At 65.1% G+C, this 52,657-nt stretch carries 43 protein-coding genes and 1 other RNA gene; 26 read left to right on the top strand and 18 right to left on the bottom strand.

The features are described 5' to 3' along the window. Positions 1-215 precede the first annotated feature (215 nt). The 4 genes from JQ621_RS33580 (at position 216) to JQ621_RS33565 (ending at position 6,281) form a co-directional block, all read left to right on the top strand. The gene (locus JQ621_RS33580) at positions 216-1,640 is read left to right on the top strand and encodes a methyl-accepting chemotaxis protein (protein WP_212241344.1); all 1,425 of its coding nucleotides are present in this window, start codon (positions 216-218) and stop codon (positions 1,638-1,640) included. Positions 1,641-2,302: 662 nt separating this feature from the next. Then, a complete protein-coding gene (locus JQ621_RS33575) occupies positions 2,303-2,767 on the top strand; it encodes a (2Fe-2S)-binding protein (RefSeq protein ID WP_212241343.1) in 465 nt (154 codons plus the stop codon). Positions 2,768-2,775: 8 nt separating this feature from the next. Then, the gene (locus JQ621_RS33570) at positions 2,776-4,941 is read left to right on the top strand and encodes a xanthine dehydrogenase family protein molybdopterin-binding subunit (RefSeq protein WP_212241342.1); all 2,166 of its coding nucleotides are present in this window, start codon (positions 2,776-2,778) and stop codon (positions 4,939-4,941) included. Continuing rightward, the gene (locus JQ621_RS33565) at positions 4,938-6,281 is read left to right on the top strand and encodes a c-type cytochrome (protein WP_212241341.1); all 1,344 of its coding nucleotides are present in this window, start codon (positions 4,938-4,940) and stop codon (positions 6,279-6,281) included. The genes JQ621_RS33570 and JQ621_RS33565 overlap by 4 nt, the downstream gene beginning before the upstream one ends. A 227-nt stretch (positions 6,282-6,508) precedes the next feature. Here JQ621_RS33565 and JQ621_RS33560 read toward each other — a convergent pair whose 3' ends face one another. The 6 genes from JQ621_RS33560 to JQ621_RS33535 form a co-directional block, all read right to left on the bottom strand. Then, positions 6,509-7,183, bottom strand: a complete 675-nt coding sequence (locus JQ621_RS33560) for a hypothetical protein (protein ID WP_212241340.1) — start codon at positions 7,181-7,183, stop codon at positions 6,509-6,511. Positions 7,184-7,202: 19 nt separating this feature from the next. Next, on the bottom strand, positions 7,203-8,027 hold the full coding sequence (locus JQ621_RS33555) for a TIGR00282 family metallophosphoesterase (protein ID WP_212241339.1): 825 nt from the start codon (positions 8,025-8,027) through the stop codon (positions 7,203-7,205). Further along, positions 8,005-8,601: a 5-formyltetrahydrofolate cyclo-ligase gene (locus JQ621_RS33550; RefSeq protein ID WP_212241338.1), complete on the bottom strand. Its 597-nt coding sequence runs from the start codon at positions 8,599-8,601 to the stop codon at positions 8,005-8,007. The genes JQ621_RS33555 and JQ621_RS33550 overlap by 23 nt, the downstream gene beginning before the upstream one ends. 225 nt (positions 8,602-8,826) lie before the next feature. Then, positions 8,827-8,987, bottom strand: a non-coding RNA gene (ssrS, locus tag JQ621_RS33545) — 6S RNA. A gap of 209 nt (positions 8,988-9,196) precedes the next feature. Beyond that, positions 9,197-9,580 carry a cell division protein ZapA gene (locus tag JQ621_RS33540; protein WP_212241336.1) on the bottom strand — a complete coding sequence of 128 codons (384 nt, stop codon included), beginning with the start codon at positions 9,578-9,580 and terminating at the stop codon, positions 9,197-9,199. Continuing rightward, complete coding sequence (locus JQ621_RS33535; protein ID WP_249125734.1) at positions 9,577-9,867, bottom strand: DUF4164 domain-containing protein; 291 nt, start codon at positions 9,865-9,867, stop codon at positions 9,577-9,579. The genes JQ621_RS33540 and JQ621_RS33535 overlap by 4 nt, the downstream gene beginning before the upstream one ends. A gap of 321 nt (positions 9,868-10,188) precedes the next feature. Between JQ621_RS33535 and tkt the strand changes: the two genes are divergently transcribed. From tkt to JQ621_RS33495, 8 genes are all read left to right on the top strand, one after another. Next, a complete protein-coding gene (gene tkt, locus JQ621_RS33530) occupies positions 10,189-12,183 on the top strand; it encodes a transketolase (protein ID WP_312015473.1) in 1,995 nt (664 codons plus the stop codon). Positions 12,184-12,333: 150 nt separating this feature from the next. Then, positions 12,334-13,341 carry a type I glyceraldehyde-3-phosphate dehydrogenase gene (gene gap / locus JQ621_RS33525; RefSeq protein WP_212241332.1) on the top strand — a complete coding sequence of 336 codons (1,008 nt, stop codon included), beginning with the start codon at positions 12,334-12,336 and terminating at the stop codon, positions 13,339-13,341. 157 nt (positions 13,342-13,498) lie between these two features. Beyond that, positions 13,499-14,695: a phosphoglycerate kinase gene (locus JQ621_RS33520; RefSeq protein WP_212241331.1), complete on the top strand. Its 1,197-nt coding sequence runs from the start codon at positions 13,499-13,501 to the stop codon at positions 14,693-14,695. Positions 14,696-14,746: 51 nt separating this feature from the next. Beyond that, positions 14,747-15,814, top strand: a complete 1,068-nt coding sequence (fba, locus tag JQ621_RS33515; RefSeq protein WP_212241330.1) for a class II fructose-bisphosphate aldolase — start codon at positions 14,747-14,749, stop codon at positions 15,812-15,814. Positions 15,815-16,082: 268 nt separating this feature from the next. Next, positions 16,083-17,108, top strand: coding sequence for a class I fructose-bisphosphate aldolase (locus tag JQ621_RS33510; protein ID WP_212241329.1), 1,026 nt, complete (start codon positions 16,083-16,085; stop codon positions 17,106-17,108). Positions 17,109-17,111: 3 nt separating this feature from the next. Next, complete coding sequence (locus JQ621_RS33505) at positions 17,112-17,780, top strand: thiamine phosphate synthase (RefSeq protein WP_212241328.1); 669 nt, start codon at positions 17,112-17,114, stop codon at positions 17,778-17,780. 8 nt (positions 17,781-17,788) lie between these two features. Beyond that, a complete protein-coding gene (locus JQ621_RS33500; RefSeq protein WP_212241327.1) occupies positions 17,789-18,895 on the top strand; it encodes a tetratricopeptide repeat protein in 1,107 nt (368 codons plus the stop codon). Between the two features lie 105 nt (positions 18,896-19,000). Beyond that, entirely contained in the window at positions 19,001-19,786 is a 786-nt protein-coding gene (locus JQ621_RS33495; RefSeq protein WP_212241326.1) for an inositol monophosphatase family protein, read from the top strand. A 472-nt stretch (positions 19,787-20,258) separates the two neighbouring features. Here the strand turns inward: JQ621_RS33495 and JQ621_RS33490 are convergent, their stop codons facing one another. The 4 genes from JQ621_RS33490 to JQ621_RS33475 form a co-directional block, all read right to left on the bottom strand. Then, on the bottom strand, positions 20,259-23,414 hold the full coding sequence (locus JQ621_RS33490; RefSeq protein ID WP_212241349.1) for an efflux RND transporter permease subunit: 3,156 nt from the start codon (positions 23,412-23,414) through the stop codon (positions 20,259-20,261). A 238-nt stretch (positions 23,415-23,652) separates the two neighbouring features. Next, the gene (locus JQ621_RS33485) at positions 23,653-24,846 is read right to left on the bottom strand and encodes an efflux RND transporter periplasmic adaptor subunit (RefSeq protein ID WP_212241324.1); all 1,194 of its coding nucleotides are present in this window, start codon (positions 24,844-24,846) and stop codon (positions 23,653-23,655) included. Positions 24,847-25,076: 230 nt separating this feature from the next. After that, positions 25,077-26,105 (bottom strand): SAM-dependent methyltransferase, encoded by a 1,029-nt coding sequence (locus JQ621_RS33480; protein ID WP_212241322.1) that lies wholly within the window; start codon positions 26,103-26,105, stop codon positions 25,077-25,079. Continuing rightward, positions 26,102-26,923, bottom strand: coding sequence for a DUF1295 domain-containing protein (locus JQ621_RS33475; RefSeq protein ID WP_212241321.1), 822 nt, complete (start codon positions 26,921-26,923; stop codon positions 26,102-26,104). The genes JQ621_RS33480 and JQ621_RS33475 overlap by 4 nt, the downstream gene beginning before the upstream one ends. Positions 26,924-27,101: 178 nt before the next feature. Between JQ621_RS33475 and JQ621_RS33470 the strand changes: the two genes are divergently transcribed. From JQ621_RS33470 to JQ621_RS33460, 3 genes are all read left to right on the top strand, one after another. Continuing rightward, on the top strand, positions 27,102-28,127 hold the full coding sequence (locus tag JQ621_RS33470; RefSeq protein ID WP_212241347.1) for a flagellar motor protein MotA: 1,026 nt from the start codon (positions 27,102-27,104) through the stop codon (positions 28,125-28,127). Between the two features lie 23 nt (positions 28,128-28,150). Beyond that, positions 28,151-29,179, top strand: coding sequence for a peptidoglycan -binding protein (locus tag JQ621_RS33465; protein WP_212241320.1), 1,029 nt, complete (start codon positions 28,151-28,153; stop codon positions 29,177-29,179). Positions 29,180-29,309: 130 nt separating this feature from the next. Continuing rightward, positions 29,310-29,756 carry a GNAT family N-acetyltransferase gene (locus JQ621_RS33460; RefSeq protein WP_212241319.1) on the top strand — a complete coding sequence of 149 codons (447 nt, stop codon included), beginning with the start codon at positions 29,310-29,312 and terminating at the stop codon, positions 29,754-29,756. 404 nt (positions 29,757-30,160) lie between these two features. Here the strand turns inward: JQ621_RS33460 and JQ621_RS33455 are convergent, their stop codons facing one another. Next, the gene (locus JQ621_RS33455; RefSeq protein ID WP_212241318.1) at positions 30,161-31,987 is read right to left on the bottom strand and encodes an ABC transporter ATP-binding protein/permease; all 1,827 of its coding nucleotides are present in this window, start codon (positions 31,985-31,987) and stop codon (positions 30,161-30,163) included. A gap of 199 nt (positions 31,988-32,186) precedes the next feature. Here JQ621_RS33455 and rpmE point away from each other — a divergent pair, with 199 nt between their 5' ends. Further along, positions 32,187-32,414 (top strand): 50S ribosomal protein L31, encoded by a 228-nt coding sequence (gene rpmE / locus JQ621_RS33450; RefSeq protein WP_011084323.1) that lies wholly within the window; start codon positions 32,187-32,189, stop codon positions 32,412-32,414. A 245-nt stretch (positions 32,415-32,659) separates the two neighbouring features. On the opposite strand, the gene rcdA is transcribed toward rpmE, so the two are convergent. Together rcdA and JQ621_RS33440 are read right to left on the bottom strand one after the other, a co-directional pair. Continuing rightward, positions 32,660-33,169, bottom strand: a complete 510-nt coding sequence (gene rcdA / locus JQ621_RS33445) for a protease adaptor protein RcdA (RefSeq protein ID WP_212241317.1) — start codon at positions 33,167-33,169, stop codon at positions 32,660-32,662. A gap of 528 nt (positions 33,170-33,697) precedes the next feature. Next, positions 33,698-33,889 (bottom strand): DUF1192 domain-containing protein, encoded by a 192-nt coding sequence (locus JQ621_RS33440; protein ID WP_212241315.1) that lies wholly within the window; start codon positions 33,887-33,889, stop codon positions 33,698-33,700. A 114-nt stretch (positions 33,890-34,003) separates the two neighbouring features. Here JQ621_RS33440 and JQ621_RS33435 point away from each other — a divergent pair, with 114 nt between their 5' ends. Next, entirely contained in the window at positions 34,004-35,002 is a 999-nt protein-coding gene (locus JQ621_RS33435) for an NAD(P)H-quinone oxidoreductase (protein ID WP_212241313.1), read from the top strand. A 135-nt stretch (positions 35,003-35,137) separates the two neighbouring features. Next, a complete protein-coding gene (locus JQ621_RS33430; protein ID WP_212241311.1) occupies positions 35,138-38,014 on the top strand; it encodes an EAL domain-containing protein in 2,877 nt (958 codons plus the stop codon). A gap of 252 nt (positions 38,015-38,266) precedes the next feature. On the opposite strand, the gene JQ621_RS33425 is transcribed toward JQ621_RS33430, so the two are convergent. After that, the gene (locus JQ621_RS33425; protein WP_212241309.1) at positions 38,267-38,524 is read right to left on the bottom strand and encodes a DUF7662 domain-containing protein; all 258 of its coding nucleotides are present in this window, start codon (positions 38,522-38,524) and stop codon (positions 38,267-38,269) included. 154 nt (positions 38,525-38,678) lie between these two features. Here JQ621_RS33425 and JQ621_RS33420 point away from each other — a divergent pair, with 154 nt between their 5' ends. Then, complete coding sequence (locus tag JQ621_RS33420) at positions 38,679-40,175, top strand: GGDEF domain-containing protein (protein ID WP_212241307.1); 1,497 nt, start codon at positions 38,679-38,681, stop codon at positions 40,173-40,175. Positions 40,176-40,367: 192 nt separating this feature from the next. Here JQ621_RS33420 and JQ621_RS33415 read toward each other — a convergent pair whose 3' ends face one another. Further along, positions 40,368-41,243 (bottom strand): UTP--glucose-1-phosphate uridylyltransferase, encoded by an 876-nt coding sequence (locus tag JQ621_RS33415; RefSeq protein ID WP_212241306.1) that lies wholly within the window; start codon positions 41,241-41,243, stop codon positions 40,368-40,370. A 206-nt stretch (positions 41,244-41,449) separates the two neighbouring features. On the opposite strand from JQ621_RS33415, the gene JQ621_RS33410 reads away from it, so the two are divergent. Beyond that, entirely contained in the window at positions 41,450-42,847 is a 1,398-nt protein-coding gene (locus JQ621_RS33410; RefSeq protein WP_212241305.1) for a lytic murein transglycosylase, read from the top strand. A gap of 167 nt (positions 42,848-43,014) precedes the next feature. Next, entirely contained in the window at positions 43,015-44,715 is a 1,701-nt protein-coding gene (locus tag JQ621_RS33405; RefSeq protein WP_212241304.1) for an SGNH/GDSL hydrolase family protein, read from the top strand. A 110-nt stretch (positions 44,716-44,825) separates the two neighbouring features. On the opposite strand, the gene JQ621_RS33400 is transcribed toward JQ621_RS33405, so the two are convergent. Then, the gene (locus tag JQ621_RS33400) at positions 44,826-45,200 is read right to left on the bottom strand and encodes a CsbD family protein (RefSeq protein ID WP_212241303.1); all 375 of its coding nucleotides are present in this window, start codon (positions 45,198-45,200) and stop codon (positions 44,826-44,828) included. A gap of 88 nt (positions 45,201-45,288) precedes the next feature. Further along, positions 45,289-46,026, bottom strand: a complete 738-nt coding sequence (locus JQ621_RS33395) for an SDR family NAD(P)-dependent oxidoreductase (protein WP_212241302.1) — start codon at positions 46,024-46,026, stop codon at positions 45,289-45,291. A gap of 98 nt (positions 46,027-46,124) precedes the next feature. On the opposite strand from JQ621_RS33395, the gene JQ621_RS33390 reads away from it, so the two are divergent. Both JQ621_RS33390 and JQ621_RS33385 read left to right on the top strand, forming a co-directional pair. Next, the gene (locus JQ621_RS33390) at positions 46,125-46,904 is read left to right on the top strand and encodes an SDR family NAD(P)-dependent oxidoreductase (protein WP_212241301.1); all 780 of its coding nucleotides are present in this window, start codon (positions 46,125-46,127) and stop codon (positions 46,902-46,904) included. A 98-nt stretch (positions 46,905-47,002) separates the two neighbouring features. Continuing rightward, a complete protein-coding gene (locus tag JQ621_RS33385) occupies positions 47,003-47,890 on the top strand; it encodes a TauD/TfdA dioxygenase family protein (RefSeq protein WP_212241300.1) in 888 nt (295 codons plus the stop codon). A 209-nt stretch (positions 47,891-48,099) separates the two neighbouring features. Here the strand turns inward: JQ621_RS33385 and JQ621_RS33380 are convergent, their stop codons facing one another. Continuing rightward, complete coding sequence (locus tag JQ621_RS33380; RefSeq protein WP_212241298.1) at positions 48,100-48,735, bottom strand: YqgE/AlgH family protein; 636 nt, start codon at positions 48,733-48,735, stop codon at positions 48,100-48,102. A gap of 142 nt (positions 48,736-48,877) precedes the next feature. Here JQ621_RS33380 and JQ621_RS33375 point away from each other — a divergent pair, with 142 nt between their 5' ends. The 3 genes from JQ621_RS33375 to JQ621_RS33365 all read left to right on the top strand — a co-directional run bounded on the left by JQ621_RS33375 (position 48,878) and on the right by JQ621_RS33365 (position 52,469). Continuing rightward, positions 48,878-49,717, top strand: coding sequence for a protein-disulfide reductase DsbD domain-containing protein (locus tag JQ621_RS33375; protein ID WP_212241296.1), 840 nt, complete (start codon positions 48,878-48,880; stop codon positions 49,715-49,717). 362 nt (positions 49,718-50,079) lie between these two features. Beyond that, the gene (locus JQ621_RS33370) at positions 50,080-51,447 is read left to right on the top strand and encodes an oligosaccharide flippase family protein (protein ID WP_409334264.1); all 1,368 of its coding nucleotides are present in this window, start codon (positions 50,080-50,082) and stop codon (positions 51,445-51,447) included. A gap of 197 nt (positions 51,448-51,644) precedes the next feature. Beyond that, on the top strand, positions 51,645-52,469 hold the full coding sequence (locus JQ621_RS33365) for a sulfite exporter TauE/SafE family protein (protein ID WP_212241294.1): 825 nt from the start codon (positions 51,645-51,647) through the stop codon (positions 52,467-52,469). Positions 52,470-52,657: the final 188 nt, after the last annotated feature.

Below are 52,657 nucleotides of genomic sequence, written 5' to 3'. Positions count from 1 at the left end.
TTCCGCATCGCTGAGCCAGTAGACCTGCTTTGCCATTCAAGCCTCCCTTCCGTTGAGAAGCTTGAATCACAATCTAATTTCAGATGGAATCCCTATTGAGTACAGACCCTAGTGCACGCTCAGGCAAGACGCCCGGCGCGAATCACGCTCTAGAGTCCGGAATGGGAATGCCGTGCTGGGCCGATCAACGGCCCTGACCAGAGGATTCGCGAACCATGTCCGTTGCGCAAGTTGCAGTGCTGGACACCGCCTCCAACCGGACGCTCGCCGAACGGCTGATCGACCAGCTGGCCGACCGCATCGGCGGTCTCGGCGTCGAGCTCGCCGACATCGCCGGCAACGTGCAGGAGGTCGCGAGCCGCGTCGCCAACCAGTCGGAGCGGTTCCATCACCTGCAGACGACGGCTGAGACCATGGTCTCGGCCAACCGCGACATCGCCAACGCCTCGCAGGCGGTGCAGTCGACCGCATCGGCAGCCGTCGGCGAGATCGCGCAGTCGCGCGGTGCGGTCGACACCGCGGTCAGCCATATCTCCGCGCTCGTCGCGGCGGTGGAGCGGATCGAGGCGCGCCTCTCCGCCGTCGGCTCGGCGCTGGCGCAGGTCGCAAAGGTCTCCGGCTCGATCGAGGCGATCGCAAAGCAAACCAACCTGCTTGCGCTGAACGCGACGATTGAAGCCGCGCGCGCCGGCAATGCCGGACGCGGCTTTGCCGTGGTCGCAAGCGAGGTCAAGAATCTCGCGGAGGCCACCCGGCAGGCCACGCAGGAGATCTCCGACACCGTGCGCGATCTCGACGGCCAGATCGAAGGCCTGATCGGCGAGAGCGGCGATGCCTCGCAGCGCGCCAAGACCGCCGGCGAAGGCGCGCAAGCGATCTCCGGCATCATCTCGCGCGTCCAGCAGGGCTTCGCCTCGGTGGAAGCCGAGATCGACAGCGTCACGCGCGCGGCGACCTCCAATCTCGGCCATTGCGACACCGTCATCGCCGAGCTCAACGAGCTCGCCAAGGGCGTCGACCTCTCCTCGCGCGATCTCAAGAGCGCCGACCAGCGCGTGACGAAACTGCTCGACACCTCCGAAGGCCTGATCGCGCTGATCGCCGACAGCGGCGTCGAGACATCGGATGCGCCGCTGATACGGACGGTCGTCGAAACCGCCAAGCGGATCTCGGCCGAGTTCGAGGCCGCGATCGGCCGCGGCGAGATCACGCTCGACCAGCTCATGGACGAGAACTACCGCGAGATATCGGGCACCGATCCGAAGCAGTACACCACCGCCTATGTCGAATTCACCGACCGCGTGCTGCCCGCGATCCAGGATCCGATCCAGACATCGGATCCGCGCATCGTGTTCTGCGTCGCCTGGGCCAAGGGCGGGTACCTTCCGACGCACAATCCGAACTACCGGCTGCCGCAGGGCAAGGACCCGGTCTGGAACAACGCCAATTGCCGCAACCGCCGCCTGTTCACCGATCGCGCGGTGAAGAAGGTCGCGGCCAACACGAAACCGTTCCTGCTGCAAACCTATCGCCGCGACATGGGCGGCGGGCAGTTCGTGCTGATGAAGGACCTCTCGTCGCCGATCATGGTCCGCGGCAAGCACTGGGGCGCGTTCCGGATGGGTTTTCGGCAAAGCTGAGTCAGAAAAACAACCCCATGCACAGTAGCCGGGGCGAAGAAAATCAACGACTTAGCACCTCATCACGCTCGAGGCGCCTGATGACCCCTTGACCCGTCGGGCAAAACAGGCGCATAATGCGATTATTCCGAAATCGCATCTTGCCCTCCGGCGAGATGAGCCATCGCCGTTGAAATCCCGGCGGCGGCCGGAGCAAGCGCCTCGTCCTTCGAGACGACCGCTTTCAGCGGTCTCCTCAGGATGAGGCTGAGTGGCAGGCGTGCCCGTCGGAATTGCTGCCACACATTCCGTCCTCATCCTGAGGGCCCGCCGAAGGCGGGCGTCTCGAAGGATGGGTCGCAAGCAAGGACGTGCCGCCGATTTCCCAATCGCACGACTTTCGTCATCGCGTGATTTTGCGCGTTCGCACGATCGTCTGCGGCGATCATCGGCGCGCATGACGAAAATGTGCCAAAACATGACGCTTATCATATCAATTAGCCTGGAATCGCCGCAATGATCGCCGCACGAATTCGTGAACGTCATGGCCTGACGCGCTGGCCGCGCAGATATGCATTGCTGCGAATTTGGAAGCTTCATCGTTTCGCATCGGTATGATTATGGTCGCGCGCGAGTTCGCCGGCTGGATCGCCGCAAGCGATCGGGCGAAGAAGGGAATGCATATGGCAACAACTCTCACCATCAACGGCGAAACGAAGTCCTTCGACGCGCCACCGGACATGCCGCTGCTGTGGGTGCTGCGCGATATCTTAGGTATGACCGGCACGAAATTCGGCTGCGGCATCGCGCAGTGCGGCGCCTGCACCGTGCATGTCGACGGCAAGGCGGTGCGCTCCTGCGTGCTGCCGGTCAGCGCGGTCGAAAGCCGCGCCATCACCACGATCGAGCATGTCGGCAGCACGCCGTCGGGCGCGAAGGTGCAGAAGGCCTGGCTCGATGCCGAAGTGATCCAGTGCGGCTATTGCCAGTCCGGCCAGATCATGTCCGCCGCGGCCCTTCTGGCGGCAACACCCAATCCTGACGACGCCGACATCGATGCGGCGATGGCCGGCAACATCTGCCGCTGCGGCACCTATGTGCGCATCCGCGAGGCCATCAAGCTCGCCGCCTCCGGCCGTCAGTCGTGAGATCAGCCATGAATGCACATAACAGCGTCTCTCGCCGCGCGCTTCTGACCGGCGGCCTCACCACCGGCGTCCTGCTCGCCTTCCATCTGCCGCTGCGCGCCGCCGTCAACGAGCCGGCGCAGAAGGACGCGACCGACGGCAAGTTCGCGCCCAACGCCTTCATCCGCATCGACGAGACCGGCCGCACCGTGCTGATGATGCCGCAGGTCGAGATGGGCCAGGGCGTCTACACCTCGATTGCGATGATCCTGGCCGAGGAGCTCGACGCCGATTGGAGCAAGGTCGAGGTGCAGCACGCGCCGCCGAGCGACAAGCTCTACGCCAACCCGGTGTTCGGCTTGCAGGCCACGGGCGGCTCGACCTCGATCCGCGCCTGGTGGAAGCCGCTGCGTGCGGCAGGCGCCACGGCGCGCGCGATGCTGATACAGGCTGCCGCCGCGCAATGGCAGGTCGAACCCGCGAGCTGCACGGCAGCGAAGGGCGAGGTCGCCCATGCCGCGAGCGGCCGCAAGCTCGGCTATGGCGAACTGGCGCTTGCAGCCCAGAGCCAGACGCCGCCGAAAGACGTTGCGGTCAAGGACCCCAAGGATTTCGTCCTGATCGGCCAGCCGCTGAAGCGGCTCGACACACCTGACAAGGTGAACGGCAAGGCGCTCTACGGCATCGATGCGATCCTGCCCGACATGAAGATCGCCGCGATCACCAATTGTCCCGTGTTCGGCGGCAAGGTCGGCAAGGTCGACGACAGCGCGGCGATGAAAATCGCCGGCGTGCGCAAGGTCGTGGTGCTCGACGATTCCGTCGCCGTGATCGGCGATCACATGTGGGCGGCAAAGCAGGGTCTCGACGCGCTCAAGATCGAGTGGGACGAAGGGGCGAACGCAAAAATCTCCACCAAGGACATCTGGGAGGACCTGCGCAAGGCCAGCGAGAAGGATGGAGCGGTCGCGAAATCCACCGGCGACATCGCCAAGGGGCTGGCGAGCGGCGACAAGTTCGAGGCGAGCTTCGAATTGCCCTTCCTGGCGCATGCCTCGATGGAGCCGATCAATGCCACCGTCCACGTCAGGCCCGACGCCTGCGAGATCTGGACCGGCACGCAGATCATGACGCGGGTGCAGTCGGAGGCGGCGAAGGCCGCCGGCGTTCCCGTCGACAAGGTGATCGTGAACCAGCATCTGCTCGGCGGCGGCTTTGGTCGCAAGCTCGAGCCCGATATGGTGATCGCGGCGGTGAAAATCGCAAAACAGGTCGACTATCCCGTCAAGGTGATCTGGACCCGCGAGGAGGACATCCAGCACGACGTCTACCGCCCTGTTTATCGCGACCAGGTCGCCGCGACATTGGTCGATGGCAAGGTGTCGGCCTGGAAATACAAGATCGCCGGCTCCGCGGTGATCGCACGCTGGCTGCCGCCGGCCTTCCAGAAGGGCATCGATATCGACGCGGTGGATGCTGCGGTCGATGCCCCCTACGACTTCCCCAACTTTCAGGTCGAATACGTCCGCGCCGAGCCGCCGGCAGTGCCGACCGGCTTCTGGCGCGGCGTCGGCCCGAACAACAACGTGTTCGCGTTTGAATGCGCGATGGACGAGCTGGCGCGCAAGGCCGGCAAGGACCCGGTCGAATTCCGCCGCGCTCATCTGACCAAGAACCCGCGCGCGCTGGCCGTGCTGAACTTGGTCGCGGAAAAATCCGGATGGGGCCAGCCACTGCCGCCGCGGGTCGGCCGCGGCGTCTGCGTGCAACCGTCGTTTGCGAGCTATCTGGCGACCGTGGTGGAGGCGGAGATCGACGACATCGGCGAGATCGTGCTTCGCCGCGTCACCTCGGTGGTCGACACCGGCATTGCGGTCAACCCCGACACGGTGAAGGCGCAGATCGAGGGCGGCCTGATCTTCGGCCTCACCGCCGCGCTGTATGGCGAGATCACCATCGAGAAAGGCCGCGTGCAGCAATCGAACTTCCACGACTACCGCGTGATGCGCATCAACGAGACGCCGAAGGTCGAGGTCACCGTGGTCAAGAGCGGCGAAGCGCCCGGCGGCATCGGCGAGGCCGGCGTCAACGCCGGACCTCCGGCGCTGCGCAACGCGATTTACGCCGCGACCGGCGTGGCGCTGCGGCGCTTACCTATCGATCGGAAACTGCTGGCTGTGGGGAAGAAGGCATGAGCCGGACGATGCGTATCCTTGCGAGCCTCGTCGTGATCGCGATCATCGCGATCGGGATCGGCGTCTTCATCATCCGCGGGCCCGGTCCGCTGGATTTCGCAGGCGGCACCAAGGTGGCGCTGGCGGATTACCGCGCCGGCAAGCCGACCGGCGTGCCCGCCAGGCTCGAGAAGGCTGGCCTCGTCGAGCGCGGCGAATATCTCGCCAAGGCGGCCGACTGCATGGTCTGCCACACCAAGCCCGGCGAGAAGGACTATGCCGGCGGGCTCGCCTTCAAGCTGCCGTTCGGCACGCTCTATTCCACCAACATCACGCCGGACAAGGACACCGGCATCGGCAATTACAGCGACCAGGATTTTCTCAACGCGGTCCAGCGCGGCAAGCGCCACGACGGCGCCCGGCTCTATCCGGCGATGCCGTACACCTCCTACACCTATATGAGCGACGAGGACGTGCTGGCGGTGAAGGCCTATCTCTTCAGCCTGCCGGCGGTGCGCGCCAAGGCGCCTGACAACACGCTGTCGTTCCCGTTCAACCAGCGCTGGGCGATGATGTTCTGGTCGGCCGTGTTCAACCCGGACACGCGCTTTGCGCCCGATAGCTCGAAGAGCCCGGAATGGAACAGAGGCGCGTATCTCGCCGAAGCGCTGGCGCATTGCGGCGAGTGCCACACGCCGCGCAATCTCGGCTTCGCGCTGGATAACCGCAAGAAGTTCGCCGGCGCCATCACGGCCGGCTGGCACGCCTTCAACATCTCCTCCGACAAGGCGACGGGTCTCGGCAATTGGAGCGATGCGGATCTGATCTCCTATCTGTCGCTCGGTCACGCACCGGGCCACGGCTCGGCCTCGGGTCCGATGGGCGAAGCCGTCGACCACAGCTTTAGCCAGTTTGCGCCGGAGGACATCAAGAGCATCGTTGCGTATCTGCGCAGCGTGCCACCGGTCGCCTCGTCCGACCTGCCGGCCACCACGGCGCCTGTCGCACCTGCGTCCCACAAGGACGGCGTGACAGCGGACGCACGCGGCAAAAAAGTGTTCGCCAGCGCCTGCGCCAGTTGCCATGGCTGGAGCGGCGAAAGCCCGGTCTCGCCGATGGCGACACTCACCGGCACCTGGGCCGTCAACGACCCCGCCGCGACCAACGTCGCGCAGATCGTGATCTCGGGCACCAGGCGGCACACGCCCGATGGTGCGCTGTCGATGCCGGCGTTCGGCAATGCCTACAGTGACGACGAGATCGCGGCGGTCGCGAACTATGTCACGGCGCGGTTCGGGACCAAGGGCTCGAAGCTGACGGCGAAGGATGTGGCGGAGCTGCGGGAGCAGACGGCGGAGTAGGTTTCCGACGTTACTTGCGGCGAGATTGATGCGCACTCGCGCGCGTCAATCTCCGCTGTCGTCCCGGACCAGCGAAGCGCCGATCCGGGACCCATACGCCGCAGCAATAGTTTTGCGAAGACGAGTAATGACCATCTCGCGCGACAACTACTGCTGCGGCGTATGGGTCCCGGCCTTCGCCGGGACGACACTCAAGGGTGCAGCGCCGCTAACTCAACCAGCTTTGGCTAGAGAGCGGCCCTCTCCACAAACAGCGACATCGCCCGATCGAACGTCGGAGGCTTGAAGCCCTTGTACTCCCGCATGATCATCGCCCTGACGGCTGCGAGGTCCGGCTTGCTGTCAGGCAAAGGCTCGGGATTTTTGTCTGACCGAATGAAATCCGGCGCCGTAACAGGCAATTTGTACAGGTTGAAATCGCTTCGGCGCGTCGCGAAATCGGCTTGCAGATAGCCATCCGCCATCATCGCACTGGCCGGAGCCAGGTAGAATCCATCTTCGCGATAGGGACCGAGAACCGAAAAGGTCCTGGAGCCTTTGGCAACACCGACAAGTTCATGACTGAGGCGCACCAGCTCGACATCCTTGCCGCCGGCCCTGATGTGCACCCGTCGCAGGGGCAGCTCTGCGGCGTCCTGCGTTACGACGCTGACGAGCACGAGCACATGCTTTGCGGTCGCGGCATACTCCTCGGGGGACATCGGCCAGGCGAAATCGGTCGCCGAGCCTCGCGCCGCGCTTGGTACTATCCGCGCCGTCTCCTTGGCGGACTTCTCCAACCGCTCCGCGATATCGGCAGGAGACACGGCCCCTCGCGTCGCCGGCCGCGGCTTGCTCATGATCTGCGCCAGCGCACCATTGGCGAGCAGCAGCAACAGCAGGACGACGGCAATCCTTCGCACCACGGCCCTCCGGAAGAATTCAGCTCAACCAGAATTTCGGCGTCGTCGGCTCCAGCCTTCCGCCGACGCGCACCGGCGCGATTCTCAGCGCCAGCCCCGTGGCGTCATCCGTCTCGACCGCGACGCCGCTGAGCGTCGCGACGCCCGCGGCGGGCTCGAACCGGCCCGACGGAATTCCCGACGTGAACCTGCGCAGCGGTTCTTCCTTCTGCATGCCGATGATGGAATCGTAATCGCCGGTCATGCCGGCGTCGGTCATGTACGCTGTGCCGCCTGAGAGGATCTGGTGGTCGGCGGTCGGCACATGCGTATGCGTGCCGACGACGAGGCTGGCGCGGCCGTCGCAGAAGAAGCCGATGCCCTGCTTCTCGCTTGAAGCCTCGCAATGGAAGTCGACGACGATGGCGTCGGCGGCGACGCCGAGCGGACAGGCCCCGAGCTCACGTTCGAGTGCGGCGAAGGGATCGTCGAACGGCGTCATGAAGACGCGCCCGAGCGCGTTGACGACGAGCGCATGCCTGCCGTTCTTGGTCTCGACCAGGGCGGCACCACGGCCGGGCGTGCCGCGCGGATAATTCGCCGGCCGCACCAGGCGGTCGGCGCGCTCGATGAACACGAGCGCCTCGCGCTGGTCCCAGGAGTGATTGCCCAAGGTCACCGCATCGGCGCCGGCGTCGAGAAACTCCTGATAGATCGCTTCCGTGATACCGAAGCCGCCGGCCGAGTTCTCGCCGTTGACGACGACGAAATCGAGCGACCAGTCCTTGATCATGCCGGGCAGATATTCGGCGATGGCGTTGCGCCCGCTACGGCCGACGACATCACCCACGAACAGAATGCGCAACTTCAGAACTCCGGAAATCGAACAGTTCCGATTCCGTTAGCACATAATCCAGCGCCACGTCGTGGGCTAGTGCCGGCACCGCCTCGATCTCCTGCACTGCAAAAGCAAGGCCGATGCCGACGATGGTCTTGGTCTTGCGCAGATGCGCGAAGGTGAAATCGTAATGCCCCGCGCCATAGCCGATGCGATGGCCGAGACGGTCGAACGCGGCGAGCGGCGTCAGCATGACGTCGGGAATGACCTCGGCGGCCGCCGGCGACGGCTCGGGAATGCCGAGCGGGCCGAGCATCAGGCGGTCGTTCGGATGGAAGAGACGGAAGACCAGCGCCTGGCCGCGCGCGGTGACGCAAGGCAGCGCCAGCCTGGCGCCCTCGTCCGCAAGCTTCCTCATCAGCGGCAAGGGGTCGATCTCGCTGCGGATCGGCGAGTAGCCGGAGACGATGCTGCCGGGCAGCAGCTTGAACGGCAGACCGCGCTTGGCGAGCTTCGCAGCGGCGGCGCTGCGCTTCTTTTCGCTGAGCGCCTCGCGCGCCGCGAGGGCTTTGGCGCGGAGTTCGGATTTGGTGTTGGACATGTGCGTTTGCTCCGAAGGCGAAGTCTTGCTCCGCCGTCATCACCCCGCCTCGTACGCCCTTGCGCACTGGAGCGGGTGATCCAGTATTCCAGAGACGGTCGTGATTCACACACAGGCCGCGGCGTACTGGATGCCCCGGTCCTCCGTGCGCAACTGCGCACTCGGCCGGAGCATGACAAAACTGAACTGGCCGCAGTTTCGACAAGCACAAACCAGCAAACGAAGTGCGAAGCCGCAGACGCCGTTGAAGCACTCGATCCCGGAGTTCCCTACGAAAGTAGGTGGGCACCATATGTCCGGGCCCACGGGCCCGGCCAGGGACAGTTCCCTAAAGGATCGATAAGGCCCCGGGGATATATGGCTCCTGACGCGCGTCGCAGCCTCGCTTTGACAATGTAACAACGATGCTGACGAATCGCCAGCCCGGCGGGAGTGTGCACACTTGCTTGCCGAGTTCACCGGTGAGCTCCCTCTCCAGCCTGCGGGAGAGGGTTGGGGAGAGGGCTTTCTCCTCTGGGGGATGTCCCGTTGCGGAGACACCCTCTCCCCGACCCTCCCCCGCAAGCGGGGGAGGGAGCGCACTGCTCGCGTGGCCTCACCCGATCGCGATCCCGCCTCCGACGGTCCGGTTCAGGACCTGGGTCGACTTCTCGATGCGTTCGGCGGCCGAGTTCAGCGCGTTGACCACGGCGGTCTGGGTCAACCTGGCACGCTCGACGGCCGCATTGCGGAAATCCCTGAGTTCAGTCAGCTCCTGCTCCATGGTGCGGATGCGGTTGCCGGCGTCGACCAGCTCGTCGCAGACGGTCAGCGCCGCCATCACGGTGAGGCGCGCATCGCCGATCTCGCCGAATTTTCCGCGCAGCGACTGAATCCGCGTCTCCAGGCTCTCGGCGAGCTTGAGCAGCCGTACCTCCTGACCCTCTTCGCAGGCCATGCGGTATTGCCGGGCGTTGATGGTGACGTTGATGTGGCTCATCCATCCTCTCCGGTATCGAGCACCGAGCGTATCGTGACGATCGCGGAATCCAGCCGATCGGAGATCTCGCGGTTGGTCCGCTCGAGCTTGCGCGCCTTCACCAGCGCGCCGTCGAGTTCGTCGGCAAGCCGCGAGCGGTCCGCGCCCAGCGCCTGGATGCGCGTCGCGAGCTCGTTCTCGTCGCGATCGGCATCGCGCCGCCGCTCGACCGCGCTTTCGAGCGCGTCCAGCGCCGCCACCAGCCTGCGGGTCGCGATCTCGATCTCGACGGCGGATGACTCCGTCATGGCAGAGCTTTTGGATACGCGATCGTTCATGCAGTCAGCGGCGGAACCTGTGGGCCTTGCCCGTGGCCTTTACCTTGAGGGCTTGCCGGCCGGCAAAAGACTCGGTTCGGCAAGCGGTTAGAAGCAGAAATTTACGTGGCAAGCCAGCGAAGCGCAACGCCGCCGCGAAACTATGCACCGATAAGCAGCTTTTCGCGCCGTCGCGCGTTTGATGACCTTGGACTCCCGGAACCGAGGTGCTATCCCAGCGCCGACTTTCAGTGGCCGAAAGGCTCCTTCCCGCGCGGGCTTACCCTTCGCCAAGCGCCTCATTTCAGACGGATTTCAGACATGACGCAGGTCGATCCCAACCGTATGGCCAACGCGATCCGCGGCCTTGCCATGGACGGTGTGGAGAAAGCGAAATCGGGCCATCCCGGCCTGCCGATGGGCGCCGCCGACATGGCGACCGTGCTGTTCACGCAATTCCTGAAATACGACGCCGCCGTCGTCGACTGGCCCGATCGCGACCGCTTCGTGCTCTCGGCCGGTCACGGCTCGATGCTGCTCTATGCGCTGCTGTATCTGACCGGCAATGCCGACATGACGCTCGACCAGCTCAAGCAGTTCCGTCAGCTCGGCGGGCTCACGCCGGGTCACCCCGAGAACTTCCACACCAAGGGCATCGAGACCACCACCGGCCCGCTCGGCCAGGGCATCGCGACCGCGGTCGGCATGGCGCTCGCCGAGAAGATGCTCGCCGCCGAATTCGGCAAGAAGATCGTCGACCACCACACCTATGTGCTCGCCTCCGACGGCGACCTGATGGAAGGCATCTCGCAGGAAGCGATCGCGATGGCCGGCCACTGGAAGCTCAACAAGCTGATCGTGCTCTACGACGACAACGGCATTTCGATCGACGGCCCGACCTCGATCGCCGACTCGGTCGATCAGGTGAAGCGCTTCAAGGCGTGCGGCTGGGCCGCCGAGAAGATCGACGGCCACGACCAGGCCGCCATCGCCGCCGCGATCACCCGCGCGCAAAAATCCAGCAAGCCGACGCTGATCGCCTGCCGCACCACCATCGGCTTCGGCGCGCCGCACAAGGCGGGGACCTCGAAGGCCCACGGCGAAGCGCTCGGCGCCGACGAGCTCAAGGCCGCCAAGGAAAATCTCGGCATCTCGCTCGAGCCGTTCTCGGTGCCCGACGACGTGCTGAAAGCCTGGCGCGCAGCCGGCAGCCGCGGCGCCGCGGCCCGTCAGGAATGGGAAGGCCGGTTCGGCGAACTCGGCAGCCGCAAGCGCGCCGAGTTCGAGCGCCGCCTGCGCCACGAACGTCCGGCTTCGCTCGCCAAGGCGTTCCGCGCCTACAAGAAGGAGCTGCTGGAGAAGCCGATGACCGCGGCGACCCGCAAGTCCTCGGAAGCGGTGATCGAGGTGATCGCCGGCGCGATGCCGATGGAATTCCTCGCCGGCTCCGCCGATCTCACCGGCTCGAACAACAACAAGGCGAAGTCGGCAACCGCCTTCTCCGCCAAGACGCCGAAGGGCCGCTTCATCCACTACGGCATCCGCGAGCACGGCATGGCCGCCGCGATGAACGGCATCTTCCTGCACGGCGGCTTTGCGCCGAATGGCGCGACCTTCCTGGTGTTCACCGACTATGCGCGTCCCGCGATGCGCCTTGCCGCGCTGATGGGGACCGGCGTCGTCTACGTGATGACGCACGATTCCATCGGCCTTGGCGAAGACGGCCCGACCCATCAGCCGGTCGAGCATCTCGCCGCGCTTCGCGCCATCCCGAACATGCGCGTGTTCCGTCCGTGCGACGCCATGGAGGTCGCCGAGTGCTGGGAACTGGCGCTGAACCGCATCGACGGTCCGACCGTGCTGGCGCTGACGCGCCAGAACCTGCCGCAGCTCCGCACGTCAGCGCCGAACGAAAATCCGTGCGCAGCCGGCGCCTATGAGCTGGTGGCCGCGGAAGGCGAAGCCAAGGCGACGCTGTTCGCCTCGGGCTCCGAGGTCGAGATCGCGGTCGCCGCCCAGAAGCAGCTGGCCGAGCGCGGTATCCCGTCGCGAGTGGTCTCGGTGCCCTCGCTCGAGCTGTTGTTAGCGCAACCAGAGGCCAAGCGCGCCGCCATCATCGGTCACGCGCCGGTGAAGGTCGCGATCGAGGCCGCCGTGCGCTGGGGCTGGGATGCCGTGATCGGCCATGATGGCGAATTTATCGGCATGCATTCCTTCGGCGCCAGCGCGCCGGCGAAGGACCTTTACAAGCATTTCGGCATTACCGCCGAGGCGGCAGTTAACGCTGTGCTGAAGCGCGTCTCCTGAGTGTTGAGCTTGTCAAAAAAAAGGACTACGACTTCGCTCATATGATCAAGCACCGCCCGGCCGAACCGGGCGTCCGGCCCTAAAAAACCCTCGCAGGCGCGCGATCCGCGCGTTGTGCGGGACGACAGCGGTCATTGAAGGAGACGAAACATGGCAGTCCGCGTTGGAATCAACGGTTTTGGTCGCATCGGCCGCAACGTCCTGCGGGCGATCGCCGAGTCCGGCCGCAAGGACATCGAGGTCGTCGGCATCAACGATCTCGGTCCGGTCGAGACCAACGCTCACCTGCTTCGTTTCGACAGCGTCCATGGCCGCTTCCCCGGCACCGTGACCGTCGACGGTGACTCGATCAATCTCGGCAGCGGCAAGATCAAGGTGACCGCCGAGCGCGATCCCTCGAAACTGCCCTGGAAGGATCTCGGCGTCGACATCGCGCTCGAATGCACCGGCATCTTCACCTCGAAGGACAAGGCCTCGGCGCATCTGACCGCCGGCGCCAAGCGCGTGCTGGTCTCCGCACCCGCGGACGGCGCCGACGCCACCATCGTCTTCGGCGTCAACCACGAGACCCTGACCCGGGATCATCTGGTCGTCTCCAACGGTTCCTGCACCACCAACTGCCTCGCGCCGATCGCGAAGGTGCTGAACGATCTCGTCGGCATCGAGACCGGCTTCATGACCACGATCCACGCCTATACCGGCGACCAGCCGACGCTGGACACGCTGCACAAGGATCTCTACCGCGGCCGCGCGGCTGCGATGTCGATGATCCCGACCTCGACCGGCGCCGCCAAGGCGATCGGCCTGGTGCTACCCGAGCTGAAGGGCAAGCTCGACGGCGTCGCGATCCGCGTGCCGACCCCGAACGTCTCGGTCGTCGACCTCAAGATCGTCGCCAAGCGCGCCACCGACGTCAAGGAAATCAACGCGGCGATGAAGCGCGCCTCCGAGCAGCAGCTCAAGGGCGTGCTCGGCTACACCAGCGCGCCGAACGTCTCGATCGACTTCAACCACGACCCGCACTCCTCGACCTTCCACGAGGACCAGACCAAGGTGCAGAACGGCACGCTGGTGCGCGTGATGTCCTGGTACGACAACGAGTGGGGCTTCTCGAACCGCATGGCCGACACCGCCGTCGCGATGTCGAAGGTGATCTAAGAACGTAGGTCTCGTGTCCCGGACGCGGTGCAGCGCCCTTGCGCTGCTCCGCAGAGCCGGGACCCATTCAACCGCGGACTCGCCGCAATGTGAGTCCCGGTTCTGCAGCGCACCGCTTCGCGGCTAGCGCAGCGCCCGGGACAAGAGAGAGCGTCCGATGACCAACAAATTCCGCACCCTCGACGACGTTGACGTGAAGGGCAAGCGCGTGCTGCTGCGCGTCGATCTCAACGTGCCCATGGACAATGGCCGCGTCACCGACGCGACCCGGCTCGAGCGCGTCGCGCCGACCATCACCGAAATCTCGGACAAGGGCGGCAAGGTCATCCTGCTCGCACATTTCGGCCGGCCGAAGGGACGCGATCCCAAGGAGTCGCTTCTGCCCGTTGCGGAAGCGCTGGCCAACGTCGTGAAGAAGCCGGTCGCCTTCGCCGAGGATTGCATCGGCGAGCCCGCGGCCAAGGCTGTGGCAGCCCTGAAGGATGGCGACATCCTCTGTCTGGAAAACACCCGCTTCCACAAAGAAGAGGAAAAGAACGATCCGGCCTTCGTCGCGGAACTGGCAAAGCTCGGCGACCTCTGGGTCAATGACGCGTTCTCGGCGGCGCACCGCGCCCACGCCTCGACCGAAGGGCTCGGCCACAAGCTGCCGGCGTATGCCGGCCGCACCATGCAGGCCGAGCTCGATGCGCTGGAGAAGGCGCTTGAAGCGCCGACCAAGCCCGTCATCGCCATCATCGGCGGCGCCAAGGTCTCGACCAAGATCGACCTGCTGGAAAACCTCGTCACCAAGGTCGATGCGCTGGTCATCGGCGGCGGCATGGCCAACACCTTCCTGCACGCCCAGGGCGTCGGAATCGGCAAGTCGCTGGCCGAGAAGGATCTCGCAGCCACGGCGCTGCGCATCATGGAGAAGGCGGAAGCCGCCAACTGCGCGATCATCCTGCCGGTGGACGCCACCGTCGCCTATCACTTTGCCGCCAACGCGCCCTCGCACGCCTACGGCCTCGATGCGATCCCGGCCGACGGCATGATCCTGGACGTCGGCCCGCAATCGATCGCGCGCATCCACGCCGCCATCGACGATGCCGCCACACTGGTCTGGAACGGACCGCTGGGCGCGTTCGAGATGCAGCCGTTCGACCGCGGCACGGTCGCGGCGGCCAAGCATGCGGCCGAGCGCACCAAGGCGAAGAAGCTGATCTCGATTGCCGGCGGCGGCGACACCGTTGCGGCCCTCAACCAGGCCCATGTGGCCGGTCAGTTCACCTATGTCTCGACCGCCGGTGGCGCATTTCTTGAATGGATGGAAGGCAAGCCCCTGCCCGGCGTCGAGGTTCTGCGCATCAAGTAATTCAACGGCAAGAAGCAAGCGGCCCTTAGGCCCGGAACGGAGAAAACACAGATGGCTCGGATCACGTTGCGTCAATTGCTCGACCACGCGGCTGAGAACGATTACGGCGTACCGGCCTTCAACATCAACAACATGGAACAGGCCCTGGCGATCATGGACGCGGCCAACCAGGTCGACGCGCCCGTCATCATCCAGGCCTCGCGCGGTGCGCGCTCCTACGCCAACGACGTCATGCTCAAGCACATGATGGACGCAGTGACCGAGATCTACCCGCACATTCCGGTCTGCGTGCATCTCGACCACGGCAACGAGGCCGCGACCTGCATGACCGCGATCCAGGCCGGCTTCACCTCCGTCATGATGGACGGCTCGCTCAAGGCCGACGGCAAGACCCCCGGCGACTGGGCCTACAATGTCGGCGTCACCAAGACCGTGACCGACATGGCCCATCTCGGCGGCATCTCGGTCGAGGGCGAGCTCGGCGTGCTCGGCTCGCTCGAAACCGGCATGGGCGACAAGGAAGACGGCCACGGCGCCGAAGGCAAGCTCAGCCACGACCAGCTGCTGACCAATCCGGACGAGGCCGTGAAGTTCGTCCAGGAGACCAAGGTCGATGCGCTCGCGATCGCGATGGGCACGTCGCACGGCGCCTACAAGTTCACCCGCAAGCCTGATGGCGACATCCTCGCCATGAACGTGATCGAGGAGATCCACCGCAAGCTGCCGAACACGCATCTGGTGATGCACGGCTCCTCGTCGGTGCCGCAGGACCTCCAGGAGATCATCAACAAGTTCGGCGGCAAGATGAAGCCGACCTGGGGCGTGCCGGTGTCCGAGATCCAGCGCGGCATCAAGAACGGCGTGCGCAAGATCAACATCGACACCGACAACCGCATGGCCATGACCGGCCAGATCCGCAAGGTTCTGAGCGAGCACCCGGAAGAGTTCGATCCGCGCAAGTATTTGAAGCCTGCGATGGAAGCCATGACCAAGCTGTGCAAGCAGCGGCTGCAGGAGTTCAACACCGCCGGCCAGGCTTCGAAGTTCAAGAAGATCCTGACCCCCGCCGACATGGCCAAGCGCTACGCCAAGGGCGAGCTGGATCCGAAGGTGGCGTGACCTATCTTGCCCCTGCCTCAGCGAGTTCGGATCACCTCTCCCCGTCGGGGAGAGGTCGATTTGCGCAAGCAAATCGGGTGAGGGTTCAGGTCCCTCGATAGGGCTAAACCCCTCACCCGGCGCTTCGCGCCGACCTCTCCCGATGGGAGAGGTGCGGGAGCCAGCCTCACCTCGCCCTTTTACCCTGCGACCAACGTTGTCTCGGCAATTGCCCGAGAACCGTCTATTTTCACCGGCAAGGGCAGAATCGTTTTGGGAGGACCTCTCGATGAATCTGACTGAGCTCAACAGGATCGCGACCGCCATGGTCGCGCCGGGCAAGGGCATCCTTGCCGCCGACGAATCCTCCGGCACCATCAAGAAGCGGTTCGATGCGATCGGCGTGGAATCGACGGAAAGCAACCGCCGCGACTATCGCGAGATGCTGTTCCGCGCCAAGGAGGCCATGAGCCAGTACATTTCGGGCGTGATCCTCTATGACGAGACGATCTGGCAGAATGCCAAGGACGGCACGCCGCTGGTCAAGCTGATCGAACAGAGCGGCGCCATTCCCGGTATCAAGGTCGACGAGGGCACGCAGGCCCTGCCGATGTGCCCGGGCGAGCTGGTCACTGTCGGGCTCGACAGGCTCGCCGAGCGCCTGAAGACATATTACGAGCGCGGCGCCCGTTTCGCCAAATGGCGCGCGGTGATCGACATTGCCAGCGGGATTCCCTCGATGACCGCGATCAGCGTCAACGCGCATGCGCTGGCGCGCTACGCCGCGCTGTGCCAGGCCGCGCAGATCGTTCCGATCGTCGAGCCGGAGGTGCTGATGGACGGCGATCACGACATCGATCGCTGCTATGAGGTGACGAGCCGCGTGCTCAACAAGACGTTCCAGGAGCTGCGCCTGCAGCGCGTCGCGCTCGAAGGCATGGTGCTGAAGCCGAACATGGCGATATCAGGCAAGACATGCGCGAAACAGGCCACCGTCGAGGAGGTCGCGGAGAAGACCATCCGGCTGCTGAAGGCCTGCGTGCCCGCGGCCGTCCCCGGCATCGCCTTCCTCTCCGGCGGCCAGTCGGATGAAGAGGCGACCGCGCATCTCAACGCCATGCACAAGCTCGGTCCGCTGCCCTGGGGCCTGACCTTCTCCTACGGCCGCGCGCTGCAGGCCGCGCCGCAGAAGGCCTGGTCGGGCAGGCCTGAGAATGTCGCGGCCGGACAGAATGCATTCGCTCATCGTGCCCGCATGAACGGCCTCGCCTCCAGGGGCGAATGGCACAGCAGCCTGGAACAGAAGGCAGCCTAGATCTTGTCGAACAAATCGCCTCCGCCGCGCCCGGCGCCGCGCCTTTATCTTGCGACGCCCGTGCTCGATGATCCCGCCGCGCTCCTCGCCGAGCTGCCTGATCTGCTCGCCGCCGCCGATGTCGCGGCCGTGCTGGTGCGGCTGAAGGAGACCGACCAGCGCACCATGATCTCGCGGATCAAGACGCTGGCGCCGGTGGTGCAGAACGCGGGCGCGGCGCTGCTCGTCGACGGCCACCCTGAAATCGTCGCGCGCGGCGGCGCCGACGGCGCGCATCTGCCCGATGTCGCCGCGCTGGAAGAGGCGATGCCCTCGCTCAAGCCCGATCGCATCGCCGGCGTCGGCGGGCTCGAGACACGCCACGAATCCATGAATGCGGGCGAGATGGGCGCCGACTATTTGCTGTTCGGCGAGCCCGACGCCAAAGGCCAGCGGCCGTCATCCCAGGCAATTGCCGAGCGGCTGGACTGGTGGGCCGAACTGTTCGAGCCGCCCTGCGTCGGCTTCGCCGTCTCGTTCGAGGAAGCCTATGACTTCGCCGCCAGCGGCGCCGATTTCGTGCTGGTCGGCGATCTCGTCTGGGCCGACCCGCGCGGCCCCAAGGCCGCGCTGATCGAGGCCGATGCCGCGATCAAGAAGGCCTACGCGGCCGTTGCCGCAGGCCAGGGCTAGCGCCCGCCATGACGCTTCCGCGCATCACCCTTCTTGCAGCGTTGCTGCTGGCGACGCCCGCGCTGGCGCAGCTCCAGATCACGCCACCGGCGACGATCCCGAGCCCGGCGCCCGACAAGCAGAAGGCCAAGGAGCCGCCCAAGGAAAAGCCAAAGGAAAAACCAAAGGCCGCGCCACACACGATCGCCAAAAAGAAGGAGGCCGCACCGTCGTCGAAGCCGGCGGCCTCGCCGAGCCCGACGCTGCCGGCAACCGTGATCCCCGCGCCGCCAGCCGACAATCCCAATGTCGACCTGGTGTTCGGCGCCTATCAGCGCGGCCAGTACAAGACCGCCTTCGACCTCGCCACAGCGCGCGCCAACGCCGGCGATGCCAAGGCCATGACCATGCTGGGCGAGCTCTATTCCAACGCCATGGGCATCCGGCGCGACTACGCCAAGGCGGTCGAATGGTACAAGCGCGCGTCCGACGCCGGCGACCGCGAGGCGATGTTTGCACTCGCCATGCTGCGCATCGCCGGCCGCGGCGGCCCGGTCGACAAGGGCGAAGCGGTCAAGCTGATGGCCTCCGCTGCCAAGCTCGGCGAGCCCAAAGCCGCCTATAACCTCGCTCTGCTTTATCTTGATGGCCAGACCCTGCCGCAGGACGTCAAGCGCTCCGCCGAGTTGCTCCGCCAGGCCGCCGATGCCGGTCTGCCCGAGGCGCAATACGCGCTCGCGACCTTCTACAAGGAAGGCACCGGGGTGCTGAAGGACCCCGAAAGGTCGGTGCGGCTGCTCCAGGCGGCTTCACTGGCCGACAATGTCGATGCCGAGGTCGAATACGCCATCGCCATGTTCAACGGCACCGGCACGCCGAAGAACCAGCCGGCCGCCGTGGCGTTGCTGCGCAAGGCCTCCCGCCAGGGCAGCGCGATCGCGCAGAACCGCCTCGCCTGGGTCCTGATCAACGGCATGGGCACATCCGTGGACAAGGTCGAGGGATTCAAATGGCATTTGGTGGCTAAAACGTCAGGCAAGGGCGATCCGGAGCTCGACAAGCAGTTGGCGGACCTGCCGGCCGACGACCGCGCCAAGGCGGAGGCCGCAGCCAGGAAATGGCTCGGCAACAAATGACCCGGCGCCACCTGGCTCGAATGACTTGACCTTTGGCCCCTCGCGGGGCACCCAATCCCTCAAATGGCGTGGTCTCGCGCCCCTCCCCCATCAAAGACCGATCTCATGCTGTATTCCGCCACTATCAACGTCATGGTCAAAGCCGCGCGCCGCGCCGGCCGCAGCCTCAAGCGCGATCTCGGCGAGATCGAGCATCTGCAGGTCTCGCTGAAGGGACCGGCCAATTTCGTCTCGCTCGCCGACAAGCGCGCCGAGGAGATCCTCTACCAGGACCTTTCCAAGGCGCGGCCGGGTTACGGCTTCATCGGCGAGGAAGGCGGCACCCGGGAAGGCTCCGACAAGAGCCATACCTGGATCGTCGATCCGCTCGACGGCACCACCAATTTCCTGCACGGCATCCCGCAATTCGCGATCTCGATCGGTCTCGTGCGCGAGGGGACCATCATCGCCGGCGTGATCTACAATCCCGCCAATGACGAGCTCTACATCGCCGAGCGCGGCAAGGGCGTGTTCCTCAACGACCAGCGCCTGCGCGTCGCCGGCCGCCGCCAGCTGAACGAATGCGTGGTGGCCTGTGGCCTGCCCCATATCGGCCGCGGCGACCACGAGGAATTCCGCCGCGAGATGACCGCGATCCAGGATCGCGTCGCGGGCCTGCGCCGCTTCGGCGCCGCCTCCCTCGACCTCGCCTTCGTCGCCGCCGGCCGCCTCGACGGCTATTGGGAACGCAATCTGCAATCCTGGGACATCGCCGCCGGCATGCTGATGGTGCGCGAGGCCGGTGGCACGGTGACCGACATCAACACACCTGGCGATGCCCTGGTGACCGGGGATGTGGTATGCGGGAATGAGTACGTGCACGGGGAGTTGGTGAAGATTTTGCGGAAGTAGCTTTTGCGCACCGCATCGACGGTGCGCTGCCTCGCCCCGCTTGCGGGGCCGCGACGAGCTTCACTCGCGCTGAGAGGGTTGGGGTGAGGGGGACTCTCCACGGCGACGGTGAGAGTCGGACTCGCGGAGAGTCCCCCTCACCCGGATCGCATCTGCGATGCGATCCGGCCTCTCCCCGCGAGCGGCAGGGCAATCGCGTATGGTGTGTAGGATGCGGCGGCATTGGCAGTCGGCTCCCTCTCCCGCTTGCGGGGGAGGGCTGGGGTGGGGGCTGTCTCCGCATTGGGATTGTCGAAAATTGCGGAGGATATCCCCGAGTGGTGAGAACCCTCACCCGCCGCGCTCTGCGAGCGCGGCGGCCTCTCCCGCAAGCGGGAGAGGCCGAGCAAGCCCGCGGTCCTCGCGAAATCCATATGCGATTGGCCTGCGGCGTACTGGATGCGCCGGTCAAGCCGGGGCATGACGGTGTGCCTTATGGCTTGACTGGCGCCGGCGGTCCATGCGCCTCGCTTTCATTCGCTGCCTTCGGCTCCCGATCCCCGCCCAGCACGCGCTGCACGGAGACGAAGAACACCGGCACCATCAGCAGCGCCAGGATCACCACCGCGATCATGCCGCCCATCACGACGGTGCCGAGCGATTGCTGGCTGGCGCCGCCGGCGCCATGCGCGATCGCCATCGGCAACACGCCGCAGATGAAGGCAAGGCCGGTCATCAGAATCGGACGGAAGCGCAGCCGGCAGGCTTCGATGGTGGCTTCCACCAGCGGTCTGCCCTCCTTCCGCAAGTCCTTCGCGAACTCGATGATCAGGATTGCGTCCTTGGCGGCAAGGCCGATGATGGTGATCAGGCCGACGGTGAAATAGACGTCGTTCGGCAGGCCGCGCAGGATCGCCGAAACCACGGCACCGACAATGCCGAGCGGCACGGTCAGCAGCACCGCGAGCGGAATGGTCCAGCTCTCATAGAGCGCTGCAAGACACAGGAACACCACGAGCACGGAGAGCGCCAGCAGGAACGGCGCCTGCGAGCCCGAGAGTTTTTCCTGCAGCGACTGTCCGGTCCATTCATAGCCGAAACCGCGCGGCAGCTTGCCGGCGAGGCGCTCCATCTCGGCGATGGCGTCGCCCGAGGTGAAGCCGGGCCTCGCTTCGCCGGAGATGCGCACCGCCGGATAATAGTTGAAGCCGGCGATCTGCGTCGGGCCGCGCGCCCATTCGACCGTGGTGAAGGACGAGAACGGCACGAGCTGGCCGCGGCTGTTCCTGACGTTGTAGTTCAGGATGTCCTCAGGTTTCATGCGGTCGCGGGCATCGGCCTGCACCACGACGCGCTGCATGCGGCCGCGGTTCGGAAAGTCGTTGATGTAGTTCGAGCCGAGATTGGTCGAGATCGTGTTGTTGATGTCTTCGAAAGTGACGCCGAAGGCGCCGGCCTTCTCGCGGTCGATCACGAGATTGACCACGCCGGCCTCGGGCAGGCCTTCGACATAGACCTTCTGCAGCACCGGGCTCGCATTGGCCTCCGCGATCAACTGGTCGGCGGCGCGCATCAGGGCCGGATAGCCCTTCTGGCCGCGGTCCTGCAGGCGGAACGAGAAGCCCGAGGAATTGCCGAGATTGTCGATCGGCGGCGGCTGCAGCGCGGAGATCTTTGCGTCGCGGATCGATGCCCCCAGATCGCGGTTGATGTCATCAACGATCGCGGCGGCGGATTCCTTTGGCCCACGCTGCGACCAGTCCTTCAAGGTGATGAAGGCCTGCGCGGTGTTCATGCCCTGGCCGGAGAAGCTGAAGCCGGTGAGGAACGTGACGTTGTCCACGCCCGGCCGCTGCGCCAGATATTTTTCCACCTTCTCGATCACGGCCTCGGTGCGCGCGTAGGAGGAATCCGACGGCGTCTGCACGTCGGTGGTGACGAAGCCCTGGTCGTCAACCGGCAGAAAGCCGCCGGGCAGGCTGACGAAGGCGAAGGACAGGCCTGATAGCAGCGCGAAATAGACCAGCATCAGGCGGCCGGTGCGCTTCAGCGAGAAGCCGACGGTGCGGGAATAGCTGTCCTTGCCGCCTTCGAGGATGCGGTTGAACCAGCCGAACACGCCCTTCTTCGCATGACCGTGGCCGGCAGCGACCGGCTTGAGCAGCGTGGCACACAGCGCCGGCGTCAGCGACAGCGCGAGGAAGGCGGAGAAGCCGATCGCCGCGACCATGGTCACCGAGAACTGACGGTAGATGATGCCGACCGAGCCGGGGAAGAACGCCATCGGCACGAACACCGCCATCAGCACCAGCGTAATGCCGATGATGGCGCCCGAGATCTGCGACATCGCCTTGCGCGTCGCTTCCTTCGGAGGCAGGCCTTCCTCGGCCATGATGCGCTCGACGTTCTCGACCACGACGATGGCGTCGTCGACCAGGATGCCGACGGCGAGCACCATGCCGAACATGCTGAGCATGTTGATGGAGTAGCCGGCGAGCAGCAGCACGGTGCAGGCGCCCAGCAGCGCGACCGGCACCACGATGGTCGGGATGATGGTGTAGCGGATGTTCTGCAGGAACAGGAACATCACGGCGAAGACCAGCACCACGGCCTCTAGCAGGGTCGACAGCACCTTCTTGATCGAAGCTTCGACCACGGGCGTGATGTTGTAGGGGATCTCGTAGGCGATATTGGCCGGGAAGAAGCGCGACAGCTCCTTCATCTTCTCTTCGACCGCGCTGGCCGTCGCCAGCGCGTTGCCGGACGGCGACAGCAGCACCGAGAGACCGGCGGTCGGCTTGCCGTTCAGGCGGGTGTTGAACTGGTAGCTGAGACCACCGACCTCGATGCGGGCGACGTCGCGAAGGCGCACGGTCGAGCCGTCGGCGTTGGCGCGCAGGATGATGGCGCCGAATTCGTCCGGCGAGGAGAGCTGGCCCTTGACCAGCACAAGCGCCGAGGTGCGCTGGTTGTCGGTCGACGGCTCGGCGCCGATGCTGCCGGAGGCGACCTGCGCATTCTGCGCCGAGATCGCCTTGTTGACGTCATCCGCCGTCAGGCCATATCCGACGAGTTTTGCCGGATCGATCCAGACGCGGAGACTGCGCTCGGTGGAATAAAGCGTGGCGCGGCCGACGCCGGGAATGCGCCTGACTTCACCGAGCACGTTGCGGATCATGAAGTCGCCGAGACCGACTTCGTCCAGGCTGCCATCGGTGGAGTTCAGCGTGATGATCTGAAGCACCGCGCTGGAGGCTTCCTCGATCAGAATGCCCTGCTGGATCACCGCGCGCGGCAGCCGCGCCTCGACGCGCTTGATGCGGTTCTGCACCTCGACCGAGGCCGCGCTGGTGTCGGTGCCCGGCTGGAAGTTGGCTGTGATCTCGACCTGGCCGAGCGAGTCGCTGGTCGATTCGAAATTGAGGATGCCGGAGGCGCCGTTGAGCTCCTCCTCGATCAGGCGGGTGACGCTGTTGTAGAGGTTTTCCGGCGACGCGCCAGGATAGCTCGTCGAGATCGAGATCGAGGGCGGCGCGATGATCGGATATTGCGCGATCGGCAGCAGCGGGATCGAGATCGCCCCGATCAGACAGATGAACAGCGCGACGACCCAGGCGAAGATCGGCCTGTCGATGAAGAAGCTCGGCATGTGCCGCTTGACCCTTGTTGTTTCGTTCAGGACCGATGAAATCAGCTCGGCCGGTTGTCTGAGGTCCACCTCTCCCCAGCGGGGAGAGGTCGGATTGCACCTGGCGATGCGAAGCTTCGTCAGTGCAATCCGGGTGAGGGCCGCAGCGTGCAGCGAGACCGTAACCCCTCACCCGGATCGCATCTTCGATGCGATCCGACCTCTCCCTTCGGGAGAGGTGCTCCGGGCAGCGCGAGCGTTACCGCGCGGCCTTGGGAGCGTGCCGGTCATCGGCGCCCGCCTCGGCCGCGGCCCAGGCTTGCGGTTTGACCTTGTCGCCGGCTGCGAACTTCTGGAAGCCTTCGACCACGACCCTGTCGCCGGCCTTCAGCCCCTCCGTGACGAACCAGACGCCGTCCTGCACCGAGCCGGTGCGAACAGGCTGCACCGCGATGCGGTTGTCGTCCTTGACGACAAACACCTCGCTGCCGCCGCCGCCATTGCGCTGGACTGCCTGCTGCGGCACCGCGATCGCGTCGCTGTCGAGGCCCTGGTCGAGGCGGACACGGACATACATGCCCGGCAAGAGCTCGCGCCTGGGATTGCGGAACTCGCCGCGCAGCGTCACCTGGCCGGTATGGGCGTCGACCTTCGCCTCGGAGAACAGCAGCTTGCCCTCGAGCGAATAGACCGTGTTGTCATCGAGCACGAGGCGCACCTTGGCGGCATCGCCTTCGATGCGATCGAGATCGCCGCTCTCGAAGGCGCGGCGCAGCTGATTGAGCTCGGTGACCGACTGGGTGAAGTCGGCATAGACAGGGTCGAGCTGCTGCACCGTGGCAAGATTGGTCTCGTTCTGCACCACCAGCGCGCCTTCGCTGACGAGCGCGGCACCGACCACACCGTCGATCGGCGCACGCACCGTCGCATAGTCGAGATTGAGCTTTGCGCGTGCGAGATCGGCCTTGCGGCCCTCGACGTCGGCCTGTGCCTGACGTTCGGCGGCGATGGTCTTTTCGTTCTCGGCTTCGGGGGCCGCGCGCTGGCTGGCCAGCATCGCGATGCGGCGCGCCTGCTGCTGCGCCTGCATCAAGGCAGCATCGGCCTTGGCGAGCGCGGCTTCGCCCGCCATCACCTCGACTTCGAACGGACGCGGATCAATCCGATAGAGCGGATCGCCGGCCTTCACCTCGCTGCCCTGGCGGAACAACCGCTCGACAACGATGCCTGACACGCGCGGACGCACCTCGGCAACGCGCGTCGGCGAGATCCGGCCGGGCAGCTCACGCACCACCGCGCGCGGCTGCGGCTTGACGGTCACGACGCTGACATCGGGTTCAGTGGTTTGGGCAGCAGAGACGGCAGAAGACGATTCGTCGCAAGCACCCAGCAGCGGCGCAAGGGCCGCGAGCATCATTGCAACGCATGCCGATCGCGCTCGAAGTCGTGACATGAAGTGGGGTACCTCAAATTGTTGAAACTGATCAGGCTTCGCGCAATGCCGGTCCTCGGCAATTCAGCGCGGCTGATGCGATCAAAATAGAAGGGACCTGCCGTGGCGCAACGCATGCTGCGGGCGGCTCAATGTCACACGCGCTATCGCGCTGAGTTCAGGTTGCTTTTGGGGACTCACCGGATTGTGAGTCGGGTTCCGTCGCCGCGCGCTGCGACAGAACATCGCAATCAGCCCGCCGCCTTCATCCGGTAGTGGCTGACGCCCCACTCGGCGCCATCGGCGTAGCCGAACAGGCCTGCGGTGGCGAGGAAGAACCAGCGCCAGCGCCGCATCCACAAATGGGTCTCGTCGCCATAGACGTTGCGCAAGGCGGCTTCGATCGCGTCGCGATGCGCATCGAAATTGGCGAGCCAATCGTTAGCGGTGCGTTGATAATGCGTGCCGCTCCAGCGCCATTCCTTCTCGATTTCGAAGATGTCGTCATATTGCCGGACGAGTTGATGGCTCGGCATCACCCCGCCGGTGAAGAAATGCTGCGCGATCCAGTCCTCGCGATTGGCGTGGTCGAACGCATAGGAGCCGGCCCGATGGGTGAAGATGTGCATGAAGAAGCGCCCCTCGGGGGCCAGCCATGCGCGCACGCGCGTCATCAGCTTGCGCCAGTTCATCATGTGCTCGAACATCTCGACCGAGACGATGCGGTCGAACCGGCCCTCCGGCGCGAACACGTTCATGTCTGATGTGACGACGCGCAGGTTCGAGAGGCCGCGCTGCCGCGCGATGTCCTCGATATAGGCGCGCTGGCCTTGCGAGTTCGACACCGCGGTGATCTTCGCATGCGGAAACTGCCGCGCGATCCACAGCGACAGCGAGCCCCAGCCGCAGCCGAGTTCGAGGATGGTCTGCCCGTCGGCGAGGCCGGCATGCTCGACGGTCTGGCGGAGCGCCTCCTCCTCCGCCTCCTGCAGCGTCGTCGCTTCGTTGCTGTAGAAGCAGCAGGAGTATTTGCGGTTCGGGCCCAGCACCTGTGCGAAGAAGCTTTGCGGCACCTCGTAGTGCTGGGCGTTGGCGGCGGCCGTGTGCTCGGCGATCGGCCTCAGCATCATCCGCCCGGCGAAGGCGGCATCGTCGGCGGCGGTGTGCGCGGCGAGGCGCGTTGCGGTGCGCGAGCACAGGCGCTGGATGGCGGCGCGGACCACCAGATCCGGCAGCGGCACGTGTTCGGCAGTCCCGATGATCGCGGAGACGACGCTCATGTGGCCACGCCCTCGGTCGGTTGTTGCTTCGGCGGCAGCGGGAAGAAGGCGCTGGTTCGCGACTGATAGGCACGATAACGCTCACCGCGGGAGCGCAGCATCTGCGCCTCCAGCGGCGGGATGCCGGTGACGTGCACCAAAATCCAGTACATGAAGATCGGCGCGAGCAGGCTGGCCCAGCCCCAGGGATAGCCGACGGACAGGGCGATCACCGGATAGGCGAGCCAGGAGAACCACTCGAAGAAATAGTTGGGATGGCGCGACCAGCGCCACAGGCCGACGTCGCACACCTTGCCTTTGTTGGAGGGGTCGTGCCGGAAGCGCCGCAATTGCGCATCCGCGAGCCCCTCGCCCAGGATCCCGGTCAGCAGGATCGCGACGCCGAGGAAATCCTGAATCCGCAACGCGGGATCGGGAAGATGTGCCGCGACGAAGATCGCGAACACCAACGGCACCGAGCCCAAGGCCTGGTTCTGCAGAAAGAGGAACATCCGCCAGGGCGCCTTGAGGCCCCAATCGGCGGCGAAAGCGGCATAGCGGGGATCGTCGGTGATCCCGGCGGTGCGGATCGCGATATGGATGCCGAGCCGGAACGACCAGAGCGCCACCAGCGCCGCAACCAGCCATTGCCGCGCGTTGGGCGCTCCGCCGGCCACCGGCCAAAGGGCCGCGCCGGCACCGGTGAGACCGACCGAAAAGGTCCAGATCGTATCGACCCAGCCGGAATTGCCCGTGCGCTGCTGCACGACCCAGGCGCAGGCCATCAGGACCGCGAGCGAGACCGCGATGGCCGCCAATCCCCAAAGAAACATCGCCATGCAAAAAATCCGACCTAAGCTTGTGGAATGCCGAAGTTTTGCAAAATACGTTGGTATCAAAGCGGGGTTTCAGCCTTGGGTTCCGCGCCGGCTTCCCGAAATCCGCACATCCGGCGCTTTTTTTGCACCCGGCCTGTGCCATAGTGCGGAGGCAAGCAAGTAATGGATGATCCCGGCCATGCCGTCAGGCGCCTCGCCCCGCTCCACCATCGAGATCGAGTACACGAAGCTGTCTTCGCCCAGCGTCTTCCTGGTGCGGATGCTGGTTTTCCTGGTGCTCTGCACCCTGGTCGGCGTGGTGCTCTACAAGCAGATCGTCCAGGCCTTCTTCGCCAATCCCGGGCTGAACGCGCTGATCGGGGCGGTGCTGTTCATCGGCATCGTGCTGGCGTTCCGCCAGGTCATCCGGCTCTACCCTGAAGTCTCCTGGGTCAACAATTTCCGCATCGCCGACCCCGGCCTCGCGCCCGCCCGGCACCCCAAGCTGCTGGCGCCGATGGCGATGATCCTGGGCGGCGAGCGCACCGGGCGGATGTCGATCACGCAGACGACCATGCGGCATCTGCTCGATTCGATCGCGACGCGCCTGGACGAGGCCCGCGACATCTCCCGCTACATGACCGGCCTGCTCGTCTTCCTCGGCCTGCTCGGCACCTTCTGGGGCCTGATCGAGACGGTCGGCTCGGTCGGAAAGGTCATCGACGGGCTCAAGGTCGGCGGCGATGCCGGCGCGCTGTTCGACACGCTGAAGGAGGGCCTCGCCGCCCCGCTCGGCGGCATGGGCATCTCCTTTTCCAGCTCGCTGTTTGGTCTCGCGGGATCGCTGATCCTCGGCTTCCTCGACCTGCAATCGAGCCAGGCGCAGAACCGCTTCTACACCGACCTCGAGGACTGGCTCGCCACCACTGTGCGCGAATATGGCAGCGGCGAGGTCGCGGTCGCTGCGGTCGCCGGAGGCGGCGGCGTTGCCAGCGGCGAGCTGCAGGCCGCCGTCGAGCGGCTTCGCGCCGTGCTCGAGGAAGGCAGCGCCAGCCGCGGCACCACCGCGGCGATGGCGAGCCTTGCCGAGGCGATCCAGGCGCTGGTCTCGCATATGCGCACCGAGCAGCAGATGATCCGCGAATGGGCCGACGGCCAGGGCGAGCAGAATCGCGAGATCCGTCGCCTGCTCGAGCGCATCGCGCGCCAGCCCGAGAAGAGTTAGCAATCAGCATTTGAGAGGCGAGCATGGCTCTAGCCCGCGGCCGCCGCAGCGAAGGCGCCTTCAACTACTGGCCCGGATTCGTCGACGCGCTGTCGACGCTGGTGCTGTCGATCGTGTTCCTGCTCTCGGTGTTCCTGGTCGTGCAGTTCTTCCTGTCGCAGGAGGTGACCGGCAAGGACAAGGCGCTGGAGCAGCTCAACGCCAAGATCGCGCAGCTCAACGAGCTGCTCTCGCTGGAGAAGCTCGGCAAGCTCTCGCTCGACGACCAGGTCTCGCAATTGAAGGCCGGTCTCGCCTCGGCCGAGAGCGAGCGCGACCGCATCAAGGGCCTCTATGACGGCCTTGCCGCCGCCGGCAACGACGCGCAGGGCAAGACGTCCGAGCTTGGCAAGGCGCTGGACTCCGAGAAGGCGGTCTCGGCGCGGGCGCTGGCGCAGATCGAGGTGCTGAACCAGCAGATCAGCGCGCTGCGCCGGCAGTTGGCGGCACTCGAAGAGGCGCTCGATGCATCCGAGAAGCGCGACAAGGAATCGCAGAACCGCATCGCCGATCTGGGTTCTCGCTTGAACGTCGCTTTGGCGCAGCGCGTGCAGGAACTGTCGCGCTACCGTTCCGAGTTCTTCGGGCGCCTGCGCGCCATTCTCGGCAATCGTCCCGACATCCGCGTGGTCGGCGACCGCTTCGTGTTCCAGTCCGAAGTGTTCTTCGACACCGGACAGGCAACCCTGCTGCCCGAAGGCCGCGCCGAGCTGGACACCGTCGCGGCCGCGCTGATCGAGCTAGACAAGAAGATTCCACCCGAGATCGCCTGGGTGCTGCGCGTCGACGGCCACACCGACGTGCGGCCGGTGAGCGGCGTGAACTTCAAGTCGAACTGGGACCTCTCGTCGGCCCGCGCGATCTCGGTGGTTCAATATCTGATCTCGCTCGGCGTGCCCGCCCAGCGCCTGGTCGCCGCCGGCTTTGCCGAATTCCAGCCGCTCGACACCGCCAACACCGAAGACGCCTACAAGCGCAACCGCCGCATCGAGCTGAAGCTGACGGAGCGGTAGTCGTGAGGGTCACACGATACTCACCCCACCGTCATGGCCGGGCTTGTCCCGGCCATCCACGATGTTCGGTCGGCGCTGATAGGAGGACGTGGATGCCCGGGACAAGCCCGGGCATGACGACCTTTGCAAGATGAGTGCGCTCCGCCTCCGCCCCTACGCAGACGCCGACGAAGCGGCGGCGATCGACCTGTGGCACCGCACCTGGCAGCAGGCCTATCCGCAGATTGATTTCGCGGCGCGGGTGGACTGGTGGCGCGAGCGCTGGCGGAACGAGCTGGTGCCGAAGGCGTCCATCGTGGTCTCGGAACAGAATGGCGTACTGACAGGCTTCGTCACCATCGATCGTGATGGCTATCTCGACCAGCTCGTCGTCGATCCCGATCACTGGGGCTCGGACGCGGCAAGGCTGCTGGTCGATGAGGCCAAACGCCTGTCACCATCTGGCGTCACGCTGCTCGTCAACAAGGACAATGCCCGCGCCATCCGTTTCTACGAACGCAACGGCTTTGCACATGCCGGCGAAGACGTGAACCCGACCTCGGGGCGGCCGGTGCTGAAGATGATGTGGACACCATGACGCGCGGCGATTTCGTCAAGGGTTGCGCGACGTTCCTCGGCGTCACCGTCGCCGGATATCTGTCAGCTGCTCCTGTCGATCGTTATGTCATGGCGCAGGCGACGAGCGCTCCGTCTTCATCGCAGTCGGCGCCCGAATCCTTACCAGGCCCGAGTCCGACACCAGCCCCGACTCCAAGCGCAGCGGCTTGCGTCGATTCAGACGGAAGCTGGAAGAACTGGCCGTACCCCAACGTGCCGATGGGCTCGCCGAAGTGCCCGTGAGATCAGCCTACAAGCTCCGCTGTCATTCCCCGCGCAGGCGGGGAATCCAGTACGCCGCGGCTTCTCGATTGATCACCACTGTCTCGGAGTACTGGATCGCCCGCCTTCGCGGGCGATGACACTGTCAGTAAGGTGAGAGTCTCACGCCCCCTCGAACTGCAACCTCGCCAGCTTGGCATAGAGCCCGTTCGCGGCGACCAGCTCGGCATGGGTGCCCTGCTCGACGATCCTGCCCTGGTCCATCACCAGGATGCGGTCGCAGGACAGCACGGTGGCGAGGCGGTGCGCGATCACCAGCGTGGTGCGGTGTTTCATCAGCTCTTCGAGCGCGGTCTGCACCAGCGTCTCGCTTTCGGCGTCGAGCGCGGAGGTCGCTTCATCAAGCAGCAGCAGCGGCGCATCGCGCAGGATGGCGCGGGCGATCGCGATGCGCTGGCGCTGGCCACCGGACAGCGTCACGCCCCGCTCGCCGAGCGGAGTGTCGAAACCTTCGGGCAGGCGGCGGATGAATTCGCTGGCATGCGCGAGCTCGGCCGCGCGCTCGACCTCGGCATCATCAGCACCGGGCCGGCCGAAGCGGATGTTCTCGCGCGCACTCGCCGCGAACACGTTGGATTCTTGCGGCACCAAAGCGATGCGGGAGCGGAAATCGCGCGGGTCGGCCGCCTTCACCGGCACGCCGTCGAGCGAGATCGAACCGCCGCGCGGGTCGTAGAAGCGCAGCAGCAGATGGAAGATCGTGCTCTTGCCGGCGCCGGACGGGCCGACGATCGCAACCTTTTCGCCTGGTCGCACGCTGAACGAGACGGCGTCGAGCACGTTGACATCGGGCCGCGCCGGATAGGCGAAGCTGACATGATCGAAGCCGACCTCGCCGCGCCCGGGCACCGGCAGCGCGCGCGGTGACGCTGGCGCCGCGATCTCGGGCTTCACGTGCAAGATCTCGAACAGGCGCTCGGCCGCGCCTGACGCGGCCGACACCTCGCCCCAGACTTCGCTGAGCTGGCCGAGGCCAGCGGCCGCGAAGGCCGCATAGAGCACGAACTGGCCGAGCCGGCCCGGCGTGATCGTACCGGTCAGCACGTCGTGCGAGCCGATCCAGAGGATGCCGACCACGCTTGCGAACACGATGAAGATGACGATCGCGGTGAGAACCGCCCGAGCTTGCGTCGACGTGCGCGCAGCCTCATAGGCCTGCTCGACCTCGCCGCCGAAACGCTTCGCGGCGAGCCCCTCGCTGGTATAGGCCTGCACGGTGCGGATCGCACCGATCAGTTCGCCCGCATAGGCGGACGCATCCGCAAGCGTGTCCTGCGCGTTGCGCGACAGACGCCGCACCCAGCGCCCGAAGGCGACCAGCGGCAGCACGATCAGCGGGATCGCCAGCAGCACGAAGCCTGACAAGCGCGGGCTGGTGATCACCATCATCGCCGCCGCGCCAAAAAACATCATCAGGTTGCGCAGCGCGATCGACACGGAGGCGCCGACCGCGGATTTGATCTGCGTGGTGTCGGCGGTGAGCCGCGACACCAATTCGCCGCTGCGCGCGGAATCGAAGAAGGACGGCGACAGCGACAGCAGATGCGCGAACACATCGCTGCGCAAATCGGCGACGATACGCTCGCCGATCGTCATCACGAGGTAATAGCGCGAGGCGCTCGCCAGAGCGAGCACGGCGACGACGGCGATCATCACCGAGAAGTAGCTGTTGATCAGCGCGATGCCTTCCGCCGTCAGGCCGAAATCGATCATCCGGCGCACCGCGACCGGCACCAGCAGCGTGGTCAGCGCGGCGACCGTCAGCGCAACGAAGGCAAGCGCGGCGCGGCCCCGATAGCGGGCGACGTAAGGCGCGAGCGCCATCAGCGGCCGCAGCCTGGCGCGGCCCTTCGCCTGCTGCTCGATCAGCTCGACTTCGATCGACGGGGTTTGTGCGGGCCCGGTTTCAAGCCGTTCGACTGCGCTCATTGGAATCCGTCTAAAAGAGAAACGTCGACTCCACATAGGCCCAGGCAGGGTGCGAGGCAAATCCGGGATGTCCCCTAGGTGGGATCCGGTTCTCCTGCCCCCGATGGCTTGTTTTAGGGGCTCCTGTAGGTTATAGACCGCGCCAAATCCGTCATTCGATAGCCACTCAAGCAAGGCGCCGGGCGCCCTAGGAATTGCCATGAAAGCCGAAATTCATCCGGATTATCATACGATTAAGGTCGTCATGACCGACGGAACCGAGTACCTGACCCGCTCCACCTGGGGCAAGGAAGGCGACACGCTGAACCTCGACATCGACCCGAAGTCGCACCCGGCCTGGACCGGCGGCAACGCCCAGATCATGGACCGCGGCGGCCGCGTCTCGCGCTTCCAGAAGAAGTTTTCGGGCTTCCTCAAAAAGGATTGATCCCAGCCGCAAGGTCTTGGACGAAAAACGCCCCCGGAGAGCCGGGGGCGTTTTTGTTTTTGGGGCGCTAGCAGACCCGTCATCCTGAGGCGCGAGTGGCGCGATGCAAAGAATCGCGCCGGGAGCCTCGAAGGATGTACGGCCGAGATGCAGCCGGGCCGTCGCCCTTCGAGGCTCGCCGAAGAGGCGAGCGCCTCCAGCGACAATGGCTCCGCCATTGCGCGGGGGTGACGGTTCGAAATTGCCTATCGCTCGAACGCGGCCTTCAGCGCGTTGAGGTGCGGGACCAGCGGGTTGCCGATCGCGATGTGATCGGCCGGCGGCGTGTGAATGCTGGTGTCAAGGCGACGCACGCGGGTCTGCAGGCTCATCGAGCGCTGGATCAGATCCTGGAGCTGCACCGGCAGTTTCTCGATGGTGTCGGCGGGGCCGGGATCGGCGGCGGTGAGCTTGACCTTGGTCTTCTCGCGATTGGCCTGGACCAGCGTCATCTCGCCTTCCTTCACGGCGCGGTGCAGCAGCAGCCACGAGGCGAGCTGCATCAGGCGCGTGGTGAGACGCATGCTCTCGGTCGCGTAGGTGAGGCTGACGGCGCGATCGAGCGCCTTGGCCTCGGTGCGGCCGGCACCGTCGAGATAGGCGGCGGTTTCTTCGACGAGATCCATGCCCTCGCGGAACAGGACGCCGAATGCCGCAGAATTGGTGAACCGCTCGCTGAGTTGAACGAGAGCGCCGTCGGCTTGCAAACGTTCCATGGTTAACGCCCCTTACGCAACTGTTTACCCACCCGGCTTTGGCACCGGCTTATGATGAACAAATCATTGCGCGGGGCGGACCGGGAGTCCAGCGACAAGCGTGGATATGGTTTCCGCGGGTCATTCCCCGGAATTCAACCGGAACGGGATGCCAAAATGGGAATGAAACACAAAAAAGAGCCGCCGGAGAACCGGCGGCTTTGAAAGTTGATAACAGGGAGGCGTCAAACAGAGTGGACAGGAGCCACTCGGTGTCCAAACGAGGACAGTTACAGTCATAAACTCGAAAGCTTAATCGAGAGTAAACGAACGATTATTTTGAGGGTTCGTTAGCCATGTCGTTCATTGGCCGAGCGGGGAACGCGGAAACAACCTCTCGTCGCCCCGGCGAGGGCCGGGCCCATAACCACATGGAGTAGTTGGACGGCGAGCTGGTAACTCCGAGTCTTCGCAAAACTATTGCTGCGGAGTATGGGTCCCGGCCTTCGCCGGGACGACAGCCATGATGTGGCGACTACGATTTGTGGCCTACGACTTGAAGATACTGTTCGCCGCATCGCGCGAGGCGCGCTTTTTGGTGGCGGCTTCTTCCAGTCTGGCGATTTCGGTCTTGAGCAAGGCGACGCGCTCGGTCAGTTCCTCGACCGACAACAGCGAGAGATCCTGTCCAATCTCGTGGGTGACTTTCTTGCGCGGACGGTCGTCGTCTTCGATCGGCATTGTCATTCCTCCTGCGTCCGCGGGCCGGACCACACGGCTGAGGCGGTTGCCAGCTCGAACCGGGCTGGCTAAGCAAAGGCCTCGCTCCCTCGCACCTTTGCTCAAGGATACATCATGGACAAGCTGCCCGCGCAAATGACCGTGGTCGCCATCTCCAAGCCCGGCGGACCGGAGGTTCTGGTGCCGGAACAGCGGGCACTGCCGCAGCCCGGCCCTGATGAGATCCTGGTCAAGGTGAAGGCTGCCGGCGTCAACCGGCCCGACGTGGCACAGCGTTCCGGCGCCTATCCGCCGCCGCCCGGCGCCAGCGACCTGCCTGGCCTCGAGATATCAGGTGAAGTTGTCGCGGTCGGCAGCAACGCCAAGCGGCACAAGATCGGCGACATGGTGATGTCGCTCGTCGCCGGCGGCGGCTATGCCCAGTACTGCATCGCGCAGGATGCCCAGGCGATGAGCGTGCCGCCCGCGCTGTCGATCCAGGAAGCCGGCGCGCTGCCGGAAACCCTGATGACGGTCTGGCACAACGTGTTCGAGCGCGGCGGCCTCAAGGCCGGCGAGACGCTGCTGATCCACGGCGGCTCCTCCGGCATCGGCACGATGGCGATCCAGCTCGCGAAAGCGTTCGGCGCAAAGGTGTTCGTCACCGTCGGCTCGCAGGACAAGATCGACGCCTGCCTCAAGCTCGGCGCGGACCGCGCCATCAACTACAAGACCGAAGACTTCGTCGCGGTGGTGAAGGAAGAGACCGACAAGGTCGGCGTCAACCTGATCCTCGACATGGTCGCCGGCGAGTATGTCGACCGCAACTATGATGCCGCCGCGGTCGACGGCCGCATCGTCCAGATCGCGACCCTCAACGGCCCCAAGGTCAGTGTCAACATTGCCAAGCTGATGGTGAAGCGGTTGACCCATACCGGCTCGACCTTGCGGCCCCGTAGTAATGCGGACAAGGCGGCGATGGTGGCCGCAATCGAGGCCAAGGTGATGCCGCTTTTGCGCGAGGGCCGGGTCAAGCCGCTGATGGACAGCTCTTTCCCGCTGGAAAAGGCTGCCGACGCACACCGGCGCATGGAGACCTCGGCACATATTGGCAAAATTGTGTTGGAGGTCTAGGCCGCTGGCCCATGGGCCACGCCGGAAACCCTTTGATTTTCCTCGCTTTCGTGGCATCTATCGCGACGCGCCGAACCAATTCTGTTCGGCGCGAAATCGTCTTTCAGAGTTTGCGTCGAACGCGGAGAGCTGACCTTGCGTCTGATCAGATGCCTCGCGCCCATCGCGCTGGGCCTCATGATTCTCGTTGCCGCGTCGCCTGCGCGCGCGCTTGACGCTGTCAGCGTCCGCAGCGACGCGCCCGCAATCGACCTCACCGGCGTGCTCGAGCATCAACGCAGCGACGCCGACCGCATCCAGGTCTCCACCGCACCCGGCACCGACGGCATCGTTCGCCGCATCGAGGTGCGCGCGCGCGAGGGCGGCCAGAACTGGGTGGTATTCGCGCTCGCCAACAACACGGACGACCAGCTCGACCGTCTGATCGTGGCGCCGCATTACCGCATCGTGTCGTCAGGCCTGCTGTGGCCCGACCTCGGGCTGTCGCGTATCGCAACCATCACGCCCTCGACCGGGGACCGGCCGGAGCGGCAGGAAAGCCCGACCGCAGACGTCTTCCGCATCACGCTCGATCCCGGCGCCGTTGTCACCTTCGTGGCGGAACTGCGCACCGACAAGCTGCCGCAGCTCTATCTGTGGGAGCCGGAAGCCTACAAGGACAAGGTCAACTCGTTCACGCTGTATCAGGGCATCGTGATCGGCATCTCCGGCCTGCTTGCGCTGGTTCTGACCATTCTGTTCGTGGTGAAGGGCAGCATCATGTTCCCGGCCGCCGCGGCGCTGGCCTGGGCGGTGCTGGTCTATATCGGCGTCGATTTCGGCTTCTGGGGCAAGGTGCTCGACATGTCGAACAACGCCGAGCGCATCTGGCGCGCGGCGGGTGAAGCGATATTGGCGGCAACGCTGTTGGTGTTTTTGTTTGCCTATCTCAATCTCAGCCGATGGCATGTGCGCTATTCGCACATCACGGTGGGCTGGCTGGCATTCCTCGGTTCGCTGGTGGCGCTCGCGCTGTTCGATCCGGCGGTGGCCTCCGGCATCGCGCGCATCTCGCTGGTGCTGATCGCCTTCGCCGGCTTCGCGCTGATCGTCTACCTCTCCACCCACGGCTTTGACCGCGCCGTGCTGCTGATCCCGACCTGGTTCCTCCTCGTGGTCTGGGTGGTCGCGGCCGGCATGACAGTCGCCGGCTCCGTCACCAACGACATCGTCGGCCCGGCCCTGCTCGGCGGCCTCGTGCTGATCGTGATGCTGATCGGCTTCACGGTGATGCAGCATGCCTTCGCCGGCGGCGGCGCCACGACCGGCGTCGTCTCCGACATCGAACGGCGCGCGCTGGCACTCGCCGGTTCCGGCGACCTGATCTGGGACTGGGACGTCTCGGCCGACAAGGTTTTCACCAGCCCCGAGACCGAAGCCCTGCTCGGCCTGAAGCGCGGCACGCTGGAAGGCCCCGCGGCCTCGTGGCTCGAAGTATTGCACCCGCTCGACCAGGATCGTTTCCGCGCCGCGCTCGACAGCGTGCTCGACCAGCGCCGCGGCCGCCTGGTGCAGGATTTCCGCCTGCGCACCCCGGACGGTCACTTCATGTGGTTCGCACTGAAGGCGCGCCCGGTGGTCGGCTCGGACGGCGAAGTCTCGCGCGTGGTCGGCACGCTCACCGACGTCACCGAGCTGCGCAACGCCGAGGAACGCCTGCTGCACGATTCCGTGCACGACAACCTCACCGGCCTGCCCAACCGCAAACTGTTCCTGGACCGGCTCAACGGGGTGGCGCATTTCGCCAAGACCATGCCGGCGCTGCGCCCGACGCTGATGGTGATCGACCTCGACCGCTTCAAGCAGGTCAACGATTCCGTCGGCATCGCGGTCGGCGATTCCATCCTGCTGACGCTGGCCCGCCGCCTGACCCGCATCCTGAAGCCGCAGGACACGCTGGCAAGGCTCGCGGGCGACCAGTTCGGCCTGATCTTGCTGTCCGAACAGGATCCGGCGCGCATCACCGCCTTCGCGGAGACGATCCGCAAGACCATCCGCGCGCCGATCGCCTTCAACGACCGCGAGATTTTCCTGACAGCCTCGATCGGCCTTGCGCTTTCTGATCCGCAAGTTCAGCTCACGGACGAGATCATCAAGGACGCCGAGCTTGCGATGTATCATTCCAAGCGCATCGGAGGCGACCGCATCGACGTCTACAAGCCGGCGATGCGCGCGCGGAAGACCGACCGCCTGACGCTGGAGAGCGAGCTGCGCCGCGCCATCGAGCGGCAGGAGCTGACCATCCTGTACCAGCCGATCGTGCGGCTGGAGGATCGCTCGGTCGCCGGCTTCGAGGCGCTGGTGCGCTGGGATCATCCCAAGCTCGGGCGCATGGCGCCGTCGGAATTCATCACCATCGCCGAAGAGACCGGCCTGATCGTCGATCTGGGCATGTTCGTGCTCGACCAGACCGCCAAGCAGCTCTCGATCTGGCAGCGCGCGATGCGCTCGCGCGAGCCGATCTTCGCATCCGTCAACGTCTCCTCGCGGCAATTGCTGCGCCACGACCTCATCCACGACATCCGCACCGTGCTGTCGCGCTCCTCGGTGGCGCGCGGAACGCTGAAGCTGGAACTGACGGAATCGCTGGTGATGGAGAATCCGGAGCACGCCGCCCAAATGCTGACGCGGATCCGCGAGCTCGGCACCGGGCTGTCGCTCGACGATTTCGGCACCGGCCATTCCTCGCTCGCTTATCTGCAGCGCTTCCCGTTCGACACCATCAAGATCGACCAGTCGTTCGTGCGCACCACCAACCGCGGCACGCGGCCGGTGATCCTGAAGTCGATCATTGCGCTGGCGCATGATCTCGGCATGGATGTGGTGGCGGAAGGCGCCGAGACCGATTCCGACGCGGTCGAGCTGTATCAGCTCGGCTGCGAATACGCGCAGGGCTTTGCCTTCGGCGAGCCGATGGACGCGGACGCGGCGATGCGGCTGCTGACGGAAGTGCGGCTGGAAGCGGCGAGCTAGCTCCGCGAGTCCGATATCAAGGGTGGGCGAAGGCGTACTTGCGCCGTGCCCACCATCGGCACTACGACAGAACTAACCCCGTGACCCTGAAGGAGGCCGCTTCTTCAGCGGCCCTCGAAGGGCGACGGCCCGGCTGCATCTCGGCCGTCCATCCTTCGAGGCTCCCGGCGCGATGCTTCGCATCGCGCCACTCGGCACCTCAGGATGACGGGTCCGGTAGCGCCGTGAGCAAAGGCGCGCTTGCGCCCCGGCTCACCTGCGCGGCCTCATCTTCGTGAACCGCACGCTCTGGCCGTCCGGCATCCGCACTGCCTTGAAGCCCGCGGCGAGGCAGGCTTCGCGCTGGGGCATCTGGATGTCGGGGCTGCGCAGGCTGTCCCACCATGACGCACGGTTGGCCGCACGCGGCAGGGCGGCGCCGATGATCTCCTCGATCTGTTCGAAGGTCAGGACAAATTCCGGCTGCTTCTGCCGCATCAGATAGTCGCGCAAGGCGTCGTAGTCGTTCACGATTGTCCTCTCGTTCGAAGCCCGGATTGGCCCGACCAGGCCTGCTGAAATTCGTCAGTTGAATAAACCAATCCTTAACTCATTGCAGCGTCGCCGTCGCCGCTTAAACACTGTGCAAGATTTCAGGCGCATCCGTTAAGGCCGGGAGCAAAGGATGCAGTCCGGATGGCGCGAAGCCAAGGCCCGCCGGCCCTGGCGTATTTCGGCGAAGCTGCTGATCATCACGTCCGTCGTGACGGTGATCGGCTTTTCCGCCATTTGCATCAACGTCATGCTGGACATGCGCCGCGGCGAAGAGGCGCTGGCCCGCCAGACGCTGGAAAACCTCGCCGCGTCCATCGACGCCGACATCAGCCGCAACATCGATATCTACGATCTCTCGCTGAAGGCGGTCGTCAGCAACATGCTGGTGCCCGAGATCGCCACGGTATCGAGGCCGATCCGTCAGCTCATCCTGTTCGACCATGCGACCACGGCGCGGCACTTCGGCGCCATCCAGGTGTTCGACGCCGAAGGCAGGCTGACCATCGACGCCTCCACGCTCGATCCCCAATCCGAGAACCGCGCCGACGAGGACTATTTCAGGATTCACCGGGACAACCCCGGGGCCGGACTGTTCATCAGCCGGCCGATACTGTTCCGCGGCGCCTATTCGATCGTACTGAGCCGGCGCATCAGCGATAGCGACGGCAGCTTCATGGGGGTGGTCGCCGGCTCGATCCGCTTCAGCTATTTCCACGAATTGTTCGAGCGGCTGAGCCTCGATCCCGAGGACACCATCACCGTGCTCAAGCGCGACCGCACCATCATGATGCGGCGGCCGTTCGATCTCGACATCATCGGCAAAAACCTGGGAACGCAGCCGGAGTGGAAGCCCGACAATCTCACGGCCGGCGGATCCTATGCCGGCAAGGGGCCGGTGGACCCGACGCCGCGCCTTTACGTGCGCAGCAGCGGCTCCGGTCCGCTGTTTGTCGTGGCGGGCAAGCCGCTGAGGGCCGTGTTCGCGCTGTGGCAGAAGGAAGCGCTTCGCATCGGAGCGGTGGTCCTGGTGCTTTCCCTGTTCGTGCTGGGCTCGGCGATCGGGCTCGCCCGCGAGATCAGCCGGCGCGCGGATGCCGAAAGCAAGCTCGAGGAGATGGCGACGACCGACGCGCTCACGGGCCTGCGCAATCGCCGCAAGTTCGACCAGGTCATCGAGACCGAATGGCGCCGCGCCATGCGCCAGAAGACGGAGGTCGCGCTGCTGATGATCGATGCCGATCACTTCAAGGCTTATAACGACACGTTCGGTCACCAGGCCGGCGACCAGGTGCTGGTCGGCATCGCCATCTGCATCTCCGATTCGGTTCGTCGCGCCGGCGACTGCGCCGCGCGCTATGGCGGCGAGGAGTTCGCGGTGCTGCTGCCGAACACGTCGTCGACCGAGGCGTTCAAGATCGCCGAGACCATCCGCGCCAAGGTGCTGGGCTGGTCCGACGGCGGCGCGGGATCGACCGTCTCCTGCGGCGTTGCCAGCCTCGCGCCATCAGCCGGCATGGACTGGGCCATCCTGGTCGCCGCTGCCGACAAGGCCCTCTATGCCGCAAAAGCCGGCGGGCGGAATCAGTCCGTGGTGGCAAGCCCGCCGAAGCTGTCGCTTGTGGCGTGAGCTTCGCTGTCATTCCGGAGAGCAGCGCGCCCAAGACTCAGCGTCGTCCTGGCGAAAGCCAGGACCCATTACCTCAGGGAGGTGTTTGGCGAAGACTCGTGGTTGTCGGCCCGAACCACGACTCCTCCCCGGAGTAATGGGTCCTGGATCGGCGCTCCGCTTCGCTGCGCTCGTCCAGGACGACGTGAGTAGCTACTGCCCCAGATACTTCTTCATCTCCGCGATCAGCCCCTCGCGCAGCTCCGGCCGCTTCAGGCCGTAGGCGATGTTGGCGCGGAGGAAGCCGGGCTTGGAGCCGCAATCATGGCGCTCGCCCTCGAATTCGACGCCGTAGAATTTTTGCGATTTGGCGAGGCCAATCATGGCGTCGGTGAGCTGGATCTCGCCGCCGGCGCCGCGCTCCTGCGTCTCCAGGATCTTGAAGATCTCGGGCTGGAGAATGTAGCGGCCGGTGATCGAGAGGTTGGAGGGCGCGGTGCCCTTGGCCGGCTTCTCGACCATGCCGTCGACCTCGAACATCTTGCCGCTGCGCTTGCCGACGCCGCAGATGCCATATTGGTGGGTGAGATGGTCGGGCACCGCCTCGACCGCGATCAGATTGGATTTCTCGCCGAGCGATGATGCGGTCTCGATCATCTGTTTCAGGCAGCCGGGCGTGTTGAGCACGAGTTCGTCGGGCAGCACCACCGCGAACGGCTCGTCGCCGACGATGTCGCGCGCGCACCAGACCGCATGGCCAAGGCCGAGCGGCGCCTGCTGCCGGGTGAAGCTGACGGCGCCGGCCTCCGGCTGGTTCTGCGCCAGAACATCCTGCTCGGCCTTCTTGCCGCGCGCAGCGAGCGTGGCGTCGAGCTCGTACATGCGGTCGAAATGATCTTCGATGACGTTTTTATTACGGCCGGTGACGAAGACGAAGTGCTCGATGCCGGCTTCCCTCGCCTCGTCATAGACGTACTGGATCAGCGGCTTGTCGACGATGGTGAGCATTTCCTTTGGCATCGCCTTGGTGGCGGGCAGGACGCGGGTGCCGAGGCCGGCGACGGGGAATACGGCTTTGCGGATTTTCATGTGATTGATCGAATACCTTGGAGCGCGCGGGAAAGGAGCAATGGCATCTTGCTAGCCGTTTTGCAGCCGTTAACAAAGGCGGATGTTGGGCTTGGTCTCGCAGAATTTGCGAAAAAGGTGACCAGCAAAAAATTCACCTTTGTTAAGATATTGGCAACCGTGACAAGGCCTGCTGATGGGCCGATTTTCGGCCGGACGGATAGGACATGAGGCAAGCGGTGGCAGGATTGGCAAGACGCGGGGGGATGATCACCGGCGCAACAATGATTGCGGCCGCGCTGCTGTTCCCCGCGTCCGCGCAGTCCCAGACGCAGAACGGCCTGTCAAAACTGTTCGGCGGTATTTTCTCCGGCTCGGACGCCGCGCCCTCGCCACCCGCGCCCGCCTCGGGCGGCGCCCAAACTGGAGCTCAACCTTGGAGCGGCGAGGACGGCGCCTCCGGCCATCCGCTGATGACGGCGGCGGCGATCCGCGAGGCGGCCGGCAATTTCGACAATTGCGTTGCCGGCATGTGGCCTGATGCCGCACGGCGCAACATCACGCAGGAGAATTTCCAGCGCTTCACGGCGGGGCTCACGCCCGATCTGCGCATCATGGACCTGATGGATTCGCAGCCGGAATTCTCCAAGTCGATCTGGGACTATCTCGACATTCTCGTGAACGACAACCGCCTCGCCAAGGGCAAGGAGGTCCTCGCCAAATACAAGGCGCAGTTCGATGCCACGGAAAAAACCTATGGCGTCGATCGCTACATCATCGCGGCAATCTGGGGCATCGAGTCCAATTATTCGACGCAGATGGGTGACCGCAGCGTGCTGCAATCGACCGCGACGCTCGCCTGCGTCGGCCGTCGCCAGGCCTATTTCAAGGACGAATTCCTATCGGCGCTGGAGATCCTCAATCGCGGCGATCTCAGGCCCGAACAGATGCGCGGGTCCTGGGCCGGGGCGTTCGGCCCGACCCAGTTCATGCCGACCGCGTTCAAGCGCTTCGCCGTCGATGGCGACGGCGACGGACGGCGCGATGTCGTCGACAATCCGGCCGATTTGATCGCCTCCACCGCCAACAACCTGAAGAAGGACGGCTGGCAGACCGGCCAGACCTGGGGCTACGAGGTCGTGGTGCCCCCGGGCTTCAACTACATGCTGGCCGACCGCGCCAAGACGATGACGATCGCGCAGTGGGAGAAGCTCGGTGTCAAGCGTCCGGCCAACCAGCCCTTTCCGCATCCAGCGGAGAAAGCCTATCTGCTGGCGCCGGCCGGCGCACAGGGACCGGGCTTCCTGATGCTGCAGAACTTCCGGGTCATCATGAAATACAACCCGGCCGAGGCCTATGCGATGGCGATCGGCCATTTCGCCGACCGCCTGCGCGGGGGGCAGCCCTTCGTGCAGCCCTGGCCGCGGCAGGAGCGGGAACTATCTCGCACCGAGCGGCTGGAGCTCCAGCAACTGCTGGCCCAGCGCGGCTTCTACAAGGGCACCCCGGACGGCCAGTTCGGCGGCCAGACCCGGGACGCCTTGCGCAACTTCCAGGTCTCGGTCGGTATCCCGGCCGACGGGTTTGCCACCTCCGACGTGCTGGACCGGCTGCGCGGGCGGTAAAATCGGCCTGAAAGTAACCCTGAACAGGGATTTTGGCCGCCGGCCTTGGGGGCAGCCGACCGGCAGTGTATGGGTCATAAATCTGCAAGAGAATTTGCCCGTTTGGCGCCCGATTCCGTTATTATATCGACCCAATCCCGGACCCCGTTGCGCGCGCAAAAGATCGCATGTCGAAGCCAAAATCCTTTTTCAAGGCGCTGACCGAGACCGGCCCGCTGATCGCGCTGGGGACGGCGCTTGCGATCCTGGTTTCGGTCGCGGGGCCGGCTTCGGCACAGTTCTTCAACTTCCCCGGCTTCGGTGGCCCGCCGCAGCGTCAGGCACCGCCGCCGCGAAACGGTGGCGGCGGCTGGTTTGGCGGTGATTTCTTTGCGCCGTTCCAGCAGCAGCAGCCGCAGGCCCCGCGCCAGGATTTTTCGCGCGCCCCGGCGCCCGCCAAGCGTGAGACGGTTGCGGACAAGAACGTGCTGGTGATCGGCGACGCCATGGCCGACTGGCTCGCCTATGGCCTGGAGGACGCCTACACCGAACAGCCCGACATGGGCGTGATCCGCAAGCACAAGACGACCTCGGGCCTGATCAAGTACCAGCCGAAGGGCGAGCCCTCGGACTGGACGGCCGCCGCCAAGGGCATCCTCGACACCGAGAAGCCCGACGTCATCGTCGTCATGCTCGGCCTCAACGACCGGATCTCGATCCGCGAACCCGTCGCCGACAAGCCGGCGGACAAGGACAAGGACAAGAAGAACGACAAGGGCGCGCGCGCCAAGCCGCCAGGAAAAGGTGAGGCCAAAGGTGACGCCAAGCCGGGTGACGCCAAGCCGGACGCTGCGGCCAAGCCCGAGGACAAGCCAGCCGACACCGACCTGCCGCAAGACGACGCAGACAACGCGGACGCACCGGCTGCCGCGCCCGAGAAGACAGCGCGCAATCCGAACGGCCTCTACGAATTCCGCGACGACCGCTGGGTCGAGCTCTACAACAAGAAGATCGAGGAACTCGCGAACGTTCTCAAAGCCAAGGGCGTGCCGGTGCTCTGGGTCGGCCTGCCCGCGATCCGCGGGCCGAAGGGGACCGCGGACATGCTGTTCCTGGATTCGCTCTATCGCGAAGGCGCGGCAAAGGCCGGCATCACCTATGTCGACGTCTGGGACGGATTTGTGGACGAAGCCGGCCGCTTCCTGCAGAAGGGCCCTGACTTCGAAGGCCAGATCCGCCAGTTGCGCAGCGGAGACGGCGTCTTCTTCACCAAGCCCGGCGCGCGCAAGCTCGCGCATTATGTCGAGCGCGAGATCACGCGTCTGCTCGCAGGCCGTTCCGGTCCGATCGCGCTGCCGAGCGAACCCGCCACACCCGACACCAGCGCCGAGCCCGGCAAGCCCGCCCCGCGGCCGCTCGCCGGCCCGATCGTGCCGTTGGTCGCGGCCTCGATCTCGACCGATCAATTGCTGGGTGGACCGGGAACGCGTCCGGCCTCGGTGGATGCGCTCGCGGCGAGAACGTTGGTGAAAGGCGAGCCGCTGGCCGCGCCAGCAGGCCGCGCCGACGATTATGCCTGGCCGCGCCGCGAAGTCGGCCGCGAGCAGGCCAAGGGCGACACGCCTGTTGCGACGACGGCGCCTGATGGTGGCGCTGCTGCTCCCGGCGCACCCGGCGCAGCCGCCGCGATCGCGCCGCCCAAGCCGCCCGCACAGAAGAAGCCGACGCAGCCGGCACAGGCGACGCCGTCCTTGCGTGATTTCTTCGGTTTCGGCTCGCCTCAGCCGGCGCCGCGCCAGCTGGCGCCAGCACCGCGCAACCCGAATCCGAACCCTGCGATCCCCCGCCCGCCCGGCAATGTCGGGCGTGCGGCGGAAGTGGTGCGGTAGTTATTGCATTCCGGGGCGCGGCACTTGGCGCGAACCCGGAATCCACTCAACAGCACTGATGCTCGCACGATGGATTCCGGGCTCGCGATACGCGCGCCCGGAATGACGAGCTAGCCGTAATAACGCCAGCGCGGAAGCGGGCGACGTGCGGGGCGCGACATCAGCAGCGCGAGCGCGAAGCCGATGCCGCCGGCGATCAGAAGTGAGCCGAGCGGATTGTCCTGCACCCTCTGGGCGATCGCCTGCGAACCGTCTCGCAAGGCCTCGGCCGGCTTATCGTAAGCGTCCTTGGCGTAGCTCGTGGCGGTGTCCGCCGCGTCACGGACGGCGTCCTTGGCCTGGCCGTAGAGATTCTGCACCGTGCCGGCGGCTTCGCGCGCCTTGCCCGATACCTGCGTCTGTGCATCGCCTGCAAGATCGCCGACGGCGCCTTCGGCGCGTCCTGCGAACTCCTTGGCCGATCCAACGATTCGATCCTTGTCCATGATGCTCCTCCTCGGGGGTCTGTCGGAGTAACTGATCAGGAGGAGCACAGTTCCACGCCATTGCGAAAGTGTCGCCCGATGAAGCGGGCTAAAGGATGAGCCCGCCATCGACGACCAGCGTCTGACCGATGATATAGGACGACAGCGGCGAGGCCAGGAACAGCGCCGCGCCTGCCATATCGGCCGGCGTGCCCAATCGCCGCAGCGGAATGCGCGACAACGCACCTTCGAGCCGCTTGGGATTGTCGGTCGTCACCTTCGTCATCTTGGTGTCGACGAGACCGGGCGCGATACCGTTGACGCGAATGCCGTCCTCGGCCCACGCCTCTCCCAGCGTGCGCGTCAATCCGACGGCGCCGGTCTTCGAGGCATTGTAGGCGGGATTGCCCATGGTGGAATGATAGGCCGCAGTCGAGGACACCATGATCAGCGCGCCCTTGGAATCCCGCAACATGGAATGAAACCGCGTCGCGCACGCCATCAGGCTCATCAGATTGACTTCGACAACCTTGCGAAAGCCCGCCATCTCGAACTCGCCGCGGCGATAGATCACCGCGCCTTGCGCGAGCACGAGGATATCAAGCCTGTCGAAGGACGGCTTGAACGCTTCGATCGCACTCGCGTTGCTGACGTCGAGCTGCGCATAGGCAAGACCGCTGAGATCGGAGCCTTCTTCCGCCTGATATTCCGCCGCGCGAGCGCGCGTGCCGCAGACCGCAACATCCGCGCCTCTGGTGCGAAAGGCTTGCGCGATGCCGTTGCCGATCCCGCTGGAACCACCGATCACCAGCACCTGCCTGCCGGAGAAATCGAGTTCGTTCGCCATCGCGGCCTCCCTTTCGTCTTGCTTGTTTGACCTGTCTGCGGATCGATGCCAGCCTCGTCAATCTCATGACAAGAAGCAAGAGACCGCGAGGAAACAGCATGTCCGGATTCAAAGAGCTCAGCCGCTCCGTGAAAGGCCTCACCGTTCTCGTCACCGGCGCGGCCAGCGGCATGGGACGTGCCACCGCCCGCGTGTTCGCTGGCGAGGGCGCGAACGTTGCCGTCACCGACTATGACGAGCACGGCGCGGAGGCCGTTGCGAGGGAGATCGCGGCAAGCGGTGGGACGGCGAAGGCATGGAAGCTCGACGTCGCCGACGGCGGCGAGATCAAGCGGGTCGTCAACGACGTCGCGGCGCATTTCGGCGGGCTCGATGCCGTCGTCAACAATGCCGGCATCTCCGTGCGCGTAGCGATCGACGACGAAACTTACGACGACGCCTGGGCCAGGGGCATCGCCGTGATGCTGACGGCGCATCCGCGCATCATCCGCGCGGCGCTGCCGCATTTGCGCAAATCGAAGAGCCCGCGCATCGTCAATATTGCCTCGACCGAAGCGCTTGGTGCCACCGCCTTGCATAGCCCCTACTCCGCCGCGAAAGGCGGCGTGGCGAGCCTCACCCGCTCCCTGGCCGTCGAGCTTGGCCGCGAGGGCATTACCGTCAACTGCATCTGCCCGGGCCCGATCCGCACCGCCATCACCGATCGCATTTCCGAAGAGCACAAGACCATATACGCCAAGCGCCGCACGGCACTCGGCCGCTACGGCGATCCGGAGGAGGTCGCGCATATCACGTTGAGCCTGTGCCTCCCTGCGGCATCATTCCTCACCGGCGCCGTGATCCCGGTCGACGGCGGTTTGATGGCGCGGAACGCGTGAGAGCCATGCGTGGCCGGCGTTGACAACGCCCGTTGCGGGAGTAGCTTTTTGCATCAACAGAGCGGGACCAACCGCTCGCGGTTCGCGGGAGAGACGCCATGACGATCGCCATCCGGCAGCTTCAGGAGTATTTTGTCGGCGAGGTTTCGGGCCTCGACCTGCGAAAGCCTCTCGCAGCGGATGAGGCGCGCGAGATCGAGTCCGCCATGGACAAATACGCCGTGCTCGTCTTCCACGACCAGGACATCACCGACGAGCAGCAGATGGCCTTCGCGCTGAACTTCGGCCAGCGCGAGGATGCCCGCGGCGGAACGGTGACGAAGGAAAAGGACTACCGGCTTCAGTCCGGCCTCAACGACGTCTCCAATCTCGGCAAGGACGGCAAGCCGCTGGCAAGAGACAGCCGCACGCATCTGTTCAATCTCGGCAACTGCCTTTGGCATTCCGACAGCTCGTTCCGCCCCATCCCCGCAAAGTTCTCGCTGCTCTCCGCGCGCGTCGTGAACCCGAAGGGCGGCAACACCGAATTTGCCGACATGCGCGCCGCCTACGATGCGCTCGACGACGAGACCAAGGCCGAGATCGAGGACCTCCTCTGCGAGCACTCGTTGATGTATTCGCGGGGATCGCTTGGCTTCACCGAATACACCGACGACGAAAAAGCGATGTTCAAGCCAGTGCTGCAGCGGCTGGTGCGGACGCATCCCGTGCATCGCCGCAAGTCGCTGTATCTCTCATCGCATGCCGGCAAGATCGTCGGCATGAGCGTGCCGGAGGGGCGGCTGTTGCTGCGCGACCTGAACGAGCATGCGACGCAGCCGGAGTTTGTCTATGTCCACAGATGGAAGCTGCATGATCTCGTGATGTGGGACAACCGCCAGACCATGCACCGCGTCCGCCGCTATGACCAGTCGCAGCCCCGCGACATGCGAAGGGCGACGGTGGCGGGGACCGAGCCGACGGTCCAGCAGCAGGCGGCGGAGTAGCGCTGCAAACCAACCGTCGTCGCGCCCTTCGGCGCGCGCAGATCCGGGATCCATAGCCACAGAAAGTGGTTTGGCGAAGACTAAGGGGTGATCAGTTACCGCAACAATTGCGCCTTGGGAGTGTGGGTCCCGGATCTGCGCGCGCTTTAAGGCGCGCTTGTCCGGGACGACAGCGAAGGATGGGACGGCAGCCGAGAGCGTCGCACCAGCTAGGCGTGCCCGGCCTCGTTCGACAGCATGCCGGGATCGATCCCGATCTTGCGCAGGGCACGGCTGTACTTCTCGTCGACGTCGTCGCCGAAGATCAGATCCGCATCTGCGTCGCAATGCAGCCAGCCATTGCTCTGGATCTCGGTCTCGAGTTGGCCCGGCGCCCAGCCGGCATAACCGAGCGCGAGGATGGCGTGCTTGGGGCCCGAGCCGTTGGCGATGGCGCGCAGGATATCGACGGTCGCGGTGAGGCAGACGCCGTCGTCGATTCGCAACGTCGCGTGCTCGATATAGAAATCGCTGGAGTGCAGCACGAAGCCGCGACCAGTGTCGACCGGACCGCCGGCCAACACCTTCATGCTTTCGGCGTTCTCGGGCAGCTTGATGTGCTCGCCCTTCTTGATGATGCCGAGTTGCTCGAGCAGCTCAGGGAAATCGATGCTGCCGGCCGGGTGATTGACGATGATGCCCATCGCGCCCTCGGCGGAATGCGCACAGAGGTAAATCACCGAGCGCTCGAAACGGGAGTCACCCATCACGGGCATCGCGATCAGGAGCCGGCCGTCCAGATAACTGGCCGAATTGGGCAGCGCACTGCGGGTGCTTTCGCCCGTCCTCTTGCCTGTGGGAGCCATCGGTGAAGCACTCCGGTTTCGATTCCTATCCTGATGTCGGGCCGGGCGGCTGTCAAATCAAGGCTTGCAGAGACGCGATTCAGGTGCATCCATCACAAGCAATTCAATGGTTTGCCCGAGAACGACCCTGTAAAGACGTGCCATGCTGAGAAGAGTTCCCCTGTATGCGGCGATCGGGGTCGCGACAAGCTTGCTTGCGTCGTTGCTGACGACCGCGGGCCATGCTGACGATGCGTCACCGTGGCAGCGCGACGGACATTCCGCGGTGCGGTTGCTGGCGGGATCGCGCAGCGGCGCGGTGCTGCTCGGCGGTATCGAAGTCCAGCTCCAGCCCGGCTGGAAGACCTATTGGCGGATGCCGGGCGACTCAGGCGTTCCGCCGCGGTTCGACTTCTCGAAGTCGGACAATGTCGAAGCCGTGACCGTGATGTGGCCGGCGCCGCTGAAATTCGACGACGGCGCAGGTGGTCATTCGATCGGCTATCACGACCAGATCGTGCTGCCCCTGCGCATCGTTGCCAAAGCCGCCGACAAGCCGGTGACGTTGCGGGCCGAGATCAATTACGCCGTCTGCGAAAAGCTCTGCATTCCCGTCGAGGCCAATCTCGAGCTCGGCTTCAACAATGTCGCCTCGACCGAAGATGCCAATCTGCGCACAGCGCTCGACACCGTGCCGAAGCCCGCCACGATCGGCGACCCCAATCCGCTGACCATCCGCGACGTCAAGCGCGACGGGCCGAAGAACGTGGTGGTCGATGTCGTCGCGCCCGCTGACAGCAAGGTCAATCTGTTCGTGGAAGGGCCGACGCCTGAATGGTCGTTGCCAATTCCTGATCCGGTCGAGCACAGCCCGCCCGGCGTGAAGCGATTTTCCTTCGAGCTCGACGGATTGCCTCCGGGCGTCAAGCCTGAGGGTGCCGCGCTGAAGTTCACGCTGGTGGGGCCGGACAAGTCTTACGAGTTCAATACGAACTTGGAGTGACGTTGTGGACGACGCGAGTGGGTTGCTCCGCTTGCGCTCTATACTCCGCTGTCATCCCGGACAAGCGCGCCCCCGGCAACGCGTAGCGTTGTCCGGTAGCGCGCGCCGATCCGGGATCCGGACGCCGCAGCAATAGTTGTGCGAAGATTCGAAGTTATCAGCTCCCGCTGCAACTTCTCCCTGGGGCTATGAGTCCCGGATCTGCGCTTCGCCCTCGACAACGCTGCGCGTTGTCAAGGCTCCGCTTGTCCGGGACGACACTGAGGGTGGCGCGACAGCGCACGCCCCACCCAACCGAATCTTAACGAATGGTTGCTAATCCCTCGCATATCGCAACATGCGGAACGCCCGGGGATCTCGACTTGGCCGTGATGGATGCAGAACCCGCAACGACCGGACCGGCCGGGCTGATCGCGCGGCTGCGCGCCAGGCTGACGGGCGGATCGAGCGAGGCGTCGCTGACGCGGCGGCTGGCCGGCACCATCTTCATCATCCGCGTCATCAGCGCGGGCCTTGCCTATGTCTCGCAGGTGCTGCTGGCGCGCTGGATGGGCACGTCCGATTACGGCGTCTATGTCTATGTCTGGACCTGGGTGCTGCTGCTCGGCAGCATGATGGACTTCGGCATCTCGGCGTCCGCGCAGAAGATCATTCCGGAATATCGCGCCAGCGGCGACCATGCGCTGCTGCGCGGCTTTCTCTCCGGCAGCCGCTGGCTGACCTTTGCCGTTTCCACGCTGCTGTCGCTGGCGCTCGCCGGCATCGTCAGACTGCTGTCGCCCTGGATCGATCCGGCCGAGGAGCTGCCGCTCTATATCGGCTGCATGACGCTGCCTGCCTTCGTGGTCGCCAACACCCAGGACGGCATCGCCCGCTCGCACGACTGGATGCAGCTCGGCCTGATGCCGCAATTCATCATCCGCCAGGCGCTGATCATCGGCATCACGGCGTGCGCCTTCCTGCTCGGCTATCATCTCGGCGCGACCGCCGCGATGATCGCAAGCGCAGGCGCGGTGTGGATCGCGATGACCGGCCAGATGGTGGCGCTGAGCCGCAAGCTCGCCGATCACATCTCAGCCGGCCCCAAGGCCTACGACATCGGCGGCTGGCTTGCCGTCTCGCTGCCGATCCTGCTGGTCGAGAGCTTTTACCTGCTCCTGTCGTACACCGACGTGCTGGTGCTGCAGCAATTCCGCCCCTCCGATGAGGTCGGCGTCTATTTTGCCGTCGTGAAGACACTGGCGCTGGTGTCGTTCATTCACTACGCGATGTCGGCGACGACGGCGCATCGCTTCGCCGAATACAACGCCAGCGGCGACAAGGCGCGGCTGTCGGCCTATGTCGCGCACGCCATCAGCTGGACGTTCTGGCCGTCGCTGGCCGCGACCGCCGTGCTGCTCGCGCTCGGCAAGCCGCTGCTCTGGCTGTTCGGACCGCAATTCGTTGTTGGCTACGACATCATGTTCGTCGCCGCTGTCGGCCTCGTGGTACGCGCCGCAATCGGACCGGTCGAGCGGCTGCTCAACATGCTCGGTCAGCAGAAGATCTGCGCGTTGGCCTATGCGCTCGCCTTCGTGATGAACGTCGTGCTTTGCATCGCGCTGGTGCCGCGGTTCGGCGGCCACGGCGCCGCAGCCGCGACCTCGCTCTCGCTCACCTTCGAGACCGTGCTGCTGTTCTGGATCGTACGGCAACGGCTGGGGCTGCACGTGCTGGCGTTTGGAAAATAGGTACTACGGAACCGCACCCGCCGGGTTCCCTCGGGGAACGACTCTTTCGCGACCGGCCGGCGAACAAGGGGAAATCCCTCTCCATCTGCAGCATGGAGCACGATTTTTCTTATTTGCCCGAAGGAGTTGCCTCTTTGGGAAAGTTTATCCTACGTCATATTGCCCTGATGACGAGATAAACCTAGATTCACCCGGCCATGATTGATCCGCTTTACGTCGCCTCGGGATTTGGCGTCGGTCTGCTTGTCGGGCTGACCGGTGTCGGAGGCGGCTCGTTGATGACGCCGCTCCTGATCCTGTTGTTCGGCATCCATCCGACCACCGCCGTCGGCACCGATCTGCTCTATGCCGCCGCCACCAAGACCGGCGGCAGCGTCGTGCATGGCTGGTCGCGCAGCGTGCATTGGCCCGCGGTGCTGCGGCTTGCCTGCGGCAGCATTCCGGCGAGCGCGTTGACGCTGCTGGTGCTTTGGAAGCTGGATCTTCGGAGCGATGTCGAACGCAATCTGGTCAATCTGGTGCTGTGCTTCGCGCTGGTCCTGACCGCGACGTCGTTGATCTTCCGCAAGTCGATCATGGAGCGTTATCGCCGGCGCATGGAGCAGGTTGACGACCGCACCATCGCGATTGCGACCGTGATCACGGGCGTCGTTCTCGGCGTGCTGGTCTCGATCTCGTCGGTCGGCGCCGGTGCAGTCGGCGTGACCGTGCTGCTGGTGCTCTACCCGCGCCTGCCGATGGCAACCATCGTCGGCTCCGACATCGCGCATGCGGTGCCGCTGACGCTGGTAGCGGGCATCGGACACTGGATGCTCGGCTCGGTGGACTGGGGTCTGATGGGTGTGCTGCTGCTGGGCTCGCTGCCCGGCATCGTCATCGGCAGCTACAGCGCGACGCGCGTGCCGGAGACGGTGCTGCGCGTGGCGCTTGCCAGCGTCCTGGTCGTGGTCGCCAGCAAGATCATGTTCGCCGAGCTCAACCTGCAATCCGCGATCGTGACGGCATTGGCCTGGAGCCATTGAGGCGGGAAGCTGTCGCCAAGCACTCAATGTCGTAGGGTGGGCAGAGCGAAGCGTGCCCACCACATTTCTCGATCATGGAATGATGGTGGGCACGGCGCTTGCGCACCTTTGCCCACCCTTGTATTAGCGCGATCGCTTATGATGGTGCCGTTCCGTGAGGAATGGCCCAGCCCGGGTGGCCGCCCGAG

Source organism: Bradyrhizobium manausense (genome assembly GCF_018129685.1).
In the GTDB taxonomy this organism is placed as follows: domain Bacteria; phylum Pseudomonadota; class Alphaproteobacteria; order Rhizobiales; family Xanthobacteraceae; genus Bradyrhizobium; species Bradyrhizobium manausense_D.
Note: the sequence above shows the minus strand (reverse complement) of the source record. Positions and strands in the feature narration are given on the sequence as shown.

Excerpts from the sequence above, each read along its gene's own strand:
- JQ621_RS33435 (WP_212241313.1), top strand. The coding sequence starts at position 34,004 with ATGGACAAGCTGCCCGCGCAAATGACCGTGGTCGCCATCTCCAAGCCC.
- JQ621_RS33570 (WP_212241342.1), top strand. The coding sequence starts at position 2,776 with ATGAATGCACATAACAGCGTCTCTCGCCGCGCGCTTCTGACCGGCGGC.
- rcdA (WP_212241317.1), bottom strand. The coding sequence starts at position 33,169 with ATGGAACGTTTGCAAGCCGACGGCGCTCTCGTTCAACTCAGCGAGCGG.
- JQ621_RS33540 (WP_212241336.1), bottom strand. The coding sequence starts at position 9,580 with ATGAGCCACATCAACGTCACCATCAACGCCCGGCAATACCGCATGGCC.
- JQ621_RS33550 (WP_212241338.1), bottom strand. The coding sequence starts at position 8,601 with ATGTCCAACACCAAATCCGAACTCCGCGCCAAAGCCCTCGCGGCGCGC.
- JQ621_RS33520 (WP_212241331.1), top strand. The coding sequence starts at position 13,499 with ATGACCAACAAATTCCGCACCCTCGACGACGTTGACGTGAAGGGCAAG.
- JQ621_RS33490 (WP_212241349.1), bottom strand. The coding sequence starts at position 23,414 with ATGCCGAGCTTCTTCATCGACAGGCCGATCTTCGCCTGGGTCGTCGCG.
- JQ621_RS33455 (WP_212241318.1), bottom strand. The coding sequence starts at position 31,987 with ATGAGCGCAGTCGAACGGCTTGAAACCGGGCCCGCACAAACCCCGTCG.
- JQ621_RS33420 (WP_212241307.1), top strand. The coding sequence starts at position 38,679 with ATGCAGTCCGGATGGCGCGAAGCCAAGGCCCGCCGGCCCTGGCGTATT.
- rpmE (WP_011084323.1), top strand. The coding sequence starts at position 32,187 with ATGAAAGCCGAAATTCATCCGGATTATCATACGATTAAGGTCGTCATG.
- JQ621_RS33380 (WP_212241298.1), bottom strand. The coding sequence starts at position 48,735 with ATGGCTCCCACAGGCAAGAGGACGGGCGAAAGCACCCGCAGTGCGCTG.
- JQ621_RS33475 (WP_212241321.1), bottom strand. The coding sequence starts at position 26,923 with ATGGCGATGTTTCTTTGGGGATTGGCGGCCATCGCGGTCTCGCTCGCG.
- fba (WP_212241330.1), top strand. The coding sequence starts at position 14,747 with ATGGCTCGGATCACGTTGCGTCAATTGCTCGACCACGCGGCTGAGAAC.
- JQ621_RS33410 (WP_212241305.1), top strand. The coding sequence starts at position 41,450 with ATGAGGCAAGCGGTGGCAGGATTGGCAAGACGCGGGGGGATGATCACC.
- JQ621_RS33405 (WP_212241304.1), top strand. The coding sequence starts at position 43,015 with ATGTCGAAGCCAAAATCCTTTTTCAAGGCGCTGACCGAGACCGGCCCG.
- JQ621_RS33440 (WP_212241315.1), bottom strand. The coding sequence starts at position 33,889 with ATGCCGATCGAAGACGACGACCGTCCGCGCAAGAAAGTCACCCACGAG.
- JQ621_RS33400 (WP_212241303.1), bottom strand. The coding sequence starts at position 45,200 with ATGGACAAGGATCGAATCGTTGGATCGGCCAAGGAGTTCGCAGGACGC.
- JQ621_RS33390 (WP_212241301.1), top strand. The coding sequence starts at position 46,125 with ATGTCCGGATTCAAAGAGCTCAGCCGCTCCGTGAAAGGCCTCACCGTT.
- JQ621_RS33485 (WP_212241324.1), bottom strand. The coding sequence starts at position 24,846 with ATGTCACGACTTCGAGCGCGATCGGCATGCGTTGCAATGATGCTCGCG.
- JQ621_RS33495 (WP_212241326.1), top strand. The coding sequence starts at position 19,001 with ATGCTGTATTCCGCCACTATCAACGTCATGGTCAAAGCCGCGCGCCGC.
- JQ621_RS33470 (WP_212241347.1), top strand. The coding sequence starts at position 27,102 with ATGCCGTCAGGCGCCTCGCCCCGCTCCACCATCGAGATCGAGTACACG.
- JQ621_RS33415 (WP_212241306.1), bottom strand. The coding sequence starts at position 41,243 with ATGAAAATCCGCAAAGCCGTATTCCCCGTCGCCGGCCTCGGCACCCGC.
- JQ621_RS33580 (WP_212241344.1), top strand. The coding sequence starts at position 216 with ATGTCCGTTGCGCAAGTTGCAGTGCTGGACACCGCCTCCAACCGGACG.
- JQ621_RS33565 (WP_212241341.1), top strand. The coding sequence starts at position 4,938 with ATGAGCCGGACGATGCGTATCCTTGCGAGCCTCGTCGTGATCGCGATC.
- JQ621_RS33365 (WP_212241294.1), top strand. The coding sequence starts at position 51,645 with ATGATTGATCCGCTTTACGTCGCCTCGGGATTTGGCGTCGGTCTGCTT.
- JQ621_RS33500 (WP_212241327.1), top strand. The coding sequence starts at position 17,789 with ATGACGCTTCCGCGCATCACCCTTCTTGCAGCGTTGCTGCTGGCGACG.
- JQ621_RS33385 (WP_212241300.1), top strand. The coding sequence starts at position 47,003 with ATGACGATCGCCATCCGGCAGCTTCAGGAGTATTTTGTCGGCGAGGTT.
- JQ621_RS33480 (WP_212241322.1), bottom strand. The coding sequence starts at position 26,105 with ATGAGCGTCGTCTCCGCGATCATCGGGACTGCCGAACACGTGCCGCTG.
- JQ621_RS33535 (WP_249125734.1), bottom strand. The coding sequence starts at position 9,867 with ATGACGGAGTCATCCGCCGTCGAGATCGAGATCGCGACCCGCAGGCTG.
- JQ621_RS33460 (WP_212241319.1), top strand. The coding sequence starts at position 29,310 with ATGAGTGCGCTCCGCCTCCGCCCCTACGCAGACGCCGACGAAGCGGCG.
- JQ621_RS33465 (WP_212241320.1), top strand. The coding sequence starts at position 28,151 with ATGGCTCTAGCCCGCGGCCGCCGCAGCGAAGGCGCCTTCAACTACTGG.
- JQ621_RS33395 (WP_212241302.1), bottom strand. The coding sequence starts at position 46,026 with ATGGCGAACGAACTCGATTTCTCCGGCAGGCAGGTGCTGGTGATCGGT.
- JQ621_RS33510 (WP_212241329.1), top strand. The coding sequence starts at position 16,083 with ATGAATCTGACTGAGCTCAACAGGATCGCGACCGCCATGGTCGCGCCG.
- JQ621_RS33375 (WP_212241296.1), top strand. The coding sequence starts at position 48,878 with ATGCTGAGAAGAGTTCCCCTGTATGCGGCGATCGGGGTCGCGACAAGC.
- gap (WP_212241332.1), top strand. The coding sequence starts at position 12,334 with ATGGCAGTCCGCGTTGGAATCAACGGTTTTGGTCGCATCGGCCGCAAC.
- JQ621_RS33575 (WP_212241343.1), top strand. The coding sequence starts at position 2,303 with ATGGCAACAACTCTCACCATCAACGGCGAAACGAAGTCCTTCGACGCG.